A 57671-nucleotide genomic window follows, 5' to 3' on the forward strand; every position below is an offset into this window, starting at 1 on the left:
AGCAGCATGAGTCTCTTTACCATACAAATAGCGAAGAACTGCTGATAATTTATCTTTTGCAGTAAACTTAGACAAAAAAACTGCACCTCCAACTGTTAGGTGTGTCTAACAATTGGGGTGCAATTCATTGCTATTCGCAATTAATGGCTGTTTTTAAGTGCTTATTTGATTTGTAGTAACCATATAATGATAGGTTACTTGGTTCGACGCTTTTTAGCTGCCAGCAGACGATTTAATGTTGCATCTTGCTGGGCTTGTTCTTTGTTTTCTTGCTCTTTTTTCGTCTCCTGAGGCGCTGCTTTGTTCGGTACCGCGCGAGTTGTTGCTGCTGATCGCGCAGCAGATCCAGCGCTTGTCTGCGTGCTGCTCGCATCGCTCGCTTTAGTCTGGATAGCGCTTCGCTGGCTTGCCCGTTTTTCCCCGAGGCGTGTCAGCACGGCTTGCTGCTTTGTGTCTGTCGATGCGCGCGGGCGGCGCGTCCACATGCTTGCTACTCTCATCCACCAATGATCAGGAAGCTGCAAACGACGTACAGCAACATCAAATGGTAGAAGTAAGGCCGCTAGCATCAGAAGCCACTGACTAATCGATTGCGTATCCCACTTATCAGGTAACGTCCCGCCAAAAACCTCGCCCGCCTGAGATATTTGCTTGCCTCCACCGACAACGAGCCAGCTACGCAGCTCTTTTTCACCGTCACTTGGCATGCCATACTCAGGGGAGTACGAAACGGTCAATCCTGTCGTTTGACTGGCGGCTACTTTTCCTTGTGCCTTCTCAACGATCTGAATCAAATACGTCCCTGGATCGTTTGTATCAAAATTACCTTCCATGACGCCAGGGGCAATAGGCTTGAGTCGGATCAGCTCTCGCTCCATGTCCTGATTGAGGACGACCGCCTCCAGCTCCTGTGGCATAGCTTTCCCAGCAGGCAGTGTAACTGTGACCTTTCCACGGGTTCCTTCAAGAACGGTTTGCGTTTTCCATTCGCCCTCTTTAATTTGCGGCAGTGTCCATGCTACGATTTCATTCCACAGCCGGCTGTTTCCTCCCCAGCTAACCCAATCTGGAGCCCATTTTCCTTCGAGGTCGCTCGTCCACGCAACCGAGCGTCCGAGCCCGTACTGCCAGCGAGTCAGGATCGGATCCTCGTCCATGCTCATCAGCGATGTTTCGGCAGTCTGCTTCGGTGTTGTGGCGACATATGCCCGCAGTGGCGGCAAGCCCTGCTGCAGGGAAGCCCATGCTCCAGCCCCCATGAGAGCCGGGACTTGCGGTTTTTCCACGATAAAGGTGCGACTTGCCAAAGCGGTTTCCTTGCTGAAAATTTTCGGGATCGACTCGGCATCGTTGGCAAAGTAATATCTGCCTTTTCCCCACTCAGCAATCATCTGCAAAAGGTGCGTATCCGCATCATCACCAACCGCTACCGTAGACACTGTGATGTTTTCGCCTGCCATCTGTTGAAGCAAGCCTTGATAATCATCCTGCATACCGGACTGTCCATCAGTCAGCAAAATGACGTGCTTGCGCTGCGTTTTCATCGTTTTGACGCTTTCATACGCCATTTGCAGAGCCGGGAAAATATCCGTGCCGCCATCAGCTACGATGCTGCCAATCTGCTGCTGAATCTCATTCAGCTTAGTAACGGTCTGCGGTTTTACAACCTCCCACGGGTCACCGTCAAAAGCAATGACACCGATGTAATCCTGCTGATTCATCATCGTTGTCGCGCGGATTGCCGCTTCCTTAGCCAGCTCCATTTTATCCAGGCCTCTAGCATCACCTGTCATACTGCCGGACTTGTCGATCACGAGCTGTAGTCCGAGAGAAGGCAGCTGCTCTTTTCCTTTTAAATCCATATGGACCGGAAGTGCTTCCTCGATCGGCGTCTGAAACCAGCCGCCCATCCCAAAGCTGTCACTTCCCCCGGTCATAATCAGCCCCATCCCCAAATCACGTACCGCTGTCCGCATGCGCTCCATATCGGCATCGCCCATTTGAGTGGCAGGTACATCCGCTAAAATGACGGTAGCATACTGCTTGTATCCATCCAGCTCCTTTGGTAAAAGCGCCAAATCTCGCACTTCTACTTTTAGGCTGCTCGCCTCCAGCGCCTGAACCAGATTGGTCGCGGCACCGGGATGACCCTCAGCTACGAGAATCACAGGGGAACCTGCGACCTCTGTGTAAGCTGTAGCCTGATTGTTTGCCTGCACCGTATCTTGCTTCGGTTCAATTTCTACGCGAAAACGATGAAAGCCCTCCTGCATCGCCTTTTGCGAGAACACAAAACGGTTTTTTCCTTTATCAATCTGCACGATTTGCTGTCCAGCTTCTCGATTCCCCTCGTACAAGCGAAGAATTGCCTCGGTAGCTAACGTGCTTTCCACATCTACACTGATGCCGTATTCCTCTCCCGCGTATAAATGCTGCGGTACCTGCACGGAGGTGAGTACGACCTCATCGCCCTGTGGCTGCTGCAAGGAAACGGCTTCTACGGCAATTCCTCGGTCAGAAGAGAGCTTGGTCTGACGGGCGGCATCGCCACTGGTCGCAATCCCGTCCGTAAGCAAGACGACCTTTCCCCTCGCATTGCTTGGAATCATCGCGGATGCAAGGCGAATACCCTCTGCCAAATTTGTGGCATGGCGATTCACCTCCACACCCAAGGGCGATATTTCAGGTCGCATAGTCAACGGTTGATCTACAGCAGCCTCCGCCCCGACAGAGACGATCGCATACTTGTCTTCTGCCCTCTTCTGCTCGACAGCCTCCCGCAAAAAAGACATGATCCGCGGGTCGTCCTTCATCGATGCGGAGCGGTCTACTACAAAAACGATCGTTTTCGCCTGAATCGGAGTCAGCAGCTGTGTTCCGGCCAACGCTAAAACAAGCAGCAGGAACAAGATCGATCGAATGGTCGCGATCGCCGCTTTTCTACCGATGGGCATCTGTTTTTGCTGACGCCACCAGCTGTATAGCAAATAAATAATGGGAAGCAAAAGCAAGAGGAATAGCGGCTGTACAAAATTAATACCCACGTTGATACACCCTCCATTCCACACAAAGCACCAAGAGAGCTAGCGCTGCCAACCAATACGTCAGCTCCATAGCCCCTGCCGAGCTTGCTGCTTTTTCTCCTCCCTCTAGTTGACCAGCTTGAGGCTCCATACCCATCCGCTGAGCCTTTGGCATAATATCCGATTCCGTCTCACTCATCTGCACAGCAAAATATCTCGTCTGTTGCCCGCTGTCCATCACTTCGTCGAGACGATACAAGCCCAGCTCGTCAGGAACCTGCATCATCCATGTAGTTCCTTCGCCTGTGATCGAGGTTTTTTGTCCATTCGGGTACGTCATCGTCCGCTCGGAAGCTCCCGGCGTAAGCGGAATAGACAATACCTCGCCTGGATGAGCTGAACCGATTGGAGCCGATTGTGTAGGAGATAGCCAGGTCACTATATTTTGCATGAGAATCGGAAAAGCTGGACGCAGAGGCAGGTCAGATTCATGCAGATCAAATCCGATGATTACAACCCGTCTTCCGTCAATGACACCCGCTCTCACTAAATCCGTCTCCCCGGCACGTACAAGTGTCTTCATGCCTGGCATTTCATCCAGCTCGGCACTTGCCGCTGTGTGAACATCACGCCAATCTACGTATTTGAGCAACGCATCGTCCTGTGCAACCGCTTTTGGCTGCTGCTCCAGCTCCCGTTTCCCCTGCAATGGCAGCCAATTCGTTTTACGATCAGGGGCCAGCAACAGTACGTTGGCATCTGGCAGTTTATCAGGAACTATTCCGTCATAAATCCACAAATCGCTAGCTTCTGCTTTTTGCTGCGGAGCTTGCTGAATTGTCTCCACATCCATATTTCCTACAGTTTGCAGGGCTTGATGCAAAAAGCGGTTCCCATCCGGCGAAAGAAGAACAGCCTTACCCTTGCCAACTGCAAACGGCACGCTCCACATTTCGTTGTCTTCTGCTAGTCCATCCTGTTCTGGCTCAATGACTGCGCGGTAAACAGGAGACACAGGTAAAGCCTGAAAAGAGGCTGTATAAGACCCGCCAGCTTCCATCGAAAAGGAGTCTGTATCCAAAAGCTTGTTTTCCCCATCAAAAATCGTAATGGTCCCTCGCGTAGGCTGACTGCCGTAATGATCGAGCCGCAGCAGTCCTTCTACTCCTTTTGCTGCTGGCTGCGTCACAAAAACACCGATTGCCGTGTTCTCTCGCGTCCGTCCCATTTGCATAAAACGAAATGGCCCCTGAAAAGAAGATGCTGCTCCCGTTTCCAGCTTGCGCTCCCCGCTTCCATCCCCAATCCATACAACGCCACTTCCTGGTTCATTCGCTGCGATGGCTCCTGCCAATGAATACGCAGCATTGGTATCTGCCGCTCCGGGAAAAGCGGAGAGTTCTTGCAACGCATTAATTAACGCTTGCTTGTCGTCACTTTTGGAGAGGAGCACGTTCGGCTCGCGTCCTGCCTCGATCAGCGTCATGGTCTGTCCGCTGCCCAGCTGCTCTACCAAGCCTTGAGCAGTCGAGACCGCGCGCTCCATCCTCGTTACTTCGCCTTCTTTGGCCAGCATGCTGCCTGAAGTATCGACCACGAGTACCGTATGATCGGTGGAGATTCCGTCTGTTGGTACAGCTGGCCTAAGCAAAGCCAAAAGTAAAAGACATGCAATCAGTAATTGCAGAATCAACAACAGATTGCGCCGGAGCTTTTCCCACGGTCTTACCGCCTCCCAGTTTTGCAGCGTTCGCTGCCACAGAAGCGTGCTTGGTACGACGCGATCCTCTACTTTTCGCTTGAGCAGATAGAGGACGATAATGGCGGGGATGATCAATGCGAACCACAAGTTGCCTAGTGCCATCCACTGCATGGTTGTCTCTCTCCTCTCTAGCGAATCATGCCTGCCTGACGAAATACTTGGAACACAATAGACTCTAGCGTTTGCTCGGCTTCGATAGCCACACAAGTAATCCCTCTACCGTAAGCAAAAGAGGTCAGCTCCTGCTGGTAGTCCGCAAGGCTTTTCCGATACTCTTCCATGAGGAGGCCCGTTACGGACACCTCTTTTGCCTGACGGGTCTCGGAATCTATCAATCTCAGCTCGCCCTGATAGGCTGGCTGCAGCTCTTCCTGTGAGAGCACCTGTACCAGTACTACCTCCTGGCGGGCAGCCTGCAAATAGGCAATCCCCGGGGAGTAGCCTGACTCGAACAAAAAGTCCGACAGCACAATCGAAATGCCCGATTTGCCATGCACGGCACCTGGCAATCGCATCGCTGTATTCAGATCACCCGTCCCGCCCTCTTTTAGCGAAGACAAAAAGCTGAGAAGTCGATGCGCCTGTTTTTTTCCCTGTAATCCCTGCAGGGAGGCAGTAATTTGGCTGTCAAAAGCAAAGACAGAGACATGATCCAGGTTGCATAGTGACAAATAACCGAGGGCAGCCGCAATTTGCACCGCCCGCTCCATTTTTCCCGGCTTCCCGTAGCCCATCGAGCGACTGCAATCAATGTACAGTGTGACGTGAAGCTCCGTCTCGTCTAAATACTTTTTCAAAAAAAGCTTTCCCGACCGTGCGTAGGCATTCCAATCGAGCTGGCGCAGATCGTCTCCGGGAACATACGCCCGGTAATCGGCAAACTCCATGGAGCTGCCCAGCTGTCTAGCCCGCCGTCCGCCCGCATGACTGCCGCTAACAAGTCTTCTGGTCGCCATTTGCATCCGTTCCAGCCTTGCGAGCCACGATGGGTCAAGCAGGTGCTGGCTCATACCTTCTTGCTCTCCAGTCCCTGCAAAATATCGCGGACAATACGGTCAGGACGAATGCCATTTGCCTCCCCTTCAAAATTGAGGAAGATCCGATGGCGAAGGGCTGGCAAAGCTACGGCCTCCACATCCTCATAGGCCAGATTGTAGCGACCCGAGAGCAGTGCACGTACCTTTGCCAGCGCGACCATCGCCTGAACTCCACGCGGACCTGCTCCGTTACGCACGTATTGGTTCACGGACGCTACTGCCTTTTCGCCAGGATGCGTTGCCAGGAGCAGTCCAACAGCATAATCCAGTACCGCATCTGCTACCAGCACATCGCGCGCCGCTTGCTGAATTTCAGCAATCTGCTCAGCAGACGCGACCTTTTCCACATGTATGGCTTGCCCGGTGGTTGTCCGCAGCACAATTGCTTTTAGTTCTTCTTCTGTCGGATACGGCACGTCAATCTTCAGTAAAAAGCGATCCATTTGCGCCTCTGGCAATGGATAGGTGCCTTCTTGCTCCAACGGGTTTTGTGTTGCCAAAACGAAAAATGGATCAGGGAGTGGCCGCGTGACCCCTCCGGCAGAAACAGTTCGCTCCTGCATCGCCTCCAAAAGAGCACTCTGTGTCTTTGGTGTCGCGCGGTTAATCTCGTCGGCAAGCACAACATGGGCAAAAATCGGCCCTTTTTGAAACTGGAACGATTGCTGCCCTGATTCATCGACAAGCAAAATATTCGTTCCTGTAATATCTGTCGGCATCAAGTCCGGGGTAAACTGGATACGCTGAAACGATAGCTCAAATGCCTGCGACAGTGTACGTACCAAGAGTGTCTTTCCCAAACCGGGCACACCCTCAAGAAGTGCATGGCCGCCAGCAAATACCGCCCAAAGGAGCTGTTCCACGACGTCTTTTTGTCCTACCAACACTTTCCCAATCTCTTGTCTAACGAGCTCTACTCGTTGCAGACAATCCTCCAAGGTTTGCTGCGCCATAGCCGCGTCCCCTCCCTCTCTTCTATCTGAATCCGTTTACGGCTCAATTTTGCTGAAGTACTCCTTTACAACCTCTTGATAATCACCGGGAATACTGCTTTTTTCCATACTCTCGCGGGCAAACTGCTCATACTGTCCGTATACTTCCTCGTAAGGCAAGGTACTGCCGGAGGATACCTGTGTATCGCCGCTTTGTTGCGATTGTGATGGCCCGGCACCCAAAGGTCCTCCAACTGTCTCAGACGGTCCATTATCACCGCCGATGCGGTTGGACGGAATCGTAACCAGCTCGTGGTTTCCTGCTCCCAGTCCTGCTCCAGAGCCTTGACCGCTTCCTTGACCGCTGCCTGATCCGTCGCCTGTTCCAGAGCCGTTGCCTTGGCCAGTTCCGTTTCCTTGACCCGAGCCATTTCCTTGACCGTTGCCATTATTTCCACCAGCCGGCTGGTTTGCAGCACCCGAGCCTGGATTGGCGTTCGCTGCTGTTCCTGTTGAAGGATTTCCCGATGCAGGTACAGCCGGACTAGTGCCCGGAGTACCCGATGCGGCTCCCGCTCCCGCTGTCCCGCTACTTCCTGCGGCACCTGCACTCGCCAGCGTCATCTGGGACTGCTGGAGAGAAGCTGCTGCATTTGCTGCTGCCAGCATCCCTTGCTGAGCTTGCTGCGTACCTGCCATCGCTTGCATCAGACTATCCTGCATCGCAGTCATCGCCTGTGGCACCTGTCCCTGTGCTGTTTGCTCGGCTGCCTGTGCCAATTGGTTTGCGATTTCTTTTAACTCTTCGGATTGTGCCGCTTCAGCTGCCTTTTGCAACTCGTTAGCGGCCTTTTCCAGCTCGCTTCCCAGCTGCTCTCGTTCTTTTGGCGTCATAGCCTCCAGAGCTTTTTCCATCTGCTTGAGGGCATCCGTCATCTTCTGCCTGTCCCCGCTGTCCATCGCCTCAGCGAGAGCACGCGTTCCTTGCTGACTACCCAAATTGCGCTGAAGCTGGGCCAGTGCAGACGCTTTCCGTTGCTCAGCCTCCCGCAATTTCTCCAGCTGCTTTTCGGCTGCTCTCAAGGCATTGAGCCTTTCTGCCGGATCATCTGCCTTTGCCAGCGCCTTTTTTGTTTGCTCCAGCATTTCTTCCAGCTGCTTTTTCTGTTCCTCGCTCATAGCCGGATTCGTTTTGGCTTCCTGCTTAATAGCCTCGACTTCTTTTTCCACCTGAGCCACAAGCTTTTGCTCCTCTGCCAGCTGGGCGAGCCTCACATCTTGCGGATTGGGCCACAGGAATAGGGCAAGAAACACCACAGCCAATCCACCGATGGCATACTTGTTTTTTCGCACGTCTGCCCATACGTGAATATTTTCTACGATCTGCGGCAGCTGTTTGCGTAACCATCGCAACGCATCTTCTCTTTGCATCGCTGCCACGCGCGACTCGTTCGCACGATTTTCCCACGCCGTAACTACACGCTGAGCCAAGCCATTCTCATCTGCGAACCGAGCGCTCTGCAGGGCTGTAGGCTTTCGCCAAAATACACTTGCCCCGCCAATTACGAGTGACAGTACAAACAAACTGAATGCAATCCATCCATAATAAGGAATCGGCCATAGACGAGCCAGGAGGAGAAGCAGTACGCTCCCTCCCAGCCCCCACAAGCCGAACACCGTCAATTGCCGTATGAAAATGTGAAGCGCCAGCCTTTTGCGAATCGGCTCTAGCAGTGACTGCAGCTCGTCAGTTGTTTTTGGAATAAACATGGCTTACTGCTCCACTTGAGCGGATTTGCGGAATCGCGGTCGTACTGGCTGAATAAAGTAAATTGCCAGGAGCAAGCAGACGACCGTAACAAGCGCCAAAAAGAGGCAGTAATACCAGAATGGATCGATATTCAGCATTGTAAATTGCGTATTGTTCATTCTCGTCAAATCTCGGACAGGACCTTCTCCAAAAATGTTCAGCATCGCAAACAGCGGATTGATACTGTGCAAAAGATCAGGCCAAAGCGGAAATGGAGCCTGCGTAGCATAATTCACTCGGCGCTGATAACGGATCAGCTCGCGAATGATCTCTGCCAGTACACTAGAGCCGATTGCAAATCCGAAAACGATCGCGTAGCTGACAACCGTTGCAATTCCTGTCCGCTTAATAAGCGTGGACAAAAGCACACCGATACTGCCAATGCCAAACATTGTAATGACATAAAAGCCAAATACCTTGAATAATTGCCCCGGTGAAATTCCCCCGTACAAAAAGACAATGGCGTACAACGGAATCGTCGAGAATACGAGAAACGTCATAAAGCTAAGTGATGCGAGCCATTTTCCCAAAATCAGTCTGGTCGCACTCACATTGGTCGTGAGCAGGATGCTCAGAGTCTGCCGCTCACGCTCACCCGAGATGACACCGGCCGTCAGCCCTGGAACAACAAACCCGATCATACCAAGCTGCAATATAGAGAGGATCATGAACAGCTCACGGGTCTGGTTGGGATTGTAGTAGGTCCCTCCATTCGTCTGTAGGAAAATGTAAAGCAGCGTCATCCCGCCAAGTGTCAGCAAGTACAGGAAAATGATCCACGGGGAGCGGTTCGTGCGCATCCGCATTTTCCACTCATTAAATAAAACAGGGTTGCGCAATCGCTTCAAAACGTTCATGAGCCCACCCCCTTCGTAATTTCCAGGAAGATTTCTTCCAGATCACCAACCGTCTCATTGAACGCCGCTACGGGAAAGCCTGCTACAGCCAGCTCTCGTAGTAGCTCCACCTGCTGCTCGTCATTCCCGGAAAATCCGGCTACAATCCAGTTTCCTTCTCTGGTCACGTTGGTGATCACAGCCATTTCACGCATACGCGTCATCGCTTCCTCCACCTGATCCAACAGGCGAATGCGCAGTACGCGCTGCTCCTGCATTTTGGAGTAAATTTCGTCCACGCGTCCAAAGGCAACCAGATTGCCCTCTTCCACGATTCCGATCACATCACACATCTCTGCCAGCTCCGGCAAAATGTGCGAGCTAATAATGATCGTCTTGCCCATATCACGCAGTTCTTTTAAAATCTCGCGCAGCTCAATTCGCGCTCGCGGGTCCAGACCAGAAGCAGGCTCATCTAAAATGAGCACCTCCGGATTGTGAACAAGCGACCTGGCCAAGCCGAGCCGTTGCTTCATCCCGCGGGACAGGGAATCTACGTAAGCATCCCGCTTGTGACTGAGATTGACCAGCTCCAGCAATTGAGGGATGATCTGTTTTCTTTCGGCTGCCGGGATATCGTAGTTGGCCCCGTAAAAATCCAGGTACTCCTCTGCTGTCAAATTATCGTAAACGCCAAAAAAGTCAGGCATGTAGCCAATCAGCTTACGAACTTCCTTTGGATTCTTCGTTACCTCGTATCCGCCCACATATGCCTTTCCACTCGTCGGTTCCAAAAGCGTCGCCAAAATGGACATCGTCGTTGATTTTCCTGCACCATTCGGACCGACAAAACCAAATACCGTTCCCTTGTCAATCTCAAGCGACAGTCCCTTCAAAGCCTCCATTTTGCCATAGCGCTTCCGCAAATTTTGAATCTGAATCACGGGTTACTCACCTTCCCTTCCACACTGACATTCGGAACCCCAATGTGGCGATGATCACCAAACTGGTGGGCAAATTTGAGGCGGATAATACCATCGGCGGATAAGAAGCTGCCTGCCTTGTCTCCCGTCATGACATTGTTGGTAAACACTTTTTCAAACGGCTCGTATGCCTTGGTCTTCCAGTTGTATACCTCTTTGGAAAACGGCGTATTGTCATCTGACCATGTATACAGATACAAATTGGTGATGCTAAGCTTCTTTTCATCCCGATACAGGTTGATATCAAAGGTAATGTCTCCAGCTGGCAGTCTGTAGCCCTCTCCCTCATCCTCTACAGGAACGGAGCTTCCGGACATCGTCACATCAAACGTACCAACCGGATAATATACATGTCCGTCCTTGGACGGTTTTACTTCCAGAGCAGAAGTAATTAAAGAGATGCTGTCGGATTTGACTTTTTCATTTTGCACGGTCGCCTCTACGATTGGCTGATCCGTCCAGCCTGCAATCATCACTTCTGATTGAACCCCTCGTCTCTGCCAATACTCCACCATGTCCAGCATGATCTCTTCACGCGATTGTTCCCGTGGAGTCTGCTGCAAACGTTGTGGCAGCAATTGCGTAGCCAGACGCTGTTTCTGATTGTTCCTCATTTGTGCTGACGGCTGGAAAGGCAGATTCACTTCTACACTTGCGCCAGGCAAAAGCTCCGGAAACTCTTGTGTCTGTGCACTGGAGGCAACTTTTACTTCTTTGAGCGTAAAATTGGTCTTGTTTGTTACCGTCCCGGTCAATGCTCCATTCGCATAGGACAGATTGGATTCAATCGTACCCGCATCTGGAATGGTTCTTTCTGATGCAACCTTGCGCATCGACCAAAATTCTACGTCCCGGAACTGAATCTCTGACTGGTCAGCCTGAATCGACGCCCAAATCTTTGGAATTTGATCGGATCGACGGCTTTCCAAAATCGGCTGGGATAATCCCTGGCCTTTGATCGTCACTTTGTAATCTCCGCTGCTCGGTACGAAAAATGCCGTAACGGCGTTCGCCTTCGCTTGTCCATCATTTGTCAGCTGAACAAAGCCTGTCTGGTGAACCATGACACCAGAGCCGCGCTGCATGGCACCAAAGGAGAAGATGCCGATTCCTGTTACAATCGCAAGCCCAGGAACGATTACCCACATGTAGCTCTGCTTACGCTTCACTCGCAAAATGAAATACAAAACAGGTCCAGCGATCAGGGCATACACCCCAAAAAACAGCGCAAACCAGCTAACCTCTGGAATTTTCAAAGCCGGAATCCGGTCAGCTGCCTCTTGGAGCGGCCACAAGCGATCAAAGTTGGACATTCGCGAGCTATCGAGTGACGAGCCAAATGCTTTGATCAGCGTATCCGCCCAGAAGCGACTATTCCCCGCCCAGCTGGCTACCGGTTCTTCCGCTAAATCATACGCAGCGTACAGAACTTTCCCTTCTCCTGCGTTTTGGACAGCAAACAGTGGCACTCCACCCTCAGCATAAAGCACTTTTCCTTTTGTTAGGGTACCATTACTGATCGTGAATGGTGCGGTGAGCTCAATCGGCTTGTTCTTATCTGCAACCAGACTAGATAGAGAGCTCACAGTCGTCACTCCGGTTACTTCCACCGGAGACAAATCTGCCAGTGCCCCTGCTGTTTTTTTGTACTGCGCTCCCCCAGCCATCACCAAAAGACCGCCTGACTTTGTCCAATCACGGATCGCCTGGATTTGCTGTTCGTTCAACGTGTCGAGGGCAAAATTATTTAAAACGAGCATGTTAATCATCTGAAGCTGTGCCCCTGAGGTCGGAATCTGCTCCGGCTTCATCGGGAGCACCCTCACATCATAGGAAACGGCATTCTTAGGCAAAACCCCCAAGAAATTGGCTGTATCCTGACTTTGGGCAAGTACCCCTACCATCAGCGTATCGTAGTTGTATCGCTTTCCTCCGACAGGTGTTTGCGCGATAATCTTGCCGTTTTTCATCAAAGCTACGTATGTATTGCTACTCAGCTCTGAGCCAGGAACGGTAATCGTCACCTGCTTCGTGGCGCCCTTTGCTATCGAAACGCTCTGATAGTACCCTACAGAAAACTCGTTGTTCCCCCTGTCTCCGGTAGCTACTAAAAGCTCACCCTCTATATCCGCACCTCCATTGGTGACAGACACCTGAACAGGAACAATTCCGTTTTCCTTGTATTCCCCACCGATCCCCGCTATCACGGAAAGCTGGATTGCCTCCTCAGCATGGGCGATCGGAGCCAGGCTGCCAGGACCTCCTGCTACTAGGAGCAGGAACGCAAAAATGGCAATCAGCCACCTTCTGCACTTCGCCGTTTTCATTCGCTTTATACCTCCATAAACAGTTTCTCTCCATACAAATCTGTTAATTTCCTATTATTAATGACGATGAATATGGAAAAAAAGCTACAATCTATTTTTTCCGCAGCAGGAACAGTCACGTGATATGGTAAATTTAACCTTTTTGTGGAGAAACTTTTGATTCAGAAAAGGAGCATGATAAATGAAATCGTTTGTTTGGAATCTATGGGATGACACGGAGCATTTTGAGCTGGGAGACTCGGGCGCTCGACCTGGCGTATGGCGTGAGCAAAAGGCGCTCTTTCTTGAAAAAATCAACGTTCCCGTTTTTCTTCGTGAGCCACTGCCCTTTGATCGTTTCCGTCTGCAAGCAGAGGTCTCCATCCCTCGGCAGGTCGGTTTTGTCGGACTTGTCTTCGGCGCCCTGGATTCACAAAATTACGAGCTTGTTTACCTCGCACCGGAAGAAATTCAATACGATCCGATTATGAACGGCTGCATGACCTGGCAAATCTATAATGGCTCTCGCTATCAAAAGCCGTATTCATACAAAACAGGCGAGTGGCTCAAGCTTTCCGTGGAGGTCCATCCGGAGGGGGCTTTTGTTTATGTAGGCGAAGACCCTGTCCCCCAGCTGGCTCTCCCAACACTCCAGCATGGTGGCTCGCCTGGAAAAATCGGATTCTGGGGATATTTACCTGCGTATATTCGAAACCTGTCCGTGGAAGAGATCCCACCTCGTCCAATAGCCGAAGCAGATGCGGTGACAAGTCTGTCCGCTGATTTAGTAACGGCTTGGGTGGTTTCAGAGCCGTACGCTTCCAGCAGCAGCGAACCAAAAGCCATAGAGCAAGGGAAGGAAGTCCGTACAGAGGAAAATGGCATACTCAACATCAATCGACTCTATGAAGCAAGACAAGGTCTTAGCATACAAGCTCAAAGCACCGTCACGTGCGCGGCAGCTACAGAATCACTCTTATCGATCGGCTTTAGCGACCAGCTTCGCTTATGGGTGAACGAAGAGGAGGTTTACCAGGGAGAGTGGCGATGGAGCCCTCCCTCAAGTGATGGACGGATTCGGAGCAATCACGCCACCATTCCCGTTCGCTGGAGGGCTGGAGTAAACACCATTCGCGCCGAGCTCACGAATCAAGAAGTCTTTGGCTGGGGGATTTGTGTACGAACCGGATTAAGCAAGGAACAACTACTGTAGCTATTCACGTTGAAGAGCCACCTCTAGGAAATCGAGGTGGCTCCGCTCATTGTCTCTTCCTATTTGTATGTAGCTACCCTATAGGCGGCATCATTAATCCGTGACGGGTCAAACATGTCCGCGATCGCCTGATGAACATGTGGTGGATATTCTGCCAGTCGGTGACATAAATACAAAAACCATTTGGTGCCATAGGTGAGATAAATCCGTACCACAACTCCCTGCTCTCGCAAACTACTTGCCAGCTCGGGTCGAACGCCATATAGAAGCTCCATCTCTACGTTTGCTCTCGATACATAGTCTCGTTGCCTGAGTGCTTCAACCAGCCATTGATCATGTGTAGCAAAGGAGCATGGCTTTCCTGCCTGCAAACAAATATCGGCCAGCTGCAAATACCGCTCGTTCAGCTCTGTAGAACGCGGCAGCGCAATCTCATGCGGCTCCATGAACGCGCCTTTGACCAAACGGACCTTGCCCGGCAATCCCGCTACCCGCTTAATATCCTCCAGTGAACGGTGCAGATGCGCCTGGATCGTGATCCCCAGATTTTCATGACGCTGCGCCAGACGCTCGTACATGCTAACGATCGCTTCCGTCTTCGCTGACTCCTCCATGCTGATCATCAAATACTGTCCGGATTGCTTGGCTACCTCTGCGAGCTCGTCTACATGAGCAAACGCCGTTTCAGGCTGGGTGAGCAGCCCCAGATTCGACAGATCAAAAGAAATTCCTACTGACGCATGCAACTGTTCACAATCCTTTGTCAAAGCGAGAAATTCCAGCTGCACCTGCTTTGCCGCCTCTACATTCATTATATTTTCGCCGATTTGCTCGATGGACAGCTGATAGCCCATACTCTCCAGCCGCGTGGCGACAGCCATCGCGTCCTCACGTGTTTCACCTGTTACATAGCGCTTCGCCGCAGCCAGCAGCAACGGATAGAGCTGCGGCGATTGCAATACAGCCTCCTTTATGCGCTCATCGCGCGCTATCGTGCGTAAAATGTGGGCTGTGTTCTGCTCATCAACAGTCATTTTTACTCGCTCCTTTTATCATGGCGTCGTATTCTCTTCCTTCACCGTACCATGATAAGCTGTAGACAATCAGATCCAGTTCGCCCTAATTTGAACAGGACCAGTTTGACTAGGAGGCTGCCTCATTTTGCTATGGTTGAGCATTGATCGAGAAAAACCGATGTCGTTAATCAGACAATTGTATACAGAAATTCGCACCAAGATTTTGCAAGGCGAGATTACTACCGGATACAAGCTCCCTTCTACCCGCAGTCTGGCAGCTGAACTGCAGGTTTCACGCAATGTAGTCGTGGAGGCTTATGATCAGCTTTTGGCAGAAGGCTATATCGAAAGCACGCAAGGCTCTGGCTATTTTGTTGCTTCTGGCATCTATTTGGAGCAGCATGCGCGAAATAGGAAGCAAGCTGAACCACAACCGCAAAACATAAGAGAAGAAGCTGAGCCCTGTATTGATTTTCGTTCAGGAGTTCCTGCCTTGGAGCTGTTTCCACGGGCTGTATGGGGAAAAATGGTGCAGCGGGTTTGTCAGGAAGCACCTGCTTCAGCTTTTGGCTACGGTCGACCCGAAGGCCAGCCGGAGCTGCGCGAGGTATTGAGCCGTTATTTGTATCGAATGCGCGGTGTCCAGTGTGAGCCTTGGCAAATAGTGATGACCTCAGGTGCCACTCAAGCGCTCTCGTTAATTGCCAAAGTGCTGCTTTTTCCCGGCAGCACGGTACAAATGGAAGACCCGATTACGCATGATATCCAAACCATTTTCCGCTCTGCCGGAGCCGCGATCCAACCAGTAGCGACAGATGCTCACGGCATGGTCATGGAGAATTTGCCGAAATCACCTCTCACCACTCCCAGCTTTGTATTTGTCACACCCTCACACCAGTTTCCTTTGGGCGGAACATTGCCCATCCAGCGTAGAATCCAGCTGATTCAGCATGCGCGCGAGATGGACTGCTACATCGTAGAGGATGACTATGACAGCGAATTCCGTTACGAAAGTGCCCCGATCAGCTCGATCCAAGGCTTAGCACCAGATCGCGTTATTTACATTGGCTCGTTCAGCAAGATTTTATCTCCTGGTCTGCGCCTCGGCTATCTGGTGCTCCCTCCCTCTTTGGTCAAGCCGTATCAGGAGGCAAAATGGTTCACAGATTTACATACGTCTACGCTTGATCAGCTTGCTCTTGGTCACTTTATCGAAGAAGGCCACCTGGAGAAATACATCAGCCGCGTGAAAAAGCTGTACAAAAAACGACGAAAATGCCTGACAGATGTGCTCCGACAAACGTTTGGAGAACAGGTATGCATATGGGGCGAGTCTGCTGGCTTGCATATTGTGGCTTCCTTCGCGGGGATAACATTCACACATGAGCACTTCGCAGCTTTGGAAGCGAACGGCGTGCGACTATATCCTGTGGAAGAGCATGCTATTCTCAAAGGCAGGCATGAGGACAAGGTCATCATTGGATACGGAAACGTGTCAGAAGAGCAGATTCAAGAAGGTGTCAGCAGGTTGAAATCTGTTTTTGACCGATGGATGTGAAAAGAGCCATATCCCCGTTAATGGCGGATCTGGCTCTTCCCTATTCTTTCGATAAGAAAATATGAATTAGTATCTGCGACGACCTCGACAACATTCTGGTGGGCAAAACCGACAATGATCTGGACATCTGCGGCGTCTATGATCCCAGCCCTGACTGCTCCCATATCCCTGACCTGGAGGCTGTGGGTACCCTGGTCTTTGCTGTGATGGATAATAGGAAGACTGACCATAACTATAGAACGAAGATTGCGATGACGGCCATTGCGCACTCGGATAATACATGCTGTCGCCCTCTTTCCTCTTATTTTTGATGACTATATGTGTATATGCAGGGTGTCATTTACCTGCATAGACTCGTGACATCATCTAGCGGAAAATAGGGTATCTACCTATGTTTTCTATCAACATCTGCCCCGATTGCACCTGTCCACATTTAATCGGAATCTGCTTAAGAGACTGCGCTTCGCTCGCGCATAAAACCGGGTAGAAAAAACAGCGGGTAGATCAGCAAATACAAATTCGGAATCCACCAGCTCCAATCAAAATCGGCTTTGAACGCCCAAAAAGCAATAGCCTGCAAGCCCGAGCAAAATGTAAGCACGAGCGAGAGCAGTGCCAACTGCTGCCAGCTGCCCTTCCCTTTGTGATAGGCATACAAGCTGGCAAAACCGGTCAGCGAAATAAAAATGTCCAGCGGAAAGAACGACAGGTTCCACGCTACCAGATTGGCATCAGTATAATCCTGGTACATGTATTGCTTTGGCAGTATTTCTAAAAAGGTAACCAGCCAGTACACAACAAACCCCACGTCAGTTAGCCAAAAAAATGGACGCAGCCTTCTCATCGTCCCGTTCATTTTGCAACCATTCCCGTGTCCTGCGGAAGCTTTGTCGCTTGCTGACCATGTGCCCCGTCTCCCAGATTCAACAAGACGCAGCCCGCGATAATCAAGCCAACCGCAATTACTTTTTTAACGGTAAACGCATCCTTGAACACAATCACCCCGATGATCGCCACGATTGCGGTGCCGAGTCCTGACCAGATCGCGTAGGCAACGCCGACCTCCATCTCTTTGAGCGCCATGCTTAGTGACGAAAAGCACAGCACGTAGAAAATAAACATCATGACACTTGGGACAGGCTTACTCAGCCCCTCAGACAGCTTCATAGACGTCGTACCTGCCACTTCCAGCAAAATGGCCATCAACAAATAAATCCAGCTGGTCATTTCTCTCCCTCTCCTCCTGTTTGCGCAGCCAAAAGACCGCCCAGTAAAATATCAATCATGGCATCCAATGCTTCGCTGATCGTCATCTGATGATTGCCTGCGATTTGCTGATCAATGAGCTGCTCGATGCCGCCCGTGTACATTTGAATCAGGACAGGCAACTGGATTTTTCGAAAAATCCCTTGCTCGACTCCGTGCTCAAGAATGATTCGAACATGCTCCCACTCTTGTTGGTTGAATTCCTCAATCAGCTTCCACTGCTCAGGATAATAACGCTTGAGCTCATACCATACCCGCAAATCTGTACGGGCGAAGCTGTTTGGGACCAGGGCCAAAAGCTGCCTCATCTTTTCGGCCAAGTCCATCTGGTGATCGTGCAAAATCTCATCCTCGCGCTCCCGTATATCCTGCAGGCTTTCCTCAATCACGTTTGCGATCAGCGCTTCCTTTGATGGGAAATAGGCATACAAGGTCTTTGTGCTCATCGCTGCTCTTCGCGCCAAATCGGACATCGTGAACCGTACGCCCCGTGCCTCTATTTCCTGAATCGCACACTGAATAATCCGCTCTTGCATATGCGTATGACACTCCCTTCGGAAAACGAGGAAAATATTTAGTTTTTTATATTTTCCACTATAGCTATCTTTTTGTCAACTGTCTCCAAACCATGCTTGGTACAGCGCTTTGATCCCCGGCTCAATTTGATCCAGCGGGATGCCTGCGAATCCGAGAAAAAACTCCTTGGGCATCACTGGCGGAGGGGACAGCCAAGTAAACGATGCTGAAGATGCTCTCACACCTGCCTGCATCGCAAGCTGCTTCAACTCCTCCTCGCTTTTCTCAGCGTGCACATGCAGCAGCACGTGAAAGCCTGCGTCCTTTCCAATTACGCGAGCCCGATCGCCAAAATGTCTTTGGACAGCCTCCAGCAGAGCATCATGCTTTTTGCGATAGTGACTTCTCATTTTGCGGACATGCTTTTCAAACAAGCCCTTTTCCATAAAAGCCTGCAAGGTTCGCTGATGCAGCCGAGACGCTGACTGCTCTAAAAGTGTCGCTCGAAGCAGTCTGTAGTAGCTCTCCATGAGTGTTTCAGGTAGAACCATGTACCACACGCCGATTGCCGGGGCCATGACCTGCGCAAATCCTCCCATGTAAATGACGTTTGCATTCGGAACCAGGCCCTGCAGAGAAGGGATTGGTCTGCCGTGATAGCGAAACTCTCCGTCGTAATCGTCCTCGATGATATAACCGGAAACCGCTTGAGCCCACTCCAGTACTTGCAGCCGCTTGGACACGGGCATGATCATCCCGCGTGGATATTGATGGGAAGGCGACACGACAACCAATCCAACGTCCGCAGCATACAGCTCACTTATACTGATCCCGTCTTCCTCCAGCGCCACAGGTACTGCTTCGTAACCATGCTGGCGAAACGTATTGGCGTACAGGAGATATCCCGGATTCTCCACCCCCACTCGCTTATGCTTGTGACCTAGCATCAAGCTGATGAGCGAGAGCAAGCCGAACTGATCAGCTCCAATCACGATCTGGTCTGGCTGACAAACGACACCGCGATAGCGATGAAGATAGCTTGCAATTTGCTGGCGTAGACCAGATTCACCCTGAGGGTCACCGTAAAAAAGCTCCTCCTGCTGCTCCAGGCGCATCGTTTGATTGTACAAGCGGCGCCAATCCGCATACGGAAAAAGCGTAAAGTCATTTTGGGACATGTGAAAGTCGTACTTGTAGGTTTTATCGTCACGCAGCAGAGGGCGTCTGCTTGTCGTGGCCTCGGATTGCTGATGACGAGAGCCATACTCGCTACGTACTGCCTTCTCTGGTCCTACCTCCGGATCAGGCAATGCCTCCACATAATATCCGCTACGCGGCTTGCTCTGGATAAACCCTTCTGCTAAAAGCTGCTGGTACGCCATTTCGACTGGAGTCGTGCTCAGCCCCAGCAAATCAGCCAGCTTGCGGACGGAAGGCAAGCGCGTATGCTCAGTCAGTCTTCCTGTGACAATTTCGTTTTTCAGAGCGGTATAAAGCTGTACATATTGGGGCTCGTCCCTATTTCCATTCCATTTCGGGGTTAGAAGCATGTACCTTTCACCTCAATCTGTCCTTTTAAATATTGCAAAACTGCCCATTTCCAAGTATACACAATTCCACTATTCTATTTAAAAATACGTCTTGGCAGGACGATTCAAAACAAACAGGAGGACACCACAAATGTCTACTCATGCACATCCGAATACTCCGGTTCGCTTTTTGGAAGGCGAGCGAGTCTATTTGCGACCGATTGGACAAGAAGATAGCGAGTTTTACTACCGCTCCTTATACAGCAAGGAAACGCGCAAGCTGACAGGGACACAGAAGCACTACACGCGCGAGCAGATCCAGCAATACATCGAGAACAAAGGACAGGATTCATCCAGCGTTCTTCTATTAATCTCCCTGTGCGAAAATGATCAGGTCATTGGTGATATCCAGATTGGCGACATCGATACATACAACCGCAATGCGTTTATCCGTATCGCTATCGATCAGTCAGCCTACCAAGGAAAAGGGTACGGGAGTGAAGCCATACAGCTGATGCTGGACTACGGCTTCGGCATCCTCAACCTGCACAGGATTGAGCTGAATGTTTTCGCCTACAATGCACGTGCGATTCACACATATGAAAAGCTCGGCTTTGTGCAGGAAGGCGTGCAGCGACAAGCGCTGTATTACGACCACAAGTACCATGACTCCATCCTCATGTCCATGCTCGCTGACGAGTACCGGGCGAAATATGTAAAGTAGCCTTGGTGCGAAAACGAGCAAAGGTCTCCCCAAGCCAGCGCATACAAAATTGGCCCTTAGGTGGATTCCTAAGGGCTTCTTTTTCTACAGCTTATTCAGTTATTCGCTTTGGTTGTCTCCCGTCCAATCAAACAACCCGGAAATCAGGCCATCCTCCTCTGCCTGGCTTCCACGTCCTTTTGCCTCCAGTCGCTCAATCCGCTTCTGATAGGCAAGTGCGTCTGCCTTGGACCTGTTGCGTAAAAGGCTTCCTCGCTTCTTCCACTGCTCGTAGGCTAGCCGCGTATAATGGAGCGCTTTTTCCCAATCTTTGAACTGATGCTCGCATACCTTGGCTGCCTCGATATACACCTCTTCTGGGACGTAGCTGGATGATTTTATGCTAGACTCCCAAACTTCCAGGGCCTGCTGATAGTTTTTTTGCTTTTTATAGAGATGTCCGATCGCCAGTTTCGCCCGATTGCTCCACGAATGATTGCTGCCTGCTACAAGTCGGTATCCGTCCATGGCTGCCTCTTGATCACCCAGCGCTTCATACCATCTCGCAATCTCAAAGCGCTCTTCATGAGACACTGCTTCCTGCTCATGATGGAGCAACAGCCGGGTCATGTGAATATAGAGCGTAATGAGAGACAAGACATCCGTCTCATTATGGTGCAGCACTCCTTCGACCACATCAGGGTCTTGCGAATGCAAAAAATCAAAATACCGCACGGGAGCCAGAAAGCCCGGCAAATCATCCTCGCGGAAAACGTCCAGCTTTTCCTGCTCGATAATCCCCAATCGGCATGACTCCAGCTCGGCCTTCCACAATCTTCTCGCTCCATGCAAAAGGTCCAAATGTCCAAACGCAGGCAAAGCAGGCACCTGATCGCGAATCAGCGTGTGCCGGGTCCGCACCTGCGGCCAGTCGAACGACTTTCCGTTAAATGTCACGAGATGTGAGGATTTCTCCGCTTGCTCCAAAAACGACTGGTACAACGTCACTTCCGCGTGCGGAGCAGGCAGAAAATGCTGCCGAACAACTACCTCTTCTCCTTCGAGACGGCTGTATCCCAACAAAAATACCGTATTGCCCGCACCACCAGACAGCCCCGTCGTTTCCGTGTCAAAAAACAACAGGTCTTCTGGGCGTCTGCCTGCCGCAGATAGCGGATGAGCTTTGCCTGACGCTTCCCACGACGCAATCACATCATGCAGCTCGGAAAAGGCATAGGCTCCGTGCTTTTGCCCGATGGGATATCGGACTTCGCGGATCATGACATGCTCATCTTCCCAAATGTACGGCGACGCTTGGAGCTTTTCCCACCGATCTGCATACGGAATTTCCGGCTCTTTTTCCTGTGCTGGGGGCTCCGTTTCTGTCGATGCTGATAGCGGTTGTGTAGCTTGCTGTTCCACAGCTGGCTCTTGGGCACACTCTGCTTGTTCTTGCTCCACTGCCGCTGCCGCGACTGCTTCCGCCGACAGGGATGCCGTTTTGTCTGTTTCCTTGACCAAGTGCCCCTTCATCCGTTGCAGCTTGGACTTAAGAGACATACGCGCTTCCTCCTTGCGCGACACGCAGCAAGGTCATAGCCAGCTCCTTGCTGCCGTCATCCGTTGCCCCTACACAAGACGGACAGCCTGACTCGCATGGACAAGAGACAATCATCCTCTCCGCCTGCGTGAGAATCATCTCCATCTCTTTGTACACCTGCTCGCTCAGGCCAATTCCGCCAGGATAACGGTCATACAAGAAGATCGTCGGCTCCTGCGAATGAACAGCCTTACGCTGCGGAATGACGTGCAAATCCATCGGGTCGCACATGACGAACAATGGAGCGACGTGCTGCAAAACATGCGCCAACCCGACCAGACCCCGCTCCACATCCTCCGTGCCGATTTCCGTGAGCAGCGTCTCTGAAAAACCGATCCAGGCAGCATTCGTATGCAGCTCTTCTTCTGGCAAATGAATCGGGCCAGAGCCGATATTTTCATGCGTCTCGAATTTGATTTTTTTAAAGATCGTCGCCATCGCATGCACGGAGACCTCTCCGTAGGCAAACGCACTTTGAGCATGGCTGCGGTACTGATCCTGCTCCAGCACCTTGAGCTGAACAGCCAGATTGGCGTCCGTGTAGTAGTCGACCTGTACTTCGCGGACATACGCCTTCTTTTCCTCGTAATCAAGCTTTTCTACCTGGAATTGCGTGCCCTGATGCAAGTAAATGGCTTCGTCATGCAGCAGTGTTATCGAGCTGAACCGGTCCATTTCCCCGATGACTCGCTCGTTGCCCCGTTCACTGATATCGATAATGACGACATTTTCCTGGGACGCCGACCGCAGACTGATGTTATGCGCTGGGAAGGAATCGTTCATCCAAAACCATTTGCCCTTTGAAAAATGCAGCACCTGCTCCTCGGTCAAAAACTCCAGAATCTCCACGATTTCCGCGCGTCCAAAACGATCTCCCTCGCGGAAAGGCAGCTCGTAGGCTGCGCATTTGAGATGATCGACCAAAATGATCAGGTTGTCCGGGTTGATCCGCGCTGTCTCTGGACTGCGATCAAAAAAATACTCGGGATGAGCGATGACGTATTGATCCAGCGGCGTCGAGCTGCCGACCATCACGACCACAGACTCTCCTTGCCGTCTCCCAGCACGTCCTGCCTGCTGCCACGTACTCGCCACGGAGCCCGGATACCCGGTAATGACACACGCCTGCAGCTGGCCGATATCGACGCCGAGCTCCAAGGCATTCGTACTGACAACGCCCATGATTTCGCCGTTTCGCAGGCCACGCTCGATTTCCCGCCGCTGGCTGGGCAAATACCCGCCGCGGTATCCTTGGATCGTCTTGGGACCGAGCTTGCGCTTAATCAATTCCTGCAAGTAAGTCAGCAAAATTTCCACGCGCACACGGCTTCTCGCAAACAAAATGGTCTGAATGCCGTTGGTCAAGAATTGCTCGGTAATGTCACGCGCTTCGAGTGTGGCGCTGCGCCGAATGTTCAGCTGCCGATTGACCACAGGTGGATTGTAGAAAACAAAATGCTTTGTTCCCGCTGGCGCTCCATTATTGTCGACCAGCTCTACTTGCTCTTCGGTCAACAGCTCTGCCAGCTCTTTTGGATTGGCAATCGTCGCCGAGGTGCAAATAAATTGCGGATGGCTGCCATAAAAGGCACAGATGCGTTTCAAGCGGCGAATTACGTTGGCAACGTGGCTTCCGAACACACCTCGATACGTATGTAGCTCGTCGATGACGACATATTTCAGATGCTCAAAAAAGGAAACCCACTTGGTGTGATGCGGCAAAATAGCAGAATGGAGCATATCGGGGTTGGTAATGACGATATTCCCTGCTTTTCGGACCATCTGGCGTATATTCGCTGGCGTGTCTCCATCGTACGTTTCCGATTTAATCGAAAGACCCATTTCGGAAATCAGCTCATGCAGCTCGGACTTTTGATCCTGCGCCAGGGCTTTGGTCGGAAACAGGTAGAGTGCGCGAGCCTGCGTGTCCTCTGATAACGTCTGCAGGATCGGCAGATGATAGCACATGCTTTTTCCGGAGGCGGTAGGCGTTACTGCTACGATATGCTTTCCTTCGCGCACGTGGCGAAAGGAGGTTTCTTGGTGGGTATACAGTGAGGTAATTCCTCGTCTGACGAGTGCATCCTTTATGCGTGAATCCATTTCGAGTGGAAAAGGAACGGACTTTGCTTCGCGCGGAGGAATGACCTTCCAATGCGCAATATTATCGCGAAAACGTTCGTCTGTTTTCAAGTAATCCAGTACGGCAGACATGTCTTTTTTTCGATTCATCTTCGTCACCTTCTTGCCCTTATTGTACGAATAGGCGTTCGGGTTGTAAATGTATAAATCCGACATCATCTGAGTAGCTTTAAAAAAAGAGGAGGTTGGCGTGCTGTTGTGGTGGGGAGGAAAAAGGAGAAAACGCTTCAGCTTCTTGGGTACCTTGCTTGGGGGTCATTCCTGTACGGCTACATGCAAAAAGAGAAACCGCGTCCAAAGTAGCCATCTCGGGATGCTTCTCAGAGGTGGACGCTTAAGGGCGTGTTTCTCTTTTTGCACTCCGCCTCGGCTGGTCCCCAAAGAGCTTCGCGGTTTTCTCCTTTTTCCTCGGTCCAGCTTGGGTACTCCTCTGGCATTTTATAAAGCCCTTTAATGATTTGTTTGTTGGAGGCAGGAAAAGATTCTAATAAAAAAGGCGGGTACACGCATGGAAGATAGACAATTCCATACTGTGCCCGCCTGGGGGTGAGTTATTTACTTGCTAGCTGAAGAGCTAGCGCCTTCCGCTCTATTACTTCTTCGCCCGTTCTGTTATCCTCTTGACCAGCTCCTTGATTTGCAGCTTCAAGGAGATCGGGTCGTTGCCCCAGAACAAATCTGGATCAAGTCTGAATACGCGGTCGTTTTTTACTGCTGTCCCTTTCCTACTTTATACACAGTACTCGCAGTACGCAGGATGACCGCTTCAGTCGGCACAATAATGGCCGGAAAGGATAAATAAAGGGCTGCAGGTCTCAGTGTCCATGATCTGCCAAAAGCCGCACATCCTGTAATTCGTAGATAATCGTATTCATGGCGTCCTCCATACGGGCTCATCTACCTACGTCCTGGCTCTGCCTCAGACTCTCGCAACGCCAAAAAGGCAACCCCTTTTTACAAGCGCCGCCTTTTTCTCTACTCTTTCTATATTTATTCTATGATCCTCTTTCAAATAGCTCCGTCAGATGTTGGACCAATATTCGCTCCATCCGCTCCCCGTCTAAACGCTTTGGATCAAGCAAGGCATGTAACGCCAAGCCATCGATGATCGCATAGAGCCTTTCCGTCTCAAGTTCCTTGTCTACTTTATTCGGAAGGAGATCAACCTGCTCCGCATAGTTCATCACCTTTTGCAATCCCGCATAAATCCCGTCGTGCATGGCGTCAAACACATCCTGCTTGTGCCTGAAATAAGCAGTAAATGCGAACCATACTTCCGCTTCTGCCATCTTCTCCTGATTCGTCGGGACTAGCTCCAGCAAGAGCCTGATGATTTTTTCTTTTGACGAATATTGTTCCTGTAAAGCGATTTTTCCAATTCGCGCTGTGGCTCTTTCTTTGACGAGCGACATCGCATAAATCAGCAGCTCATCTTGTGTTGCAAAGTAATGTCGCAGAGCACCGAGTGATAATCCTGCTTCTTTTGCAATGTTGCGTACCGTTGCTCCCTCCATTCCCCGCTCTAAAATGATGCGCCACGTCGCTTCTGCAATCTGCTCTCTTCTTTTCTCATGATCGATCAGCTTTGGCATAGCTGTATTTTATCAAGATCAATAGACCCAAGCAACGAAATAATACAATTGTATTATTTAAAAACAGATGCTAAAATATTTTTGCAATACAGTTGTACTATAAAAATTCGTATCCTGTTTAAGGAAGAGCGATCATAAGAGGAGACATGTCAGATGAACTTTATTGCATGGATGATCGTTGCCTGTGAAATCGCCTTTTGGGTGGTCATTGGCTTAGGGTTAGTCACACGATATATATTCAAGCAGCAGAAAGCGGGACTGTTTTTGCTGGCGCTGACTCCCGTTGTCGACGTCATTCTGCTCATCATCACCGGCGTGGACCTATACCGTGGAGCCAGCGCTACGACTGCTCATGCACTTGCGGCTGTATATATCGGAGTATCGATCGCTTTTGGAAAGAGCATGATTCAATGGGCAGACGAAAAATTCCAGCACTACTTCTCCCAGTCATCCGTTACAAAAACAAAGCGATACGGATTGGAGCATGCCAGACATTACGCCAAAAGCTGGTTCAAGCATCTTCTCGCCTTTGTCATTGGAGTAGGCATACTTCTCGCCATGATTTATTTTGTCAATGACTCCGCACGGACGGAAGCCTTGTCAGGCATCATGCAGCTGTGGACGGTTGTGCTTGGCATTGATCTTGTCATCGCTATCAGTTATTTTATATGGCCAAGAAAAGGAAAAAGCACAAGCGCCTAGCGGAGCGCTCTCTTGTTCCTAGCAGCGAATGAACCATGAGAAAAAACTGTCCTCAAGCCGAAGGACAGTTTTTTGCTGTACAGTCTCACTTTTTCAGGCGATAAGGCACAGTCGCAATTTTGACATCTTGCCTAGCGAACAGGTAGGCCCGCAGGAAAAAGCTTGTTTGGTTGTGAAGTAGGTTATGCCACCAGCGCTTTGTAATAAACTGTGGTATCATGACCGTCACATGGTCTGTTTCTGCCTTTTTCCATTCGACTGTATCAATAAACTTAAATAGCGGCTTAATGATACTGCGGTAATGAGAGCGAAGAATAATCAACCGCACACCCGGGTTCCACTGCTCCCACTTCTCCCCCATTTTCTTCTTCTCCTCTTCACTAAAGGCAACGTAAACAGCAACGATGTCATCCGACAAGGATTGGGCATAGCTAATCGTATTTTTCACAACCTGCGAGATGCCAGCCACAGGAATGACAATCACACTTCCTTTAGGCTGTGGCTTTTCTGTTGTGACATCCAGTCGAAGCTCTTCCGCCAAGTCTTTGTAGTGCCCATTGATCTTGCGGAAAATGAAAATAACGATGGGAAGGAAGATAAAGATCGTCCATACATGAGAAAATTTTGTAATCAGGAAAATGAGACAAATGGTCAAGGTCGTCAGCATGCCGATCGTATTTAAAATAAATGGAGTCAGCCATCCTGCTGGCTTTTTGGTTACCCAGCGCTTCATCATTCCACCCTGTGACAACGTAAACGGAATGAACACGCCGAGCGCATACAGCGGAATTAAATTTTCTGTTTTTCCTCCAAAAGAAATCACTAAAATGGCGGACAGCACACCTAAGAAAATGATTCCGTTTGAAAACCCGAGACGATCTCCACGAACCATGAACATATTGGGCATGAATCTGTCCTTAGCCAGCATAAAAGCAAGCAGCGGAAAAGCAGCAAAAGCAGTATTGGCAGCGAGAAACAAGATTAAAGCCGTGACTGCCTGAATGAAGTAATAAACCACTCCCCTGCCGAAAACTGCAGAGGCGATTTGCGATATGACTGTTTCCTTCGGGTTCGGTGCGATTCCGTATGCATAAGCCAGCAAACTAATGCCAGTGAACATCAATCCGAGAATCAGTCCCATCATGATCAGCGTCAAAGCAGCATTTTTCGGTGCAGGATTTCTGAAATTCGGGATCGCGTTCGATACGGCTTCTACTCCAGTTAACGCCGAGCAGCCCGAGCTGAATGCCCGCAAAAGCAAAAATAACGTAATCCCTGGAACAGCTACACCATATGCTGGCGTTTTCGCATGCACATTACCTGCAATCCATTGAAATCCACCGCCTATAATCAATAAAAAAATGGCGGCAACAAACAAATAGACGGGATACATTAACATGGTTGCCGATTCGGTAATCCCACGCAAATTTAACAAGGTCACCGAGACAATCATGAGCAGAGCAATCAGTACACGATGATCATGCAGCACAGGAAAAGCGGAGGTAATGGCATCTGTTGCCGCTGACGTGCTCACTGCCACGGTCAAAATATAATCCACGAGAAGTGAACCACCTGCTACCAGTCCAATCGAGGTCCCGAAATTGTCTTTTGCCACAATGTAAGCACCGCCACCTGCCGGATAGGCAAAAATCGTTTGACGGTACGACAAAATAAGGATCGTTAAAAGGCAAAGAACCGCAAGTGATATCGGAAGGGAATACCATAGAGCTGCGGCTCCCATCGTGACAAGCACAAGCAAAATTTGTTCCGTTCCGTAAGCGACAGAGGACAGCGCATCTGAGGAAAGCACCGCCAGCGCTTTGAGCTTATTTAGTTTTTCTTCCCCTAGCTCATTCGATTTCATCGGTCTGCCAATGATAACTCGTTTAAAACCCGGTATCATGCTCATTCTCCTTATGAACATTTTTACGTTAGCTTCCCTCTTCTTCCACCAAAATAACAAGCAAACACGCTCGCTTGAACATGAATAGTCTCGTCTCTTTTTGGACAGTAAATAAATGAGTGATCGCACGCTACTGTCACTCCTGAAAGGTGATGAGCATCATGGTTGATCTCGGATTACTACTCATTCGTCTTGTCTTGGGTTTAAGCTTTGTCGGGCATGGAAGTCAAAAATTGTTCGGGTGGTTTGGCGGACATGGAATCAAAGGAACCGGTGGCTGGATGGAATCAGTCGGGATTAAACCGGGTGTCCTCATGGCGACGGTCGCGGGGATACTCGAATTTGTTGGCGGTCTTCTCTTTGCCTCGGGGCTATTTTTCACTCTCGGTGCCGCTATGATTGTGATCGCCATGCTTGGTGCGATGAAGGTGCACCTGCCCAATGGCTATTGGATCGACAAAGGCGGTATTGAATATTTGGTCGTCATCATCGCTGTAGCCGTTGGTCTGGCTCTCATCGGTCCTGGGGCATATTCGCTGTGAACCTGATTACTTGCCATTTCGCAAAAAAGAGGCTTGGTCTCAAAGGAGCCGAGCCTCTTTTTTCAAAAGATCATTTTACACCCATTCCAGTTGAACCTCGCTTACACCATAAACAGCAAGCGTATGTGCGAGCAGTACCCTCATCCGCTCTGCATGGCTGGCACTTACCTTCACATCAGAACGAAGCGTAATCACACCCGACTGCTGTTGAAAAGAAACCGCTTCGAGTGAGGTCTGCGCGGGGAACGGATTTTCCAGTCCGTCTCGCCGCACGCGGAGCAATTGCTGAATCGCTGTTATTCGTGGTGCTTTTACAGACGTCAAATTAATATAGCTGACCGCAATGGGAACAATCTGCTCGCCTTCATACAAATAAACGGTATAGACTTCCTCGGTCTGTTGGTTCTCCTCTCTATTTTCGGGTGAAGCGAGTATTCCCTCTTCGATCTGCCCAATGATGGCGAGTACCTCTGCCGTCTCTTTAAAGCCTTCAAAACGATACAGCTCTAGCCCTCCGTCTGACAAAAAGAGTGTCGTCGGATTCGACTTGATCCGGTACCGATTCGTTGTTTCTGGATCGGCATCGACATATACCGCTTCATAACTAAGCTCCTTTTTGACGGATAACACCTCGCCAAGCACCGCCTGTATAGATCGCCCCAATGGACAAGCCGATAACGTAAATAGCATCAATTTTGCAACCTGCTGAGTCACCCTCGTCTCCCCCGTTTAGTTCATGCTTGAAATGGCTTTTTCCATTACTTCGTAGTTAATCGCACCTTGGAACTTTTCCCGAATGACTCCATCAGCATCCAGGATATACGTAGTCGGATAGGCAACGACCTTGTACGCTTGTGTGACCTCCCCTTCCTGATCAAGCACAATTGGAAAGGTAAGCTGCTGCTCCTGCACAAAATTGGTGACGACGTCCATGCTATTCTCTGTGGGTGTTAAATTGACACCCAATATAACCACGTCTTTGGCTTTGTAATCGTCGTAAAACTTTTGCATGTGCGGCATTTCGACCCGACACGGAGGGCACCACGTCGCCCAAAAATTCACCAGAACAGTCTTGCCCGTATAATCAGCTAGCTTGACCTGATTTCCGTTCAGATCAGTCAGCGAAAAGTCAGGCGCCACTTGCCCTTTTTGTGTACCCGTCTCCAGATTGGCGATGTCTGCTCTTTCCGTCTGTCCCGTTTCTAACGACGATTTTTGCAGCAGATCATACCCGCCATAAACGACAAGTCCAACCAACAAAATGATCGCAAGCATACTTTTTTTCAAGCCTTTTGCACCTCCACTTCGTTAAAAGCCGATGTCCCAGAATGTATATTGGGCTAGCCAGGCGCTTATTTTTTGCAGCTGCCCGCTAAACAGCAAAAGCCCCATTCCAATCAGCAGCCAACCATTGATTTTCGATAGGAATGGTATCCAACGGTTCAGTTTTTTCATGATGCTAAGCGAATACGTCAGCAGCAACGAGATGAGCAAAAAGGGAACTCCGAGCCCAAGAGAATATACCGCCAGCATTCCAATCCCGTGCCACAATGTTTCTGTTGATCCGGCTAATAGCAAAATCGAGGACAAGGCAAGCCCTACGCATGGACTCCAGCCAGCCCCAAACGCAAGACCAGTCAAAAACGAGCGAATGGTGCCTCGACTCATGTCCCGCTTTGTTTCCCACGACTTGCCTGCCATCAGCACACGCAGATTCAAAAAACCGACCATCTGCAAGCCAAACATAACGATGATGAGCCCGCTCACTTTCTGAACCAAATCACGTTCCTCCGCGAAAAATCGCCCAATGAGGCTAGCGGATGCACCCATGGCAATGAAGATCAGGCTAAAGCCGACGATAAAGCTGAGAGACTGATAGAGCAGCGTTCTCTTTTGCACGACCAGTCTGCCTTCGTGTATGGTCGAGCCTGTCAGATGGGACACATAAGCAGGGATAAGCGGAAATACACAGGGAGACAAAAACGACAGCATCCCCGCGACAAATGCTAATATGATAGAGAGATTATCCATGGGCTTCCCCCTCTTGCCGCTTCTCCCAATACCAGACCCAGCTTGTGAGGCATAATCCAGCTAGCAAAAATGCATAGACCGCTGGAGCTTCCCCCATCACCAGCAGTAAAACGTGGTAAACCATCCAACCTGCGAACCAAAACCACATGCCACTGTCCACCCACAACCTCACAGGCAGGCTTCGCTTTCGACAGGCGTATCCGCTATAAGCGATTGCAACCAGACTCGCCGTCCATTGTCCCCGTTCCCCTCCATCAAAATACAAGAGCGATATCGGATGGGAGATGATCTCCTGGGGATGAAGTAGGAAATAGCTCGCCTTCCATATGAGGAGCCAAAGAAGAAAGGCGTTTGCTGCCACAGACAAAATCAGCTTTTTGTCCTGACTGCCCCTTAATCGATAGTGCAGCATCATCCAGCCTGCGAGATAGAAACTAGCGAACAGTACCAGCTGCCCGTTTATAACCATTGAGCCTACTTGAAAGTTGTACAATGCTCACGGCCTCCTTTTTCATGAGAGTACCGCGCTTTTTTAAAGATATGATAAAGCTGCTCGAGTCTCGGGCTGATGCACTTATCGGCTTCGCGGGATTGTGATCCAAAACGAATGCTTGTCGTCCTCGGAGATGAGTCCGACTTCTCCCCCATGCTTCTGTACGATCTCCTTTACGATTGCAAGGCCAAGCCCGCTTCCTTTGCCCGATTCAGCGCGATGTCTTGCCAGATCCACCTGGTAAAAGCGCTCAAAGACAATCTCGTGCACCCCTTCAGGCATAGGTACGCCAACATTGCTCACGGTTAAGCGATAGCTGCGTGGTTCATTTACGCCGGACACCCATATATCCTGTCCCGTATTATACGTAATCGCATTTTGCAATAAATTGTTGAGCACCTGGCGCAATCCATCCTCATCAGCGATCACGGTTCCGGGCTCCAATGACAAATCCAGTTCGATCCCGCTGCTTTTTAACTCCCATTGAAAAGCATTGGTGCTTTTTGAAATCAGCTCATCGATCTGGATGCTCGTTTTTGTCATCCCCGTTTCCCGCCGGTCCTCCCATACAGAGAGCAGGTGCAATTGCTCTACCAGTCTGGTGATATGCTGTGATTCCTCCAAAAGAGATTGATACAGCTCCCGGTCTCCGGTAATCACTCCACTCCCCAGCGCCTCCAAATATCCGTTCAAATTACTGAGCGGTGTCCGCAGGTCATGAGAAATATTGCTCAGCATACGCTTGCGGTTTTCTTCCGCTCGCTTCAATGTCCGCGTCATCTCATTAAAATGCTCTGTAAGCAGACCAATTTCATCACGAGAGGTGACCTCAAGCATCTGCGGATATGTCCCCTCTGTGAGCTGGCGTGTCGATTCCGTCAGACGGCGCAAGGGAACCAGCATTTTTTTGATGAATACGTAATGAATGAGTGCGGCAACCACGAGCGCGAGTAAGCTCGCACGCATCAGATAAAACTGCATGGTTTGGTTGAACATGATGTTTTTCTCTTCTCCGACCAAACGGTACTTCTCGACAAGCACACACGCGAAGTCCTTTACCGAAACCCCGGCAAGCAAAATCACCGTCAGCATAACGATGATATTTACCCCGATCAGCTTCCAGGTCATGTTCTGCTTCCATTCACGCAGCTGGTTAATAAGCAACAAAGCGATACCCCATTCCCCGAATCGTTTCAAAAAAACAGGCTCCTTCGTTTGGCGTCTCGATTTTTTCTCTGAGCTTGCCGACATGAACATCCACTGTACGGTCGATCACGCTTTTCTCTTCATTCGGGTAAAGCTCTCCCAAAATTTGCTCACGCGACAAGATTTGGTTGGGGTGGCGCATAAAAAAATAGAGCAGCTTGAACTCGTGCTGCGTGAGCGAAATAGGCGTCCCATTGTATTTGACCTCTCCGCGCACTGGCTTGATAGTCAAGCCTTTAAAGCTGATTTTGCTGCAGCGGTTAGCTGTCCGGCGAAGCACCGTATTGACCCGGGCTACTACCTCCTGTGGGCTGAAAGGCTTCGTTATGTAATCGTCTGCCCCCATTTGCAGGCCCTCGATTCGCTTCTCCTCTGCTACCTTTGCTGTCAGCATGATCAGCGGAATATCGCTTTTCTGCTCACTGCGAATCCATTTGCATAAGTCCTCGCCGCTAAGCTTTGGCATCATTAAATCGGTAATGACGAAGCAGGGATCATACTTTTGGAAAGCCACCATGCCTTCCTCCCCGTTTTGCGCTTCGATTACGTCATATCCTTCTTTTTCCAAATACAGCTTTAACAGCCGTCTTATTTTTGCATCGTCTTCGATCACCAAAATATTTTTCCCTTGCATAGCTTCACCCCCCACATCTCTTCTATTTAATCCTCCCATTGTAAAGAAACGATAAAGCTCATGCCATGTCTACCTTTGCCTAGTTGAAAGAAATGTGTTTACTCTGACCTTGGAGGATACTTTACCATAAGGAGCATCGAAGGGAGGATACAAGTGTACACGGTTCACGAAGCATCAAAGCTGGCTCATACAACAGTAAAAACCTTGCACCATTATCACAAAATAGGTCTTTTGATTCCTGAGCAGACGACAGAAGCCGGCTATCGTGTTTACGGAAAAAAAGATTTGGAGAGATTACAGCAAATCCTTTTTTACAAAGAACTGGATTTCCCTCTTAAAGAAATCAAACAGCTACTAGATGGGGAGATCGACAGAAAACAGACATTGATTCAGCAGAGATCTTTGTTCGAACAAAAAATGGATCGATTGAAAGAACTGATCAACACGATCAATTCCTCTATCAAAAGTGCCACAGAAGGAGTCGATTTAGATATGGATACCATGTTTCGTGGATTTAAAACGGAAGAAGAATGGAAAGAGGCCTTACAAGACCAAAATGAGCATTTGAAAGCAGAATATGATTTTAACTTATCGAATCAAACCATTGAAGTAGAAGCAATGAACGACTCTGCCATGGAAGCACAGGCTTTTAATGAGCGGATGATTCGTTTTTTACGAGAAGGGGTCTCCGTAAATGATCCAAAAGTGTTTGATCAAGTTAAAAAGCATTTATCCTTTCTGGAAAAAATGGGGCATCCATCAACACCGCAAGACTTTCTGAATCAAACAGAGTTCTTCATTGCTGATGACTTTCACCGAAATATGCTTGAGCAATGGCAAGTCGGTTACAGTTATTATCTAAACAAAGTAGCAGCTAATTATTTGAGGAATGGGTGCTAGCTTTTCCATATGGATAAAAAGAAGAGGGGGATGATTCCCCCTCTCCCAACGCTATTTTCGAAATACCCGTTTATTATTTATCATGAACCGCGCAGCGATTCGGGCCAATCTCCATTTCCTGCTGCTCTTCTGGACTCGGCTTTATTTTGCCCATGTTGGTTTGGCGAATTTCCTGGTAGGCATTCGGCTGAGGCGGCAGGTTTTCTGTTACTGCTCTGCGGAATTCGTCCTCATCAGTGATGTTCAATCCAGGGTTATGCTCAAATAGATCTTTTAACCGGGCAGAAACGACACCGCCTTCGCCAAGCTCCGTCATTTTGCCAAAGTGGGCAGGCAACACAATCAGCTCATTGGACAGCTCTCTGTAGCGATTGTATAGGGTGTGGCGCAAATCACTGACCCAATCCTCTGCTTTTCCAGCCAGATCTGGGCGACCGATAGACTCTACGAACAGGATATCTCCAGTCAGGAAGTATTGATCATCAATAACCAAAGACGTGCTGCCAATGGTATGACCAGGTGAATAAATTGGTTGGATCGCAATCTTCGTATTCCCTACTGTAATTTCCTTGCCCTCCTCCAGCTCTTCATAGGCGAATGTCACCTCTTCTGCGTCTTTGGCAGGGAGCCAGTAAGTCGCACCGACTTGGTCCGCGAGCTTTTTCCCACCTGAAATATGGTCCGCATGTAGATGCGTATCGATTGTATGCGTAATTTGGACATGATGATTGCTGGCAAAATCCGTATAATAGTCTGTCATCCGCAGCGTGTCGATAATCGCGGCTTCCCCATTGGATACAACCATATAGGACAGGCAGCCCTTGCCTATCCGCACAAATTGATAGAGCGCCCCGCCATCTCGCAAGTCTCCTACCTTCACCGGCTCGAGATGTTCACTCCACGCTTTCATACCGCCAGCAAGATAATACACATCGCCCCTGCCCGCTTCTACGAGTTGTTCCGCTACGAAAATGGACGAGCCTTCTTTGGCGCAAACGACAAGTACCTTTTTGCCTTCTGGGATGTGTGGTAGTGCAGGCTCTACCCCGTCAATCAAATCGAAGTAAGGGAAGTTGATGCTCTCGATCCCTTTCCCTTCGATTTTCCAATCGTGATAATCGTCTTGATTGCGCACGTCGAGAATAAACAGCTCTTCGTGTTGAAAGATGATTTGTGTCAGGTCATGCGGTGTCATTGGCTGCAAAGCTGTTTGTTGTTGTGTCATACTCTCCCCCACCTTTTCTATCCGTGTGTATAGTTGCCTAGTTCGATTCCGTTGGTCCTGTCCACCCGTTCATTCCGTCGCTCACGTTTTTCACGTGGGCAAAGCCTTTTTCCGCGAGTAGCTGGCATGCCAAATCGCTTCGATTGCCGGAGCGACATATGACATAAATTTCTTCAGCCTGATTCAGCTCGTGCAGATGCCCCTCCAATACCCCTATAGGTATTGATTTAGACCCGGGAATCCGCTGAAACGCGTACTCTGCCGGTTCGCGCACATCCACAATCGTGATTGATTCGTTCAACTTTTTGGCAAGCTCTGCTGCTGTAATCGTGTACGGGTGCTTGGTTTCTTCTTTTGCTTCACCAGGATTTGCTTTGCGCAAATAATGCCTCAGTACGTCTCCCTCGTGAATGGTGCCCAGATACTGATGCCCTGTATTTTTAGCCCAGCCCTGCATGTCCGCTAACGAGCCTTTGTCCGTTGCCTGAACCTCTATGACTTGTCCGGGCTGCAGCTCATCCATCGCTTTTTTTGTTCTCACGATTGGCATTGGGCAGGCAAGCCCTTTGCAATCCAAGGTTTTATCGGTAGTAATTGCTGTACCCATGTGTATCCCTCCGGCTCTATTCTTTTATTTGGTTTCCTTGCCAATTCAACATGCCGCCCGCCATATTCGCTACCTTCTTAAATCCTTGACTGACGGCAAATTCACAAGCCTGTGCACTTCTGGCGCCACTTCTGCAAATGAAAATCACTTCTTTCTCTGGGGCCAGCTCATGAAGTCTGACGGGCAGGACAGGAAGAGGAATCAGTGTCGCTCCTTCCATATGTCCAGCGCTGTACTCATCCGAATTTCGGACATCAATGAATTGAGCCTCCCGCTTGTCCTGTAGCATTTTTTCAACCTCTTGCGGCGTAATGTCTTGCCACGCTTTGCTCATTGTGAATGACCTCCCTATTTTGAAAGATGCGTGATTATAAAAAAGTACCGGGTTTAATACGTATACCCCTATGGGTATTATAATATGATTTTGCTTTTTCTTTGTCAATACCTCCTAGTTAGCAAAAGGAGGATGTGCATCTCCTAAACAAAAAATCCCCGTCATAATGACGAGGATTTGCATTGCTTGTATTTTCGAAAGCTAGGAAGCGAGTCCGCCCAGGTCCTGTGCCTTTTGCTTCCGTTGTAAATAGATGCCAATGCCCACCGAAAGGACAATGACCACCACAGATGTCCACTGCGCTGTCGTCCAATTGAACAAGAAACGATGCGAATCTCCGCGCAGCATTTCCAAAAAGAAGCGCCCGAGGTTGTACAAAATATTGTAAGCCAAGAATAGATAGCCTCTCGTCAAACGCTTTTGCATGAGCAGGAGAAGAATCGCAAAAATGATGATATCCATCTGTCCTTCCCACACTTCAGCAGGATAGAGCGGCTGGTCCCCAAACGTCGCTCTGGCATTCGTTCCTTCTGGATAAAGGATGCCCCAGTTGCCGCCCGTCGGATCGCCGAAAGCATCTCCATTCATCAGGTTGGCATCACGCCCGATGCTTTGCCCGAGAATCAGACCCGGTGCACATAAATCGGCCAGCTCCCAAAATGAAATCTTATGCTTCCGCACATACCAGATAGCGACCAGAATAGCCCCTACAACCCCGCCCTGGATCGAAAGGCCGCCATGCCACACCGCAATAATTTCGGCAGGATGCTTGGAATAAAAATCCCAGTCGAAGAAAAAGACTGTCCAGAACCTGGAGCCGACAATGGCCCCAATAATCATCGGAACAGATAAATTCAGAAGATGTTCAGCCAGATGCTCTTTTTTCTGCAGCTTGGCTAGTGTAACCGTCACCCCAATCCCTAAAACGATAGCCAAAACAAATATCAAGCTATAGGATCGGATCGGAAATGAGCCTATGTACCCCAGGTATTGGTGCAAGATAGTCACATCCTTATCTAGGTCACTATTATTGAGATAACGGTTATACTATCAGAAAAAGAAGGTGTTGTCTGTACAAAAAAGGAGACAACCGAGTAAAAGTCGTCTCCCTCTGCCTTAGGTTTCTTTAAAAAACGAACCATCCAGAATCCCCATCGATTGAATATGATTTTTCGTCTCATCCGTCCCGCATTGATACACAGCTGCGTAAATTTCCCGCAAGCATTGGTCGTACTCATCATTTTCGGCATCAAAGTGATACGGGAGTGCTACGACATGCCCACGCAAATACGTATTGAACTCATAGGCCGTCCGATCCTCAAACAAGCTCCTGATCAAGCCTACTTCCTCTTCCGTTGCCTCAATTTCAAACTCGTACCCCGAATCCCTTTGGTTTTCCATGACTGTTCCAGCCTGAACTGAGACATAGTATCGTTTTTTGTCCATGTCTACGCCTCCTTTGCTTACCTATAAACAACGATGCCGATGAGTAAGACTGCCAGCAAAACAGCAAATGCTCCTACGTAAAAAAGCATTCCAGTATTACCGAGTACTTTATTCTTCACGGTTGATTGGCTCACATTGTGGTCTAATTCCTTTGATTCCTGTCTTTTCATAAAATGAATGGTCAATAACAAACCCGCAATAAAAATAAGGGCAAAGATCGCATAATAAATACCAGGAAACGGAACCATGCTCTTCCCTCACTTTCCCGTGATAGCTGGTTATAGTTTGCGGCAAGCAATTGTTTTTATTCATTAGTTACAAAGAAAAAAGCACCGCAAATGACGGTGCTCCAGAGACATCTATAACTTGTAAATCGTTCTTCTATTTATGCCCGATAAGCCTCTTCTAAAATACGCAGATAATCATCTGCCGTAATCGTGCGCACATTGCTTGGTGTAGAGCCGTTTTTCATCGACAATTCCACAATTCGCGGGAAGTCCTCTTCTTTTACACCTGGCAAATCCTTGAGCTTAGGAATTTGTAGTCCCGCAGTCCAGTCAGCAATTCCAGTAATCAGCTTTTCCACTGCCAGCTCGTCCGTATCAGCGTCAACCGCAAAGCCCATGTACCGGGCGAGATCGGCGTGCATCGCTTTATTTTCGGCAGCGTTGAAGCGCAGTACATGTGGCAAAAAGACGGAGTTAGCGATACCGTGCGGGGTATCGTACATTCCCCCTAATGCTTCCGCCAGACAATGGACGGCTGCTACATCCGCAGAGCCAAAGCAAAGCCCCGCAAGAAGGCTCCCCTCCAGCATCGCATGCCGCGCCGCTTCATTATGACCATCTGCATAAGCTACCGGAAGAGCAGAAACAATCGACTTCATTGCCTTTGCGCCAAGCGCTTGAGAGATCGGATTGGTCACCTTGCAGGTGTAACCCTCGATGGCATGTACAAGCGCATCAACCCCAGTAGCAGCTGTGACCGAAGCAGGAACACTGTAGGTCAGGACAGGGTCGAGCACGGCGAGTGTTGGACGAAGTGCTGCATGCTTGAGCGTCATTTTGCGATGGGTCGTCGATTCGGTAATGACCGAGGAACGAGTGACCTCAGAGCCTGTCCCGGCAGTAGTCGGCACACAGATGATGGGTGCGATGTTTTCGTAAGCAAGTCGACCATCGGCATAATCAGCAGGAGTGCCACCATTCGGTCCGCAAAGGGCAATCGCTTTACCCGTATCCATCGCGCTGCCCCCACCAATCGCTACTACCATATCAGCAGAAACATCACGGAACTTTGTTGCCCCCTCCAGACATTCGATATCTCTCGGGTTTTGACTGAGCTTGTCAAACAGGGATACACGATAGCCTGCACTCTCAAGTGCTGCTTGAATCGGAGCGACCAGTCCAGCCCGAATCACGCCGGGATCACTCACCATCAAAATGGACGAGCCTTCGCCTATTGAATGTAGCAAAGTGGGCAGTTCCTTCGATTTTCCTGCCCCCATTTCAATCCTAGTCGAGCAAAAATAGCTGTAAGATTTCATAAATACGCCTCCCCACCTTCTCTTCTCCATCATACAAGTGCAGAAGACTTTATTGCTACAAAATTCGCACAATGAACAGCCCTTTCGCTGTAACAATCCTTTTTTTTCCACGTCTCATAGAGCAAAGGGGGCTATAGAGAGATGAAAAAAATGACACATGCAAGTGGTATCACCATTCTAGTCGCATCCTTAATCGGTTGTAGTGCTGGCAATCCTGCCACTCAAAGTTCTGTAGAGCCAGCCTCAGCGTTAACGGAGAGCATGCCGTCACCGACTTCCAATCAGGCAGTCTCCAGCGCTCCAAATCAGGGAAATACCGCGCAAAGCTCGGAGCTTAGCAAAAGGATGGCTGATTACGATTACGCCTTCAAGAAGAAGCCTACTTATACGCGAACAAACGAGATGTACTTCCAAGACTACGGCACCAATCCATTCGTATCGACTGCAACCGATCATCTCTCGACCTTTGCCGCTGATGTCGATACAGGCTCTTACACCGTGATGCGCAGCTATGTCAGGGACGGCTCCCTTCCGCCTCCCGAAGCGGTGCGCGTAGAGGAATTCATCAATTATTTTCCTACAGCCTACCCCGCTCCTGAAAAGCAGACGTTTGCCATTGTTGCCGATGGTGGCCCCTCTCCCTTTTATAAAGGAACCCAGCTGGTTCGGATCGGCATCAAGGGCAAAGAAATAACAGCAGAGCAGCGAAAACCCGCCCAGCTGGTTTTTGTCATCGATGTTTCAGGGTCGATGGATCGTGAAAATCGTCTGGAGCTTGTGAAAAAAAGCCTAAACGTCCTCGTCGATCAGCTTCAACCAGAAGACACAGTTGGTATTGTCGTTTATGGTTCCCAAGGCCGCGTACTGCTACCGCCTACCTCTATTGATGACAAGCACAGAATTTTGGCTGCGATCGGTAGCCTGACTCCCGAGGACTCTACCAATGTGGAGGAAGGACTGACTCTCGGCTACGAAATGGCTTCACGGTCCTTTGAACGCGGTGCAATCAATCGAATCATTCTTTGCTCTGACGGCGTCGCCAATGTCGGTAAAACCGGTGCAAGAGGCATCTTGCGTTCCATTGAGGACTACGCACGAAAGGATATTTATTTGAGTACATTTGGCTTTGGCATGGGCAATTACAACGACGTTTTGATGGAGCAGCTGGCGGACAAAGTCCAAGGAAACTACGCTTATATCGACTCCTTTTCAGAGGCGAGACGTGTCTTTACCGAAGCTTTGACGGGTACTCTACAAACAATCGCGCGCGACGTCAAAATCCAGGTCGAATTTGATCCGAAAAAGGTAGCGGCATATCGTCTGCTCGGTTACGAGAACCGCGATGTTCGCGATGAGGATTTTCGCAATGACAAGACAGACGCTGGCGAGGTCGGAGCTGGTCACAGTGTGACGGCATTATACGAGGTGAAGCTGAAGCCTGCAAGTAATACGGAGCTGGGAACTGTTCGCATCCGCTACCATGATGCAGCCTCCCAACAGGTAGAAGAAGTGGCTCAGCCCGTACAAGTACAAAGCGAGCTTGCTCCCGACCTGAAATTCCTCGCTGCTGCTGCCCAGTTCGCCGAGATTTTGCGCAAAAGTCCATGGGCAGAGGAAGGCTCCCTGCGAGACGTACTGGATCTGGCAAAATCTTCGGCACAAGGAGAACAAGAGCTGGAATTTGTACGCATTGTAAAAGACAGTCTGGCGATTAGGGGGCGTTAGTTAGAGCTGCACTTCTCCTGTCATCCCTGAGCGAAGGAGCCCTTTTGCATTATCGAGTAAAATTTTTACGGTAAACGTATTCGTGCCTGCATCTGCTTTGGGGCTGATTCGTGCTACTTTCCCCCGCAGCTTGTCATGGGTTGCTGGTACGGTTACATCGACTTGCTCATCCACTGTAAACCGGGCGATGTCTGCCTCCGATACGCCGATCACTACATACATTTGATCTGTATTCACCACAGTCATCGCAGGCAGGCTCGCGTTTACCATTTCACCTGCATGAATATTTTTGGCGCTTACGTATCCTTTGAGCGGGCTGATGACAGCTGCGTTTTTCAATTGGTACTCTGCATTGCTTACAGCTGCCTCTGCCTTCTGTACATTGGCTTCGAACTGTGCGAGCTGTTCTGGCGTCAAGCCGTTTTTGGCTTTGTCATACAATGCCTTCATCTGTTCAACATTGGCCTCTAGTGCCTGCAGAGCTGGTACGGTTACGCCTGCTTTAGCCAGAGCGAGCTCTTCTTCGCTTCGTTTATACTGCGCTTCTGCCTGCGCTACTGCTGCTTGGGCATCCTCCAGCGCCTGCTCGGAGACTGCTCCCTGTGAAAAGAGTACCTGCGTCCGTTCCTTTTTTGCTGTTGACAGCTCATACGCTGTTTTTGCCGATTGCAAGGCAGCCTGAAGCTGTACAAGCTCCTCTGGTCGCTTGCCATTTTTTACATCCTGATACTTGTTTATCGCCTGCTGCCAGCCAGCCTCTGCATATTTTACTTCTTCTGGACGCGTTCCTTTTTTGGCTTCCCCCCACTTGGCTTTTGCTTGCGCCAAATCAGCCTTTGCCATTTGCAGACTGGCTTCCAGCTCTGTTTTCTCTAGGTCAAACAACACTGCGTTTTCCTCAACTCGATCACCTATATCATAGCGAACCGAAGCGACTCTCCCTGCCGCTTTGGCATAAATCGTGACCTCCTCAAGTCCGAACATTTTCCCTGTGAACACGCGGGCGTTTTTCTCACTCTGGGGCGCAGTGCTTCCTTGGGCCGATGCCACTCGCAATTCTACTGGCTGAGCACTCCCGCAGCCTGACAAGAGCAAAGCGGCAATGCCTACTCCCACGATGACTTTCATGCTATGTGTTTTCATCATCCTATCCCCTTTCCTTTTCCATCAATCTAGCATCACTGGCTGGGATGCTTCTTCGGCAGACTGTTGGACCGCGTTGTTTTCTTTCACTACAAGCATCACGATGAGCGCCGCAACCAGCACCAGCGCTGCGACAAGCAGGCTATCCTGCAAAGCCGAAACCGCCGCATATTTTTTTACGAGCTGACTCCCTAATTGCAGCGCTGACTCGTACGCTTCCTGTACGGAAAGTCCTTTTGCCAAATACATCTGCTGCCATTGTCCGAGGGTATCGATTACCGTTGGCTGCGTCGCCGTCATCTGTTCACTCATCTGTGCTGCATGCTCTACACCACGTCGCGAGAATAAACTAATTAACCCTGCAATCCCGATGGAGGTAGCAACCTGACGGGAAATGTTGGTAATGACCGAAGCAGCAGGCACACGCTCCGGATCATTGGTTGCCAGAAGCGGGATTTGCATCGAGGTCATGAGACACAGTCCAAGACCGAAGCCGCGAAGTGCCAGTAGCCAATGAAGCGTGCTCAAGTCTGTATTCAGATCGATCTGGGAGAGAAAATAGCCGGGCACGATGCAGCACAGCAGACCTGCAACAATCAGAGGCTTTAATCCAATCCGCGAAGCAAACATTCCGCAGATGGGTGTCACGATACCCGAGGCAATCGCTTGTGGAAGCATCATTAAGCCCGTATCCATAGCAGTGTGTCCCAGCATGTTTTCCGAGTAGATCGGCAGCAGGTAAATCACTCCGAAGTTGCCCACCATAATCAGGCTGTTCACCAAAAGCCCCAGTGTAAAATCCCTTTTGGCGAACAAGCGGACATCGACCAGTGGATGCTCAGCGTCCAGCTCGCGAGTGATAAACAAATAACCGCTAATCAAAGAGAGAAGCAAAAGCGAGACGATCGGAAACGAGTCCCAGCCCTTTTCTTCCCCTTTGGTGACCGCAAGCAGCAGTGACACCAGCGCTGTTGCTGACCAAATAAAACCGGCAAGGTCAAACGGATGCTCCTTTTTCGTTTCTCCCTCCTGCAAAAAGCGCCAGACGAGCAGCATCGCCAAGAGCCCAAACGGAATATTCACCGTAAAAATAAAGCGCCAATCCAGATGCTGCACAAAATAACCGCTGAGTGTTGGGCCGACAGCTGGCGCGACGAAAACCGAAATCCCGAAGACGCCCATGGCTGGCCCCATTTTTTCTCGTGGCACGACATATTGAATCATCGATTGACCAATCGTCATCATCAAGCCGCCACCTGCCGCTTGAATAATCCGGGCAACAATCATGCTGCCATTGCTCCAAGCCAGCCCACATAGCAGGGAGCCTGCAGTAAAGAGAAAAAGACTGGCAAGATAGCTTTTTTTCACGCCAAACCGAATTCCCAAATAGCCAGCCAATGGAATGACTGCTGCCATCGTTAGCGTGTAGCTGGTGACGACCCATTGAATTTCTTCGGTGGAAGCCCCAAAGACGTTCATCATTTCTGGGATCGCGACATTGACAATACTCGTATCAAGCACAGCCATAAAGGTTCCCAGCACGATTGCAAATACTCCGGGCCAAAAGTTTTTCTGCGGATTCATCCATCCTCACCCTTACCTCACGTGTATGGTAACCTTGGCATTCAAGCCTGGCTGAAAATCATACGGACCTTCCACAAACGAAATTTTAACGGGGATTCGCTGTGTCACTTTAGTGAAATTGCCTCCTGCATTAACGGGTGGCAGTAAAGAATACGTAGACTGGGTAGCCTCTCCAATCCGGCTTACCGTCCCATGAAAAACATGCCCAGGGTATTTATCCAGTTGAATATCAACCACTTGCCCTACCTGAATAGACCCCGCTTCTGTTTCTTCGATGTTTGCTTGCACGTATAGCTTTCTTTTGTCGATCACAAGCGCAATTGTATTGCCTGCTCCAACGACTTCTCCCTCTTTTGCTGCTCGCTGAAGGATGACGCCGCTGATGGGTGTGCGAATCATCAAATTTTCCATTTGCACAGGACTATTGGCATTTATCTGCTCCTGCTCCGCCACAATCTGATCCTGCTCGACCTGGCTACCCTCCTCTATCGTCACATGCGTCAGCTTCCCGGACAGCTTGGGGGCAATCTTGTAAATCTCTCCAGTCACGATGGCATCCTCTGTCTTTACATAAAAGTAGCCCTGATAGGCGTAATATCCAACGACAGCACAGACGAGCAAGAGAATAGCGGGCAAAATCAACTTTTTACGAGGCTTTTTATTCTCCACCGTGGAATCATTCCTTTTTATCTTTTTATTAAACCGACTGTCGGTTTGTTATCATCCAAAAAACAAGGTGCTCTTTATTTTGAGCCCCTTCCCTTACCCTTGTTTGTTCAAGAAATAACGCCGTGCAATCGGACGAACTAAAATGGTTGCTGCAAGCCCAAGCAAATTCCATATATGAACCAGTGTAACCCCAGCTTCCCCGGAAACAAGCGCCATCGCATACAATGTCGAGCAAACTAAGGACAAACCAAACGCAACGGCCCAAATCACTGTCAGCCAAAAGTTAGAGGCTAAAAAGAGCGGATGCTCTGTGAACTCAGGTGCAACTACTTTACGAGCGTATTGCAGTGTAAATGGCTTTTTGATCAACAGCGACCAAACCGCTGCAAGCGTAAGAATCCCATACATGAACAGTTGGGTGAAATCGAACAGATGAAAAGCCGGAAAAAGCAGCGCGACCCAAAATCCACAAAAGAAGTAAAAAACCTTGATGGCAATGATCGTGGTTACTTCGCCAAACTTCTTTTTCTGAAACAAATAAATCAGCACGGCAAGCACAAAACCGATACCAAAGCCAAGCGCCTGTGGTTCAACCTGAAATGCTACAATAAAAGGGATGAGGTCAACAAAAATCCAGAACAAAGTGGCTAACATAAGGCAGCTCTCCTTTACATTTCTCACAATGGGTTAAGTAGGAAATATCGTTATGATTTTTTATTTTACGTACCGACCGTCGGTTTGTAAAGGGTTTTTTTCAACTCCTTGTCTCCACCACAATTTTCAATCCCAAAAGACACATGACGAGCCATACTCCCCCAGCCGCAAATCCGGCCAGGACGTCACTTGGATAATGCACACCGAGATAAATTCTGCTGATCCCAACGAGTAAAATCAGGACAACCGATGCAAGAATAATGACGGCTTTCGCTGCTCGTGAAACAACAAATAATGTGAGAAGCATAGCCATCATCCCGAAAAAAAGAAAAGCAGCCATTGAATGCCCGCTTGGAAAGCTGTATCCACTTTCTTCAACCAATCGATGTATCGAAGGCCTTTCGCGACGGTAAATCCATTTTAACAACAGATTGAACGCCATACCGCCACCTAGTGCCAGCAGCAAAAAGAGCGCCTCCCATCTTTTGTGCTGCCAAAGCATGAGCCCAATCGAGATCACTGTTAACGTAAGTAATGACCATGTCGAGGCAAAAAAAGTGAAAAAAAACATCACAGATGTGAGCTTTGGCGTAATGAGTGACTGAATCTTTGCGATCACAAAGGAATCAAATGCGTACAGCTCTTGCTCCAGCATCTCTTGTCCCAGCTTGCCGAATACAAACAGGCTGACAGCAATAATCAGGATGCAGATGAGCGCATACTGCTTCGTTTTCGTAGAGAGTCGCGACTGATTTATCAACTGGATGCCTTCCCTTCGTCATGTCCTGGTGCTTAGTTTGTACCTTCTATAGAGAAAGATGACGATGACAATGGATGCCAGAATTAGCAAAGTCACCAGCCCGTAATGGCGAATAAAAATGATGACCTTGTACCATTCCTTACCAAGCGCTCGTCCCAGCATGAGAAACGTCAGGCTCCACAGCATCGCACCAGCATAGGCAAAGCCAGCAAATCGCCGGAAGTCCATAGAGGCAACACCTGCCAAATAAGCCGTTATGTGACGAACCCCTGGCAAAAAATAGCCAAAAAATAAAAGATAGGGGCCATACCGGGCAAACATCTTCTGCGTCGATTCAATTTTTTTCGGAGTAACATGCAGGTAAGGCCCTACTTTTAAAAGCAGGGGGAGTCCCCACTTCGCTGCAATCGCATAGCTGACCGAAATTCCCACGGATGCCCCTAAAAATGCGCTAAGCAGAGTAAAGGGCAGATTCAAAATTCCACGCGAAACCGCATACCCTGCATAGGTCATCAATACCTCATCAGGTATCGGCAATCCGATTACGCCTAATGCCAGCGAAAAAAAGATACCCACATATCCGTATTTCATCAAAAATAAATCCAAATGCTGTTCCAAGGTTTACCTCCGTAAATACGTTGTCCTACTCCATTCTATTCTCCCCCTCTTCACTGACATTCTGGCTTTTTTGCTGGAATTTGAATCCCTTTTTTCAAGAAACCAAAAAAAGACAGCTCTTCCCCGTTCCCATGCGGAGAAAAGCTGTCAGGTCTATCATTCTATTTACGCGGACGGTCTATCCTCATCCGATTCGTTGTGAGCCGCTTTGTTCTTTTTGCCGAGTAGCTTTTTCACCAAGCCACCGATTGCTCCTATGGCTACAACAATCAGAATCCAGCCTTTTTTCGCGAAAGCAAGAATCAGTGCTAAAAAGCCTAATTTCTTCGCGGCAGCAAGTCCAAGTCCACCCAAAATCAATCCAGTCAGACCGTATTCGGCTACTTTATCGGTCTTGGCATCAAAATCGGTATAGCGATGGCCTTCTTTAACCACAAAATTTTTGAGGATAGACGAGCGAAGTGTCGCTTTGTCCTTTTCCAAATTCGCCTGATCGGTTACCAGGATGAAAGAAACGTGACCGGTTCTGGTCAAAATCTGCAGCTTGTAGTTCAGAAATTTTTCTTTGCTTTCTGTTTCCAGCAGCATCGAATATTCCAACTCATGAGTAGCAGCATTGTAGGCAGGCTTCACATTCCAGCCAACTACATGAAACTGCTCCTCCGGCTTTCTTTGTTTGTTTGCCTCTTCTGTGCCATCTTTATAGCTTTGCAAGAGAGCGTCCGCATCGATTTCGTTTTGCTCGTCATCGCTGATGTGACCGGAATCTAGATATTCCATGAACAAAGCCCAGTCCTGGTTTTCTTCGATAGGCAAAACGCTACCGATTTCATCGTTCGTCGGAATATCACCCGTCTGTTGCTCCATTTTGATCGTATCCTCTTTGTTGAGGTAGACCATGTTTTCCGGAACTGTGAATGAGAATTTGCCTTCCATCTCTACTTTTGTTCCAGGCTCCACATAATTTAATTTTTGTTCTGCACTTGCCGGAAGCAGCATTCCAAAACTTAATAGGAAGACCATGAAAAATGATAGCCAAGCTTGTTTACGCATTTGTTACCCCTCAATCCCTTTTTTTTCAAGAACCACCTCATCTTACAAGGAATATTTTCCTAATTCAAAATAAAAATAGAAAATTAAGGATAAATAATTCAATATTACTTAATATAAGCGAACTCTTATTTACTTTTTCGTTACTTTTCTCCTGCACAGACTAGGTATATTTTCTTGCACAATGAATCTGGAAGTTATGGTATCCTACTGGAAAACTATTTCTAGCTCAGAGGGACCCATGAACTATTTGGAAAGCATCGCGGATGCCCTTTCTTTTATCGAGCGTCACTTAACCGAAGTCTTGACAGTGGACCTGGTCGCATCGTCTATCGGATATTCCAAATACCATTTTCAACGCCTGTTTCATCATGTCACAGGAGAAACGGTCGGGCAGTACATCACCAAAAGGCGACTTACAGAAGCCGCCAAATACTTATCGTTGCGCCAAAAAAGCGTGACAGACGCTGCTTTTACCTTTGGATTCGACTCACATGAGGCCTTTACTAGAGCTTTTACCAAGCGTTTTGGACTGACTCCCTCGGCCCTGCGAAAAACGGGAAAGATGCCGCGCTTCGCCATGAAGGAAAAGCTGCAGGTATCTTATCTCCGCCATATCCAGTCGCATCGGATCGAGCCGCTCCATACGACGATTCAATTTGACAAGGAGATTGTCGGATATTCGTGTGACACAATCAGTCAGAAAGACATCCTATTCGGCTGGCAGCGCTTGAGTCAGGCAAAGGAAACTGCAGACACCACTGTAAAAGCTCCCCGCTATGGTGTGCTGCGATATCCGGATGCCTTTGGTCTCGATTTATCTTTCACGTATTTAGCTGGTTTGGAAGCCTCGCCAGTTTCAGTTTTTGAGTCCAAACAAGAGAGCTTGGATGGAGTAGAGCGCTGGAGGCTGCCTGCGGCAAGCTATCTGGTCTTTACACACAAGGGACCAACGCAAAACCTCCCACTCACCTATCAATATATTTACGGCAGCTGGTTTTCCCAGTCAGCCAATCTGCTATTTGCACCGTATGATTTCGAGTATTATGACGAACGTTTTTTAGGCGTGGATCACCCTGACTCTCTTTGCTATATTTACGTTCCTGTTTTATCTACTCCTTAGGTGAAATCGCATTTTCGATCAAGTTTTCCCCAAGCACCTGTCGTACGCTAGGTGGCGAAAGGAGCGATCGATATGCATGAACTCGCCTATGTACCCGCCACACAGGTTGGAGCACTCATCCAGACTAGAAAAGTGAGCGCAGAGGAAGTCACCAAACTCGCATTGCAAAGAATCAGCGATCATAACCCACGTCTAAACGCCATTGTGGCCATGGATGAAGAAGCTGCACTTCACACCGCAAGAGAGGCAGACAAAGAAATCAAGTGCGGCCAAATTCGCGGCCCACTCCATGGCGTCCCGATTACGGTCAAGGATTCGTTCGCCACGACGGGGCTTGCAACCACCTCTGGATGTACAGCACTGAAAGGCTTCGTGCCAGATAAAGACGCTGCCGTGGTCAGCAGATTGAAGCAGGCAGGTGCCGTCCTGCTTGGGAAAACCAATGTATCGCCTCTGCTGATGGATATTCAAACAGACAATGATATTTATGGTCGAACCAACAACCCCTGGAATGATACCCGTACTGCAGGAGGCAGCAGCGGCGGATCAGCAGCCTCTGTCGCTGCTGGACTTTCGTATTTGGATATCGGCAGCGACATTGGCGGATCGCTCCGAATTCCAGCTCATTATTGCGGTGTCTTCAGTCTAAAGCCAACGGAAGGTGCGGTACCCGCGTCCGGTCATATGCCTGGCTTTGAAGGAATGGCTGACTATGCTTCTTCTCGTCATTTGGCTTGCTATGGTCCGCTCACTCGCTCCATTGAGGATGTACGGGCAGCCTTTGCGATTATTGCAGGGAGTCAGGGATATGCAGGGGGATTGCCGAATGGACCGCAGGCTTCTTTTCCCTCACCGTCAACCTCTCCGCTGCGGGTAGGCTGGATAGACGAGCTGCCAGGCTATCCCGTCAGCAGCTCCATTCAAGAAGCGCTTCGCCGCTTTGTCCAGAAGCTGGCTTCGCAAGGTATCTTAGTAAAGCAGATCACCTCTCCTCCATTCGATATCCGGGCAGCGTGGGAAACATGGGGAAAGATGATCGATGCCGAGCTAAACTCGACTGCCTCCATCATCCAAAGAGGTCTATCCTATCTGGCAACACGTAAGGTAAGCCAGGAAGTCCCTACAGCGAGCATGCTTGTCCCGCTCACATTTAAAAATTACATGCGCGTGTTGACCAAGCGTGAGCAGCTAATCCGCAGCTTTGAGCAATTCATGGCAGGATATGACGTGCTTCTATGCCCGGTTAGCAGCACAACCGCCTTTCCGCATCTCCAAAAAACAAAGATGGTAGGCTATCAGCCCATCTACAAGGAGCCGCTGTACATTGACGGCAAGCCACAAAATTACTGGATCGCCACCACTTATTATGCGAATCTGTTTAACGTGACCGGAAGTCCCGTCGTAACAATGCCGATTGGCTTTGACACAGATGGACTTCCCATTGGCATCCAGTGTGTGGGCAAGCGCTGGCGTGATTACGATCTACTGAACACCACAGGTGTCTTGGTCGAGGCGTGCGAGGAATGGCAGCCCCCTTGCGCGTTGACGTGAGCTTAGCCATCCTTTTTTCGGATGGCTTTTTCTTTTGCATAAAATAGCCATGCTCCCGCGAAGAATACCAGTGCATATCGAATGACTTTTATCGGTACTGGAGGGTCAATATGCTTCGCAATCGAAAAAAAATCTTTGAGCTTTTTATTTCTGTTCTCTGCTTCGCATTAATCCTGCCGGTCGCTTTGACGGTGCATGCAGCACAAACCAAGCCCCCTACCCCTGAGCCCTTTCCCATGGCCCAAAGGCTAAAGCAGCTCGGGCAGTCTCAGGAGGACCTCGCATATTCACTTGGCATTCAGGCTTATGTGTATGGCTATCCTCTCGTTCTTACTGCCAAAACGATGGGTGAAATGACTCAAACTCGCGCGCCGCTCAATCAGTTTTTCTATTCGGAAACACTGGCTTCCCCTGCGTTTCGGGATATTGTCACTCCCAACTCCGATACGTTGTATATGAGCGCCTGGCTTGATTTGTCACAGTCTCCGATGATCCTGAAGGTGCCTGACAACCCGCAGAATCGCTACTACACCGTACAAATGCTGGATGCCTACACGAATACGTTTCGCAATGTATCCAATCGCTCCACCAAGCAGCAATCCGGACGCTATATGATTGCTGGCCCCAATTGGAGAGGAATTATCCCGGCCAATACCGAGCTGATTCAAACACCAACGGATACCGTTTGGCTAATCGGACGAGTAGAAGTAAAAGATGAAGGCGATTTGCCACAAGCGGTTGCTTTTGAAAAACAGATTACACTCTCGCCCATGCTCCAAACGAAGCAGGCCGCTGTCCCACAAGTATCTCCGACGATTCCAGTCGATGCGCTCACATCGTTATCTTTTTTTCAGATCATGACAGAGATGATTCGCAAAAATCCGCCACCAGCCTGTGATCGCGTCTTGCTCGACCAGTTCGCTCTAGCAGGAATTGACACAGAGCATGGCTTTTCTCCTGACAAGCTCCGGCCTGCTACAATTGCTGGACTAAAACGAGCTCTGACAGACGCTCCCCAGATCGTGCAAAATGGCTTTGTTCCTTATACGACGGTTCGCAACGGCTGGGGTTCTTTTTCACCTATCGGCACCTATGGCAACCAATTTCTCGCGCGTGCCTTCATCGCTTATTCCGGCCTCGCTGCCAATGTTCCTGAAGAGGAAATGTACTTCCGAGCGTATACCGATGAACGCGGCGCAATGCTGACAGGCACCAAACGCTACACGCTGCATTTTGCAAAGGATCAATTGCCGCAAACATCCGCTTTTTGGTCGATCAACATCTATAACAATCAGCTTTACTTGGCGAGCACCGCAGCAAATCGCACCTCGATTCGCAGCAACACAGGTACGCTCGTCTACAATTCGGATGGCTCCCTCGATCTATCCATTCAAAAAGAACCGCCGCCAGGCAAAGAAGCAAACTGGCTTCCTGCACCAGACGGTAATTTCAATCTAGTACTCCGGGTTTTTGCTCCCACACCGGATACTGTCGGGAAAGCGCATGCGTGGCCACCCATTCGTGAGAGTAAAGGTGTGAAATGAGCTACTGAGGCATTTGCAAAAAACAAGGCGGACACCAATAGATGTCCGCCCATGTCTATTCACTCTCACAGCCGCAAGCTTATTTGACAGCCACTCACCGAACAATCAGCCAATCCTTGCAATCCGTTGCCCATTTTTGCAAATCGGTTAGGAATAGACTCGCATGATATCCGTCACAAACTGCGTGATGAACTTGCAGGGAAACTGGCAGCAACGTCTTGCCTTCTTGCTCAAAATATTTTCCACTTGTGATGATCGGCAGCAAATACCTACCATCACCGAATATGTTCAAATTAAAGCCGGTAAAGCTGACCCATGGAATGCAGGAGACAGGGAAGGTATAGGGCGGCTCCATTTCTTTTGCCACGATTCCTTTAGTGTCGCCATACGTTTTCATGTCAGTTGTATAGTTTTCATTAAACAGATAGAAATCATCTGAGAAATCCGTCCACATTGTCGAAAACGTTTGATCATCCTGGTGAAAAAAAGTATAGCTGGGCAGCATTCGCTCCCAATACCCCAAATGCCCCTCTGCGTCGTAAGTCGTCCTGAACTCAGGGTGCGCATTGACCGCCTTTGTCACCATATAGAGAAAGGCCGGATACAGCTTTACCCCTTTTTCTCGAAGAAGCACACGCAATTCAGTGATATCGATATTTGCCGTCATACTGAAGGTGCATCTCACCTGGTTCAAATAATGATCAAAGTAAGGCTTTCTTTTCCAATTGTCCAGATCGATTCGATGAAATTCCATTTGGTTAAACCTCCTAAAATGATTAGATCTTTTGATTTTAGGAGGTTACTTTGCGTGCGATTTTCATGGCACTCATTCCTTTTTATATGGTGGATTGCCGTGTTTCTCCACCATCTTACCATGCCCGGTCACTTCATTCATTAGGAAAAGGCACCGCCCCCCACATAAAGGGACAGTACCTTTCACTATCGTAATTCCTTTACTTCTTCAAATCCTCAATGGAGTTGATCTCCATGTAGCTAGGTACTGCCAATCCAAGCTTGGTCCCGGTCAGATTAGGTCCGAGGTCCTCCACGTCTTTACCCAGCTTTTTAAAGTAGTCTTCGTGCGTAGTTGGCAGCCATGCTGCTACCATGCCATCCACATCGCCATTGGATACACCTACCCACATTGGACCAGCTTCGACCTGGCTCATCTCTACTTTATACTTCAGCTTTTGCTCCAGAACGGTCTTCACAACGTTCGTGCTGGCAATCTCAGAATCCCATGCCACATACGCGAGGGTCAGCTTTTTGCCTTCTGCCGGCTGGATGCCCTCTACCCATTTATTCACGGTCGCCTCGTTGTTTTTTACCCACTCGGCTGCTGCATCCTCAGGCTTTTTGCCTTCTTGAATGGCAAGCATCACTTTTTCCATGTCCTCTGGAGTCCAGGAGAAGTTGTCGAGGAAAGCATACGCGCTCGGCTGATCTTCCTTCAAGCCTTTGCGAACAATCGTGTGAATTTGTTCATCCTTCCCAAACACACCTTTTGGGTCTTCCAAGTATTTCATCTCAAACTTGGAGAACATCCAGTGCGGTGTCCAGCCTGTGACGATAATCGGCTTTTTGTCCTTGTATGCCTGAGTCAGGGCAGCAGTCATCGCTGCGCTGGAGCCCTCAACCAGCTCCCAATCCTTGAGATCGTATTCTTTCATCGCTTTTTCGGTTGCTTTCATCAAGCCAGCACCTGGGTCAATCCCGATAATTTTGTGGTCTACCTGAGCCCCTACACTATTCGGTGCTGCAGTACCCGTATTATCACCTGCAGGCTTGTTATCCTGCGGCGCTCCTCCACTTGAGCAGCCTGCCATTACCACGGAAAGTCCAAGTGCAACTGCCAACCCTTTCAAGGTACCCTTTTTCATGAAAACCCCTCCTACGCTTTTTTTCTCTTTCCGACACTTTGCGTGATGCGGTCAAGCAGAATCGCCATGATAACGATAGCGAGACCTGCCTCAAAGCCTTCCCCGATTTTAATCTGCGTCACAGCACGATAGACGTCCGCTCCCAATCCTTTCGCTCCGATCATGGACGCAATGACGACCATGGACAAAGCCAGCATAATACTCTGGTTGATCCCCGCCATCATTGTCGTCTTTGCAATCGGCAGCTGAACTTTAATCAGCTTTTGCCAGTAGGTCGAACCGAAAGCATCAGAAGCCTCGATTAAATCTGCAGGCACTTGGCGAATCCCCAGGTTGGTCAAGCGGATCGTTGGCGGCATCGCAAAAATGACGGATGCGATGACTCCCGGCACTTTCCCAAGCCCGAAGAAGAAGATCGCTGGAATCAGGTAGACAAACGCTGGCATCGTCTGCATGAAGTCGAGCAGCGGCGTCACGATCTTTTGCACCGAATCATTCTTGGCGCACCAGATCCCTACCGGAATACCGATCACCACCGAGATCAGTCCTGCTGTCAGCACCAACGCAAGTGTTTCCATTGAATGCTCCCAATAACCCAGATTCTGAATCAGAAGAAGTCCAATGAATGTAAAAAGAGCAATCGTCCACTTCCCAGCCCGATAGGCTAACAACGTAAACAAAATGATAATCAGCCAGAATGGGAGTCCGGTCAAAATCCAGTTAAACAGATCGACCGTTCCGCCAATCCCTGTTGAAATCGCGTCAAATAAAAATCCCAAATGCTCATCGAGTCCATCTACAATGGTTTCTACCCACTCATCTAGCGGCAGCTTCGGAATTAATTGGCTCATTCCTTATTCACCTGCCCTTCCTCATCCACTGGTAGTGGATTCTCGTGATTTACTTTTCCTGCCAGACCGCCCAGGACGGCCCCTTTTACAATGACACCCAGCAAACGGTTTTGTTCGCCAATTACAGCTACAGGAATATCGGAAAACGCGACCAGATCGAACAATTCATTGAGCAGCGTCTGCGGGCCAACGGTTGGCACTTCTGTTCGCAGTACTTCCTCCAATGTTTTACCTTCTTGCTTGGCTCCATTCACAGCATCAGCGGTCAGGACACCGAGCAATGTCTTTTTCCGATCTACCACGTACAGACTGGACACACCGCGATCTCTCATCAATTGCAAGGCGACGCGAGGTCCTTTGTCTAACGTAATCGTTTCTGCACGCTTCATTACGTTTTCCGCAGACAAGACTTTGGAGCGGTCTACGTCTTCCACGAAACGTTCCACGTACTCGTTTGCCGGATTCGTCATGATTTCTTCCGGGGACCCGATTTGCACAATCGCGCCATCCTTCATTAAAGCGATGCGATCCCCGATCTTCAGCGCTTCATCCAAGTCATGTGTAATAAAGATGATCGTTTTTTGCATGGTGCTTTGAAGCTCCAAAAGCTCATCCTGCATATCCTTGCGAATCAGCGGGTCCAAGGCACTGAACGCTTCATCCATGAGAAGCACGTCAGGATCATTGGCAAGTGCACGGGCTAGCCCGACACGCTGCTGCATTCCCCCACTCAGCTGATCTGGATAGCTGTTTTCCCAACCACCAAGACCTACGAGTGCAAGTGACTCTCTCGCTTTAGCCTCTCTCTCTGCCTTGGGAATGTTTTGCACCTCTAGCCCATACTCGGCATTCTCCAGTACCGTTCTGTGCGGAAACAAAGCGAACTTCTGGAATACCATGCTCAGCTTTTTTCGACGAGCCTCTTGCAACTGCTCGGTATTCATACTGACGATATCCGTACCGTCTATTAAAATTTTGCCTTCTGTAGGCTCAATCAACCGATTCAGCAAGCGAACCAGTGTCGATTTCCCACTACCCGAAAGCCCCATGATGACGAAAATTTCGCCAGCATGCACTTCAAAACTCGCTTGGTTAACCCCTAAGGTAAGACCCGTTTCCTTTACGATCTCTTGTTTGGTCTTTCCTTGTTTGACTAGGGGCAGTGCACGACTTGGCTGACGTCCAAAGATTTTGGTCAAATTTTCTACTTTGATCTTGGGCATATGGTCACCTCCAACTTTTACACCCGATTCCGGACTGTTCTTCTTCCATATAAGGATTGATAAGCGCGACCCACGTATCAGCGGCGCTCCTCCTTGATGAGGCATCGATCGGTGTTTCTTACCCTTACAATTGTAACGAAGCACTTTTTTTACCTCAAACTGGGTGAGCCACGATAATCGGGCATTTTCAGCGTTCAGAAAAAACTTTACGTACTTTTCTTTCTGTATTCGCAGTTTTACTCGTACATACTGTACAATATCTCCATTTACTTTTTGCTTTTAGAAACGTACAATTCTATTCAGGTGAAAATGACTAGAGGAGCTGCTCTTTTCAAATGGATACGAACCAGGAAAAAATCCTCGAAAAAGCTCAAGCACGCGTAATCGAGACCCTTGCCCGCAACATGGATTTGTATGGTATCACCATGTCTACAGGGCTGTTGTACGGTACTTTGCTATTTCAGGACAAGTCAATGACGCTCGATGAAATGGGAGAAGCGCTGGGGATGAGCAAGACCAGCATGAGTACCGGCGTTCGCACGTTAATGGACTTAAATATGGTAGAAAAAATATGGAAAAAAGGGACGCGGAAGGATCACTATGAAGTGAATCTGGATTGGTACCAGAACTTCATTGATCTGTTTTCGGTTAAGTGGAGACACGCCTGTGAGCAAAACGTACACGGCTTGAAAAAGTCGCTCCAGGAGCTTCGCGCCCTCAAAGAAATGGAAGATCTCACGGACGAAAACAAAGATCGTGTGAACCTGAGCATCCAGCGCATCGAAAATGGCTTGGAATACTATCTGTGGTTGTCTCGGCTGATCGACTCCTTTGAATCACATGATATCTTTCAGTTTGTACCGAAAAAGGAAAACGAATCATAAGACATAGGGAAAGAGAAAAAGACTCTTTTCTTTACTGGCATCGCAGTAGAGAAAGAGTCTTTTTCCGTTAAAAAATGTCTAAAAATTACCACTTCTATGATACAATTCGCTTAGAGAAATCCGGCACTCATTTGTGCGTGGGTTCCATGACACGGAAGGAGCTGGTGATGATGAATACATATATCATTCGGAATGCTAATAGATTTGTTCGCACACTACAAAACAAAAAGGGGGCGTCCCTGCGATAGTCCCCCTTCTCCAAGGAGGAGCTTATGATTAGAACAACTGCACTTTTGGTGATTGATGCACAAGTAGGAATCATTGAAGGGCCAGGGATTGGTCCTGTCCATGAGCCTGCACGATTTGTTCATACAATGCAGGGCGTTATTGAAAAGGCACGCAGCCAAGCCATACCCGTTTTCTATGTGCAGGATGTAGATGTTGCCGATCACGGTACTGACGCTTATGCGATTCATCCCGCGATCGCTCCGCTTCCTGGGGAACCGATTATTCAAAAGAAAGCGACAGATTCCTTTCATGGAACGGATCTGCATGAGCAGCTACAGTCTCACGGGATCAATCATCTGGTCATCATGGGCTGCAAGACAGAGTACTGCGTAGACAGTGCCTGCCGAAAGGCGACGACACTCGGATATGATGTTACGCTCGTAAAGGATGCCCACTCCACCACTGATAATGCGGTATTGCAAGCGGAGCAAATCATCGCTCATCACAATACGGTCTTGCATGGGCTGGGGAATCTGGAGCCGTTTGTTATCGTGCGGGGATCTGATGAAGACGTGCTGGTGCCTAGCCATGATTCGTATCGGTAACTCGTTTTTTCATTTCACGACATAAGCAAAAAGGGCAGACTGTCATCGCAGCTGCCCTTTTTTTCATTCCCCTCTTTTCACGATCTCCTGTACTCTCCCCACCTGACCATCTGTCAGTCGCACTTTGATCCCGTGCGGGTGGGTGCTGGAATTGGTCAATATATCCTTTACTATTCCCCGTGTCCT

The 57671-nt window shown here is 49.3% G+C and carries 55 protein-coding genes (1 of these 55 running past the window's edge); 12 read left to right on the plus strand and 43 right to left on the minus strand.

Translation table 11 applies throughout. The features are described from left to right. Window positions 1–194: 194 nt before the first annotated feature. Genes C3B52_RS30080 through C3B52_RS30115 form a run of 8 tightly spaced genes read right to left on the minus strand, consistent with a single transcriptional unit; the run spans window position 195 to window position 12710 of the window. The gene (locus C3B52_RS30080) at window positions 195–3044 is read right to left on the minus strand and encodes a VWA domain-containing protein (RefSeq protein WP_103110038.1); all 2850 of its coding nucleotides are present in this window, start codon (window positions 3042–3044) and stop codon (window positions 195–197) included. Next, window positions 3034–4896, minus strand: coding sequence for a vWA domain-containing protein (locus C3B52_RS30085; protein WP_103110039.1), 1863 nt, complete (start codon window positions 4894–4896; stop codon window positions 3034–3036). Before C3B52_RS30085 ends, C3B52_RS30080 begins: the two co-directional genes overlap by 11 nt. A 17-nt stretch (window positions 4897–4913) precedes the next feature. After that, a complete protein-coding gene (locus C3B52_RS30090) occupies window positions 4914–5795 on the minus strand; it encodes a DUF58 domain-containing protein (RefSeq protein ID WP_103110040.1) in 882 nt (293 codons plus the stop codon). Further along, the gene (locus C3B52_RS30095) at window positions 5792–6775 is read right to left on the minus strand and encodes an AAA family ATPase (protein WP_103110041.1); all 984 of its coding nucleotides are present in this window, start codon (window positions 6773–6775) and stop codon (window positions 5792–5794) included. The genes C3B52_RS30090 and C3B52_RS30095 overlap by 4 nt, the downstream gene beginning before the upstream one ends. Before the next feature lie 36 nt (window positions 6776–6811). Next, entirely contained in the window at window positions 6812–8524 is a 1713-nt protein-coding gene (locus C3B52_RS30100; RefSeq protein ID WP_103110042.1) for a hypothetical protein, read from the minus strand. Window positions 8525–8527: 3 nt separating this feature from the next. Continuing rightward, complete coding sequence (locus C3B52_RS30105) at window positions 8528–9421, minus strand: ABC transporter permease (RefSeq protein WP_103110043.1); 894 nt, start codon at window positions 9419–9421, stop codon at window positions 8528–8530. Next, a complete protein-coding gene (locus C3B52_RS30110; protein ID WP_103110044.1) occupies window positions 9418–10344 on the minus strand; it encodes an ABC transporter ATP-binding protein in 927 nt (308 codons plus the stop codon). Before C3B52_RS30110 ends, C3B52_RS30105 begins: the two co-directional genes overlap by 4 nt. After that, a complete protein-coding gene (locus tag C3B52_RS30115) occupies window positions 10341–12710 on the minus strand; it encodes a DUF7408 domain-containing protein (protein WP_103110045.1) in 2370 nt (789 codons plus the stop codon). Before C3B52_RS30115 ends, C3B52_RS30110 begins: the two co-directional genes overlap by 4 nt. A 181-nt stretch (window positions 12711–12891) precedes the next feature. Here C3B52_RS30115 and C3B52_RS30120 point away from each other — a divergent pair, with 181 nt between their 5' ends. After that, complete coding sequence (locus C3B52_RS30120) at window positions 12892–13902, plus strand: hypothetical protein (RefSeq protein WP_103110046.1); 1011 nt, start codon at window positions 12892–12894, stop codon at window positions 13900–13902. A 59-nt stretch (window positions 13903–13961) separates the two neighbouring features. Here the strand turns inward: C3B52_RS30120 and C3B52_RS30125 are convergent, their stop codons facing one another. Further along, window positions 13962–14936, minus strand: a complete 975-nt coding sequence (locus C3B52_RS30125) for a proline dehydrogenase family protein (protein ID WP_103110047.1) — start codon at window positions 14934–14936, stop codon at window positions 13962–13964. A 127-nt stretch (window positions 14937–15063) separates the two neighbouring features. On the opposite strand from C3B52_RS30125, the gene pdxR (C3B52_RS30130) reads away from it, so the two are divergent. Beyond that, window positions 15064–16476, plus strand: coding sequence for a MocR-like pyridoxine biosynthesis transcription factor PdxR (gene pdxR / locus C3B52_RS30130; protein ID WP_103110048.1), 1413 nt, complete (start codon window positions 15064–15066; stop codon window positions 16474–16476). A 448-nt stretch (window positions 16477–16924) separates the two neighbouring features. On the opposite strand, the gene C3B52_RS30140 is transcribed toward pdxR (C3B52_RS30130), so the two are convergent. From C3B52_RS30140 to pdxR (C3B52_RS30155), 4 genes are all read right to left on the minus strand, one after another. After that, a complete protein-coding gene (locus tag C3B52_RS30140; protein ID WP_123058875.1) occupies window positions 16925–17320 on the minus strand; it encodes a YvaD family protein in 396 nt (131 codons plus the stop codon). Between the two features lie 8 nt (window positions 17321–17328). Next, window positions 17329–17703: a DMT family transporter gene (locus C3B52_RS30145; RefSeq protein ID WP_103110051.1), complete on the minus strand. Its 375-nt coding sequence runs from the start codon at window positions 17701–17703 to the stop codon at window positions 17329–17331. After that, window positions 17700–18278 carry a TetR/AcrR family transcriptional regulator gene (locus tag C3B52_RS30150; RefSeq protein ID WP_103110052.1) on the minus strand — a complete coding sequence of 193 codons (579 nt, stop codon included), beginning with the start codon at window positions 18276–18278 and terminating at the stop codon, window positions 17700–17702. The genes C3B52_RS30145 and C3B52_RS30150 overlap by 4 nt, the downstream gene beginning before the upstream one ends. 75 nt (window positions 18279–18353) lie before the next feature. Next, complete coding sequence (pdxR, locus tag C3B52_RS30155) at window positions 18354–19808, minus strand: MocR-like pyridoxine biosynthesis transcription factor PdxR (RefSeq protein WP_103110053.1); 1455 nt, start codon at window positions 19806–19808, stop codon at window positions 18354–18356. Between the two features lie 130 nt (window positions 19809–19938). On the opposite strand from pdxR (C3B52_RS30155), the gene C3B52_RS30160 reads away from it, so the two are divergent. Further along, entirely contained in the window at window positions 19939–20511 is a 573-nt protein-coding gene (locus tag C3B52_RS30160; protein WP_103110054.1) for a GNAT family N-acetyltransferase, read from the plus strand. Between the two features lie 99 nt (window positions 20512–20610). On the opposite strand, the gene C3B52_RS30165 is transcribed toward C3B52_RS30160, so the two are convergent. The 4 genes from C3B52_RS30165 to C3B52_RS30180 all read right to left on the minus strand — a co-directional run bounded on the left by C3B52_RS30165 (window position 20611) and on the right by C3B52_RS30180 (window position 25824). Next, on the minus strand, window positions 20611–22050 hold the full coding sequence (locus C3B52_RS30165; RefSeq protein WP_103110055.1) for a ribonuclease H-like domain-containing protein: 1440 nt from the start codon (window positions 22048–22050) through the stop codon (window positions 20611–20613). Next, window positions 22040–24322 (minus strand): DEAD/DEAH box helicase, encoded by a 2283-nt coding sequence (locus C3B52_RS30170; RefSeq protein ID WP_103110097.1) that lies wholly within the window; start codon window positions 24320–24322, stop codon window positions 22040–22042. The genes C3B52_RS30165 and C3B52_RS30170 overlap by 11 nt, the downstream gene beginning before the upstream one ends. A gap of 618 nt (window positions 24323–24940) precedes the next feature. After that, complete coding sequence (locus C3B52_RS30175; RefSeq protein ID WP_103110056.1) at window positions 24941–25129, minus strand: hypothetical protein; 189 nt, start codon at window positions 25127–25129, stop codon at window positions 24941–24943. Window positions 25130–25227: 98 nt separating this feature from the next. After that, a complete protein-coding gene (locus C3B52_RS30180) occupies window positions 25228–25824 on the minus strand; it encodes a TetR/AcrR family transcriptional regulator (protein ID WP_103110057.1) in 597 nt (198 codons plus the stop codon). A gap of 153 nt (window positions 25825–25977) precedes the next feature. On the opposite strand from C3B52_RS30180, the gene C3B52_RS30185 reads away from it, so the two are divergent. Then, on the plus strand, window positions 25978–26526 hold the full coding sequence (locus C3B52_RS30185) for a hypothetical protein (RefSeq protein ID WP_103110058.1): 549 nt from the start codon (window positions 25978–25980) through the stop codon (window positions 26524–26526). 85 nt (window positions 26527–26611) lie between these two features. On the opposite strand, the gene C3B52_RS30190 is transcribed toward C3B52_RS30185, so the two are convergent. Next, window positions 26612–28429 carry an APC family permease gene (locus C3B52_RS30190; RefSeq protein WP_103110059.1) on the minus strand — a complete coding sequence of 606 codons (1818 nt, stop codon included), beginning with the start codon at window positions 28427–28429 and terminating at the stop codon, window positions 26612–26614. A 161-nt stretch (window positions 28430–28590) separates the two neighbouring features. Here C3B52_RS30190 and C3B52_RS30195 point away from each other — a divergent pair, with 161 nt between their 5' ends. Next, window positions 28591–28971: a DoxX family protein gene (locus tag C3B52_RS30195; protein ID WP_103110060.1), complete on the plus strand. Its 381-nt coding sequence runs from the start codon at window positions 28591–28593 to the stop codon at window positions 28969–28971. A 75-nt stretch (window positions 28972–29046) separates the two neighbouring features. Here C3B52_RS30195 and C3B52_RS30200 read toward each other — a convergent pair whose 3' ends face one another. The 6 genes from C3B52_RS30200 to C3B52_RS30225 all read right to left on the minus strand — a co-directional run bounded on the left by C3B52_RS30200 (window position 29047) and on the right by C3B52_RS30225 (window position 33335). Continuing rightward, on the minus strand, window positions 29047–29685 hold the full coding sequence (locus C3B52_RS30200) for a thioredoxin family protein (protein ID WP_103110061.1): 639 nt from the start codon (window positions 29683–29685) through the stop codon (window positions 29047–29049). Between the two features lie 15 nt (window positions 29686–29700). Continuing rightward, a complete protein-coding gene (locus C3B52_RS30205) occupies window positions 29701–30258 on the minus strand; it encodes a peroxiredoxin family protein (RefSeq protein WP_103110062.1) in 558 nt (185 codons plus the stop codon). A 21-nt stretch (window positions 30259–30279) separates the two neighbouring features. Beyond that, window positions 30280–31002 (minus strand): cytochrome c biogenesis CcdA family protein, encoded by a 723-nt coding sequence (locus C3B52_RS30210; protein WP_103110063.1) that lies wholly within the window; start codon window positions 31000–31002, stop codon window positions 30280–30282. Next, complete coding sequence (locus tag C3B52_RS30215) at window positions 30995–31495, minus strand: hypothetical protein (RefSeq protein WP_103110064.1); 501 nt, start codon at window positions 31493–31495, stop codon at window positions 30995–30997. Before C3B52_RS30215 ends, C3B52_RS30210 begins: the two co-directional genes overlap by 8 nt. Window positions 31496–31576: 81 nt before the next feature. Continuing rightward, the gene (locus tag C3B52_RS30220; protein ID WP_164684993.1) at window positions 31577–32692 is read right to left on the minus strand and encodes a sensor histidine kinase; all 1116 of its coding nucleotides are present in this window, start codon (window positions 32690–32692) and stop codon (window positions 31577–31579) included. After that, a complete protein-coding gene (locus tag C3B52_RS30225) occupies window positions 32649–33335 on the minus strand; it encodes a response regulator transcription factor (protein WP_103110066.1) in 687 nt (228 codons plus the stop codon). Before C3B52_RS30225 ends, C3B52_RS30220 begins: the two co-directional genes overlap by 44 nt. 153 nt (window positions 33336–33488) lie before the next feature. On the opposite strand from C3B52_RS30225, the gene C3B52_RS30230 reads away from it, so the two are divergent. After that, window positions 33489–34235 (plus strand): MerR family transcriptional regulator, encoded by a 747-nt coding sequence (locus tag C3B52_RS30230; protein WP_103110067.1) that lies wholly within the window; start codon window positions 33489–33491, stop codon window positions 34233–34235. Between the two features lie 73 nt (window positions 34236–34308). On the opposite strand, the gene C3B52_RS30235 is transcribed toward C3B52_RS30230, so the two are convergent. The 7 genes from C3B52_RS30235 to C3B52_RS30265 all read right to left on the minus strand — a co-directional run bounded on the left by C3B52_RS30235 (window position 34309) and on the right by C3B52_RS30265 (window position 39393). Beyond that, on the minus strand, window positions 34309–35430 hold the full coding sequence (locus tag C3B52_RS30235; protein WP_373419751.1) for an MBL fold metallo-hydrolase: 1122 nt from the start codon (window positions 35428–35430) through the stop codon (window positions 34309–34311). 67 nt (window positions 35431–35497) lie between these two features. Beyond that, window positions 35498–36067, minus strand: a complete 570-nt coding sequence (locus C3B52_RS30240) for a sulfurtransferase TusA family protein (RefSeq protein WP_103110069.1) — start codon at window positions 36065–36067, stop codon at window positions 35498–35500. Window positions 36068–36083: 16 nt separating this feature from the next. Further along, entirely contained in the window at window positions 36084–36401 is a 318-nt protein-coding gene (locus C3B52_RS30245) for a rhodanese-like domain-containing protein (protein WP_103110070.1), read from the minus strand. Window positions 36402–36602: 201 nt separating this feature from the next. Then, window positions 36603–37400: a prolipoprotein diacylglyceryl transferase gene (lgt, locus tag C3B52_RS30250; protein WP_103110071.1), complete on the minus strand. Its 798-nt coding sequence runs from the start codon at window positions 37398–37400 to the stop codon at window positions 36603–36605. A 117-nt stretch (window positions 37401–37517) separates the two neighbouring features. Then, window positions 37518–37847: a hypothetical protein gene (locus tag C3B52_RS30255; RefSeq protein WP_103110072.1), complete on the minus strand. Its 330-nt coding sequence runs from the start codon at window positions 37845–37847 to the stop codon at window positions 37518–37520. 17 nt (window positions 37848–37864) lie between these two features. Next, window positions 37865–38095: a hypothetical protein gene (locus C3B52_RS30260; RefSeq protein WP_103110073.1), complete on the minus strand. Its 231-nt coding sequence runs from the start codon at window positions 38093–38095 to the stop codon at window positions 37865–37867. A gap of 137 nt (window positions 38096–38232) precedes the next feature. Next, window positions 38233–39393, minus strand: a complete 1161-nt coding sequence (locus C3B52_RS30265) for an iron-containing alcohol dehydrogenase (RefSeq protein ID WP_103110074.1) — start codon at window positions 39391–39393, stop codon at window positions 38233–38235. A 141-nt stretch (window positions 39394–39534) separates the two neighbouring features. Here C3B52_RS30265 and C3B52_RS30270 point away from each other — a divergent pair, with 141 nt between their 5' ends. Beyond that, entirely contained in the window at window positions 39535–41118 is a 1584-nt protein-coding gene (locus C3B52_RS30270; RefSeq protein WP_103110075.1) for a vWA domain-containing protein, read from the plus strand. Here C3B52_RS30270 and C3B52_RS30275 read toward each other — a convergent pair whose 3' ends face one another. The 7 genes from C3B52_RS30275 to C3B52_RS30305 all read right to left on the minus strand — a co-directional run bounded on the left by C3B52_RS30275 (window position 41119) and on the right by C3B52_RS30305 (window position 47599). Further along, entirely contained in the window at window positions 41119–42261 is a 1143-nt protein-coding gene (locus C3B52_RS30275) for an HlyD family secretion protein (RefSeq protein WP_235615903.1), read from the minus strand. A 24-nt stretch (window positions 42262–42285) separates the two neighbouring features. Next, on the minus strand, window positions 42286–43845 hold the full coding sequence (locus C3B52_RS30280; protein WP_103110077.1) for a DHA2 family efflux MFS transporter permease subunit: 1560 nt from the start codon (window positions 43843–43845) through the stop codon (window positions 42286–42288). Between the two features lie 12 nt (window positions 43846–43857). Next, a complete protein-coding gene (locus C3B52_RS30285; protein WP_103110078.1) occupies window positions 43858–44514 on the minus strand; it encodes an HlyD family secretion protein in 657 nt (218 codons plus the stop codon). 93 nt (window positions 44515–44607) lie between these two features. Further along, window positions 44608–45168: an amine oxidase gene (locus C3B52_RS30290; protein ID WP_103110079.1), complete on the minus strand. Its 561-nt coding sequence runs from the start codon at window positions 45166–45168 to the stop codon at window positions 44608–44610. A gap of 100 nt (window positions 45169–45268) precedes the next feature. Continuing rightward, window positions 45269–45928: a phosphatase PAP2 family protein gene (locus C3B52_RS30295; RefSeq protein ID WP_201264965.1), complete on the minus strand. Its 660-nt coding sequence runs from the start codon at window positions 45926–45928 to the stop codon at window positions 45269–45271. 18 nt (window positions 45929–45946) lie between these two features. Further along, window positions 45947–46546, minus strand: coding sequence for a DedA family protein (locus tag C3B52_RS30300; protein ID WP_235615904.1), 600 nt, complete (start codon window positions 46544–46546; stop codon window positions 45947–45949). Window positions 46547–46711: 165 nt separating this feature from the next. Further along, on the minus strand, window positions 46712–47599 hold the full coding sequence (locus tag C3B52_RS30305; RefSeq protein ID WP_103110080.1) for a DUF2167 domain-containing protein: 888 nt from the start codon (window positions 47597–47599) through the stop codon (window positions 46712–46714). Between the two features lie 238 nt (window positions 47600–47837). On the opposite strand from C3B52_RS30305, the gene C3B52_RS30310 reads away from it, so the two are divergent. The 3 genes from C3B52_RS30310 to C3B52_RS30320 all read left to right on the plus strand — a co-directional run bounded on the left by C3B52_RS30310 (window position 47838) and on the right by C3B52_RS30320 (window position 51814). Further along, a complete protein-coding gene (locus C3B52_RS30310; RefSeq protein ID WP_103110081.1) occupies window positions 47838–48719 on the plus strand; it encodes an AraC family transcriptional regulator in 882 nt (293 codons plus the stop codon). A gap of 72 nt (window positions 48720–48791) precedes the next feature. After that, window positions 48792–50270 (plus strand): amidase, encoded by a 1479-nt coding sequence (locus C3B52_RS30315; RefSeq protein ID WP_103110082.1) that lies wholly within the window; start codon window positions 48792–48794, stop codon window positions 50268–50270. A gap of 110 nt (window positions 50271–50380) precedes the next feature. Further along, window positions 50381–51814 carry a DUF1254 domain-containing protein gene (locus tag C3B52_RS30320; RefSeq protein ID WP_103110083.1) on the plus strand — a complete coding sequence of 478 codons (1434 nt, stop codon included), beginning with the start codon at window positions 50381–50383 and terminating at the stop codon, window positions 51812–51814. Window positions 51815–51908: 94 nt separating this feature from the next. Here C3B52_RS30320 and catA read toward each other — a convergent pair whose 3' ends face one another. From catA to C3B52_RS30340, 4 genes are all read right to left on the minus strand, one after another. Then, on the minus strand, window positions 51909–52568 hold the full coding sequence (catA, locus tag C3B52_RS30325) for a type A chloramphenicol O-acetyltransferase (protein ID WP_103110084.1): 660 nt from the start codon (window positions 52566–52568) through the stop codon (window positions 51909–51911). A gap of 199 nt (window positions 52569–52767) precedes the next feature. Beyond that, window positions 52768–53694, minus strand: a complete 927-nt coding sequence (locus C3B52_RS30330; RefSeq protein WP_103110085.1) for a glycine betaine ABC transporter substrate-binding protein — start codon at window positions 53692–53694, stop codon at window positions 52768–52770. A gap of 11 nt (window positions 53695–53705) precedes the next feature. Further along, window positions 53706–54545: an ABC transporter permease gene (locus C3B52_RS30335; RefSeq protein ID WP_103110086.1), complete on the minus strand. Its 840-nt coding sequence runs from the start codon at window positions 54543–54545 to the stop codon at window positions 53706–53708. Further along, the gene (locus C3B52_RS30340; protein WP_103110087.1) at window positions 54542–55768 is read right to left on the minus strand and encodes a quaternary amine ABC transporter ATP-binding protein; all 1227 of its coding nucleotides are present in this window, start codon (window positions 55766–55768) and stop codon (window positions 54542–54544) included. The genes C3B52_RS30335 and C3B52_RS30340 overlap by 4 nt, the downstream gene beginning before the upstream one ends. Window positions 55769–56103: 335 nt before the next feature. Between C3B52_RS30340 and C3B52_RS30345 the strand changes: the two genes are divergently transcribed. Together C3B52_RS30345 and C3B52_RS30350 are read left to right on the plus strand one after the other, a co-directional pair. Next, complete coding sequence (locus C3B52_RS30345) at window positions 56104–56652, plus strand: GbsR/MarR family transcriptional regulator (RefSeq protein WP_103110088.1); 549 nt, start codon at window positions 56104–56106, stop codon at window positions 56650–56652. Window positions 56653–56924: 272 nt separating this feature from the next. After that, a complete protein-coding gene (locus C3B52_RS30350; protein ID WP_103110089.1) occupies window positions 56925–57485 on the plus strand; it encodes a cysteine hydrolase family protein in 561 nt (186 codons plus the stop codon). Between the two features lie 63 nt (window positions 57486–57548). Here the strand turns inward: C3B52_RS30350 and C3B52_RS30355 are convergent, their stop codons facing one another. Beyond that, a protein-coding gene (locus C3B52_RS30355; protein WP_103110100.1) for a YwbE family protein crosses the window boundary here: on the minus strand, window positions 57549–57671 show its 3' portion. Its footprint extends 81 nt past the window's final position; 123 of the gene's 204 nt are visible here — the last part of the coding sequence; its start codon lies off the right edge, out of view — the gene reads right to left on this strand; the stop codon is at window positions 57549–57551.

It is taken from the genome of Brevibacillus reuszeri (assembly GCF_002897295.1).
In the GTDB taxonomy this organism is placed as follows: domain Bacteria; phylum Bacillota; class Bacilli; order Brevibacillales; family Brevibacillaceae; genus Brevibacillus; species Brevibacillus reuszeri_A.

What these genes read in the sequence shown, in the direction of transcription:
- C3B52_RS30170 (WP_103110097.1), bottom strand. Translation starts at nt 24,322, where the DNA reads ATGAATCGAAAAAAAGACATGTCTGCCGTACTGGATTACTTGAAAACA.
- C3B52_RS30235 (WP_373419751.1), bottom strand. Translation starts at nt 35,430, where the DNA reads ATGACACCGCATGACCTGACACAAATCATCTTTCAACACGAAGAGCTG.
- C3B52_RS30185 (WP_103110058.1), top strand. Translation starts at nt 25,978, where the DNA reads ATGAACTTTATTGCATGGATGATCGTTGCCTGTGAAATCGCCTTTTGG.
- C3B52_RS30340 (WP_103110087.1), bottom strand. Translation starts at nt 55,768, where the DNA reads ATGCCCAAGATCAAAGTAGAAAATTTGACCAAAATCTTTGGACGTCAG.
- C3B52_RS30305 (WP_103110080.1), bottom strand. Translation starts at nt 47,599, where the DNA reads ATGCGTAAACAAGCTTGGCTATCATTTTTCATGGTCTTCCTATTAAGT.
- C3B52_RS30085 (WP_103110039.1), bottom strand. Translation starts at nt 4,896, where the DNA reads ATGCAGTGGATGGCACTAGGCAACTTGTGGTTCGCATTGATCATCCCC.
- C3B52_RS30330 (WP_103110085.1), bottom strand. Translation starts at nt 53,694, where the DNA reads ATGAAAAAGGGTACCTTGAAAGGGTTGGCAGTTGCACTTGGACTTTCC.
- C3B52_RS30280 (WP_103110077.1), bottom strand. Translation starts at nt 43,845, where the DNA reads ATGAATCCGCAGAAAAACTTTTGGCCCGGAGTATTTGCAATCGTGCTG.
- C3B52_RS30240 (WP_103110069.1), bottom strand. Translation starts at nt 36,067, where the DNA reads ATGGGTACAGCAATTACTACCGATAAAACCTTGGATTGCAAAGGGCTT.
- C3B52_RS30145 (WP_103110051.1), bottom strand. Translation starts at nt 17,703, where the DNA reads ATGACCAGCTGGATTTATTTGTTGATGGCCATTTTGCTGGAAGTGGCA.
- C3B52_RS30225 (WP_103110066.1), bottom strand. Translation starts at nt 33,335, where the DNA reads ATGCAAGGGAAAAATATTTTGGTGATCGAAGACGATGCAAAAATAAGA.
- C3B52_RS30125 (WP_103110047.1), bottom strand. Translation starts at nt 14,936, where the DNA reads ATGACTGTTGATGAGCAGAACACAGCCCACATTTTACGCACGATAGCG.
- C3B52_RS30315 (WP_103110082.1), top strand. Translation starts at nt 48,792, where the DNA reads ATGCATGAACTCGCCTATGTACCCGCCACACAGGTTGGAGCACTCATC.
- C3B52_RS30290 (WP_103110079.1), bottom strand. Translation starts at nt 45,168, where the DNA reads ATGTTAGCCACTTTGTTCTGGATTTTTGTTGACCTCATCCCTTTTATT.
- C3B52_RS30335 (WP_103110086.1), bottom strand. Translation starts at nt 54,545, where the DNA reads ATGAGCCAATTAATTCCGAAGCTGCCGCTAGATGAGTGGGTAGAAACC.
- C3B52_RS30115 (WP_103110045.1), bottom strand. Translation starts at nt 12,710, where the DNA reads ATGAAAACGGCGAAGTGCAGAAGGTGGCTGATTGCCATTTTTGCGTTC.
- C3B52_RS30160 (WP_103110054.1), top strand. Translation starts at nt 19,939, where the DNA reads ATGTCTACTCATGCACATCCGAATACTCCGGTTCGCTTTTTGGAAGGC.
- C3B52_RS30090 (WP_103110040.1), bottom strand. Translation starts at nt 5,795, where the DNA reads ATGAGCCAGCACCTGCTTGACCCATCGTGGCTCGCAAGGCTGGAACGG.
- C3B52_RS30100 (WP_103110042.1), bottom strand. Translation starts at nt 8,524, where the DNA reads ATGTTTATTCCAAAAACAACTGACGAGCTGCAGTCACTGCTAGAGCCG.
- C3B52_RS30095 (WP_103110041.1), bottom strand. Translation starts at nt 6,775, where the DNA reads ATGGCGCAGCAAACCTTGGAGGATTGTCTGCAACGAGTAGAGCTCGTT.
- C3B52_RS30275 (WP_235615903.1), bottom strand. Translation starts at nt 42,261, where the DNA reads ATGAAAACACATAGCATGAAAGTCATCGTGGGAGTAGGCATTGCCGCT.
- C3B52_RS30180 (WP_103110057.1), bottom strand. Translation starts at nt 25,824, where the DNA reads ATGCCAAAGCTGATCGATCATGAGAAAAGAAGAGAGCAGATTGCAGAA.
- C3B52_RS30210 (WP_103110063.1), bottom strand. Translation starts at nt 31,002, where the DNA reads ATGGATAATCTCTCTATCATATTAGCATTTGTCGCGGGGATGCTGTCG.
- C3B52_RS30175 (WP_103110056.1), bottom strand. Translation starts at nt 25,129, where the DNA reads ATGAGCCCGTATGGAGGACGCCATGAATACGATTATCTACGAATTACA.
- C3B52_RS30245 (WP_103110070.1), bottom strand. Translation starts at nt 36,401, where the DNA reads ATGAGCAAAGCGTGGCAAGACATTACGCCGCAAGAGGTTGAAAAAATG.
- C3B52_RS30270 (WP_103110075.1), top strand. Translation starts at nt 39,535, where the DNA reads ATGAAAAAAATGACACATGCAAGTGGTATCACCATTCTAGTCGCATCC.
- C3B52_RS30260 (WP_103110073.1), bottom strand. Translation starts at nt 38,095, where the DNA reads ATGGTTCCGTTTCCTGGTATTTATTATGCGATCTTTGCCCTTATTTTT.
- C3B52_RS30105 (WP_103110043.1), bottom strand. Translation starts at nt 9,421, where the DNA reads ATGAACGTTTTGAAGCGATTGCGCAACCCTGTTTTATTTAATGAGTGG.
- catA (WP_103110084.1), bottom strand. Translation starts at nt 52,568, where the DNA reads ATGGAATTTCATCGAATCGATCTGGACAATTGGAAAAGAAAGCCTTAC.
- C3B52_RS30190 (WP_103110059.1), bottom strand. Translation starts at nt 28,429, where the DNA reads ATGATACCGGGTTTTAAACGAGTTATCATTGGCAGACCGATGAAATCG.
- C3B52_RS30345 (WP_103110088.1), top strand. Translation starts at nt 56,104, where the DNA reads ATGGATACGAACCAGGAAAAAATCCTCGAAAAAGCTCAAGCACGCGTA.
- C3B52_RS30265 (WP_103110074.1), bottom strand. Translation starts at nt 39,393, where the DNA reads ATGAAATCTTACAGCTATTTTTGCTCGACTAGGATTGAAATGGGGGCA.
- C3B52_RS30350 (WP_103110089.1), top strand. Translation starts at nt 56,925, where the DNA reads ATGATTAGAACAACTGCACTTTTGGTGATTGATGCACAAGTAGGAATC.
- C3B52_RS30195 (WP_103110060.1), top strand. Translation starts at nt 28,591, where the DNA reads ATGGTTGATCTCGGATTACTACTCATTCGTCTTGTCTTGGGTTTAAGC.
- C3B52_RS30150 (WP_103110052.1), bottom strand. Translation starts at nt 18,278, where the DNA reads ATGCAAGAGCGGATTATTCAGTGTGCGATTCAGGAAATAGAGGCACGG.
- C3B52_RS30320 (WP_103110083.1), top strand. Translation starts at nt 50,381, where the DNA reads ATGCTTCGCAATCGAAAAAAAATCTTTGAGCTTTTTATTTCTGTTCTC.
- C3B52_RS30120 (WP_103110046.1), top strand. Translation starts at nt 12,892, where the DNA reads ATGAAATCGTTTGTTTGGAATCTATGGGATGACACGGAGCATTTTGAG.
- C3B52_RS30140 (WP_123058875.1), bottom strand. Translation starts at nt 17,320, where the DNA reads ATGAGAAGGCTGCGTCCATTTTTTTGGCTAACTGACGTGGGGTTTGTT.
- C3B52_RS30255 (WP_103110072.1), bottom strand. Translation starts at nt 37,847, where the DNA reads ATGGACAAAAAACGATACTATGTCTCAGTTCAGGCTGGAACAGTCATG.
- C3B52_RS30165 (WP_103110055.1), bottom strand. Translation starts at nt 22,050, where the DNA reads ATGTCTCTTAAGTCCAAGCTGCAACGGATGAAGGGGCACTTGGTCAAG.
- C3B52_RS30310 (WP_103110081.1), top strand. Translation starts at nt 47,838, where the DNA reads ATGAACTATTTGGAAAGCATCGCGGATGCCCTTTCTTTTATCGAGCGT.
- pdxR (WP_103110053.1), bottom strand. Translation starts at nt 19,808, where the DNA reads ATGCTTCTAACCCCGAAATGGAATGGAAATAGGGACGAGCCCCAATAT.